The following is a 57,671-nucleotide window of genomic DNA, read 5'->3' as shown; positions in this document are numbered from 1 at the left end:
TACCAAAAAGAACCTCCAATGCCTCTCGGCTGTTTGGATACAGGATGGCGATGCTTTCCCCTTTTGCCACTCCCATTTCGGTCAGCATGGTCGCTATACGGCGAGCGGTGTCACGCAGCTCTGACCAACTCAGGTCTGGCGCCCCGTCAGGAAACACAAAGCCTATTCCGCCCTGCCCGGCCCGCAGGTCCAGCCAGTCACGGACGGTTCCCTTTGGTGGCTCGTTCATCGACCGGCCTCCGCCCAGTACTGGCCGAATATCTCATCCAGATCCGGTTCACGTGGCGCAATCTCGCGGACGATTTTGGTGGTTTGTACGAAATGTCTCCAATGCAGATTAGTATCGATGGAGTTTCCGCCCCAGCTGCCACATCCCATGGATAGGGAAAACGGCATCCCATTGGTGAAACTGCCACCTGTCGCAAAGGTGTGAGCTTGATTCACAATCACCCGGCAGGTGGGAAGATCGCGCCCCAATTCCACGGCGCGGTTGTCATCGGATGTGTGAATTCCAACCGAATGACCCGCCCCCTGATACTCCAATATCCGCGTGGCCAGTGCCTTGGCTGTTTCGAAATCCGGTGCCCTGTACAGTGCCAGAACCCGGCTGAGCTTCTCTCCGGACAGGGGGTGATCCGGTCCAATCCCATCGGTCTCTACCGCCAGAAATCTGGTGTCACCGGGAACTTTGTTAGCCATCCCCAGAGCTTCAAGCATCTTGTCTGCGTCCTGTGCGATGGCCGAACGGTTGAGATGTCCGTCCGGCCACAGCCGTGCCACGATACCATCGGCGCCCGATGCCGGAACTAACGCTCCACCCTCGTCGGCCATCGCGGCAACAAAGTCGTCATAGACCGCATCTACCACGACAACCGCATTCTCGGACGAACACGAGGTTGCGTTGTCAAAACACTTGGATGCCGTGATTTTGGCCGCCGCGCCCGCCAGATCGGCGGTTTCATCCACAATCACGGTCACATTGCCCGCGCCAACAGCGACGGCGGGTGTGCCGCAAGATTGCGCGCGGTGTACGTTGTTCTGGCTTCCGGTGCAGATCACCCGGTCGCATGCTTCCATCAATCTTTGGGTTTTTGCCTTTGAACCCGGCGCAGGGATCATCTGGACCAAATTCCGATCCAAACCCAACTTGTCGAATTCGGCATGGATGTAGCTCAGCAGCAGTTCACATGAGGCGACCCCCTTAGGTGACGGGGCAACGATGATTGCGTTGCCGCCCTTTAGCGCGTTGATGATGTTATTCGCCGGCGTCGCGGCAGGGTTGGTTGAGGGTACGACCGCTCCGATGACCCCGATGGGCCGGGCAATCTCGGTAATTCCCGTTTCAGGATCGTCACTGATGACGCCGTGTGTCTTTGCCTCAGCAATGTCGCGCAGCAAGCCCAGCGTCTTGCGGTGGTTCTTGGTGATCTTGTCTGGCACGTTGCCCAGACCGGTCGTCTCCACCGCCAGTTCAGCAAGCATCTGGTTTCGAGCGGGCTCCATGATCGCCCAGCCTGCTGCAAGTGCCGCCTTGTCATAGAGAGCCTGACTGCCCGATGCCTCAAAAGCGATCTGGGCTTGGCGGGCCTCCGCCACGATCCGGTCAATTTCCGCAATCTCAGGGGCTATGTCGTTCGGAGCGTTCATCTTGATCCTCGATTGGTTGTCCGGGGCGGATTGATCCCGCCCCGATTTCGGTCTTTCAGAGACCTGCCAGCAATTCATTCAGGGTTTGCTGGCGCTGCGCCCACATCTCGATCACTTCGTCACGTGTCATGATGTGCATGGGTGAACCGCCCGCCTCCATCTTCTTGGCGACTCGGGAATTGGCGAACATCTCGGGAACAGTCACTGAGAGTTTCTCGATCACCTCGGGAGGTGTTCCTTTGGGCACCATCACACCCCGGAAGTTGACCGACGAGTTGTCCACGTCCAAACCCTGTTCCATCATGGTCGGCACATCCGGCAGGAACGCGTTGCGCTCCAGATCAGCAACGCCAAGGATTTTGACGTTACCGGCTTCTTGTGCGCGGAAGGCATCGGACAAGTTGTTGATGCCGCCCATGACTTCACCGGCGATGACGGCCTTCATGGCTGCTGCTCCACCGCCTTTGGTCGGAATATAGGCCATCTTGGTTCCCGCGGCCTTGTCGATCTGCAACGCAGCGATGTGGTGGCCCACGAAAAGACCTGCACCAGATACGGTTAGCTTGCCGGGATTTTCTTTGGCATAGGCAACAACATCTTCCATCGAATTAAACGGGCTGTCCGCGCCCACGACAAACACGGCCGGGTCTGCGCCCCAATTGGCAATGGGTTCAAAGCTGTCAGTCGAGTATTCGACACCGCCTTTGATCGACTGCGCGATGAAATGCGGTACATTGTAAGCGGCCAGAGTGTACCCGTCCGGGTCAGCCTGCGTGGCGAACCAGTTCCATCCCACACGCCCACCTGCTCCGGGCTTGTTGATGATGGCGATGGGCATTCCCAAAGCATCCTCGTTTCCGGCGGTCATGGTGACGATCCTTGCCTGAAAGTCAGTCGCCCCACCGGCACCATAGCTGACCATCATCATCAGTGGTCGTTCAGGATATTCCTCGGCCAAAGCGGCACCTGTCAGGCTCATAAGGGCTATTGCTGCCCCTGCAATCAGTCGTTTCATTTTACGTTTCCTCCCTGATTTGGTTCACCCGCGCTGGCGCGGTCAGAACAGAATTTCCCTTGGTGTGTAGACGTTCAGAAGCATGGCAAAGAGCCCGTACATCACCGCCACGAAGACCGCCGTGATGATCCCGCGTTTGATCCAGCTTTTGACCTCGGAATGCGGTGCGGGGTCGTAGATCGACAGCAGGATGAAGAAGGCGATGGTTGTTGCGGTGTAGAAACCCAGCGTCTTTGCGGCCCAAAACACGTAGATCAGGGTGATGACCAACCCCGGCAGCATGTTGATGAACATTGTGCGTGTCACACCGCTGCCGACTTTGGACAAACCCATGATCGCCTTGCCAAACGTCCACCCGGCCAGAACCACAAAGACAGTTGCGATCAGACGGGGGAACAGAAAAGCCTCAGCCGGTTGCTGGGTATAGCTGACCCATGTGACCCATAGCCCAACGGCAAAGACCAGGCCCGAACCAAAGATATGTTGTGTTCGGTTCATGCCTGCGCCTCCTCTTTGGTGGTGTAACGTCGGCTGCGCAGTTCCATCCAAACCGAGTACATAATCGAGGCCAGAACCACCGCGATCAGGAACAGATTCAAGCCCCCTGTCAGGAAGTATGAGGCCTTGCCGACAGTCGCGTCAGCTATCATCCCGCCCTGAATGAAGTTGGCTTCAGCAATCGGCCCAAGGATCAAACCCAGCACCAGCGGTGCAGCAGAAAATCCGAACCGCTCCAAAAAGAACATTCCGATGCCGAGGCAGGCCATGACATAGACGTCCCCCATCGAGCCCTGAACCGAGTAGGCTCCGAAAACTGACAGAGCCAGAACGATGGCTGCCATCACTGATTGCGGGACCTGCGCAACCCGCGCAGCCAGCCCGGCAACATAAAGGCCGAAGATACACATCAGCACCTGCCCGATCAGCATCGAGTTGATGAAGGTCCAAGCCACATCCGGGTGATTGTCGAACAGGTCTGAACCCGGGAAGATCCCGTGGATCAGCAACCCGCCAAGCAAAACGGCGGCGGTCGGGCTGCCAGGAATCGACAGCGTCAGCAGCGGGACCAGCGACGGGCCGACCATGGCGTTATTGGCGGATTCCGCAGCAATCACGCCCTCGGAATGGCCGGTGCCGAACTTGTCCTTCTCGGATGAAAACTTCTTGGTCTGGTCATAGGCAACAAGGCCCGCAATCTGCCCGCCAACGCCCGGAATAAGGCCAATGATAGATCCGGTCAGCGTACCGATGCTCAGCGCGCGGGTGCGGCTGAATAATTCTCTGAACGCAGCCGTTATCGAGTGGCGCTGTACCTCGATGACCTCGGCCCCGGTGTTGTGGCGGCCCTTTGCGAACATGGTCAGAACCTGAGGGATCGCAAACAGACCGATCAGCGCAGCGATGATGTTAATACCGCCACCCAAAGCTGGGTGAAAAATGAACCGCTGCGCGCCCATGATGTCGTCGAAACCGATGGTGGCCAGCCACAACCCGATACAGCCCGACAGCAAGCCCTTGACCACTGACGCAGAATCCAGCGTGCCGATCACCGTGACGCCGAGTATGGCCAGCCAGAACAGATGCGACGGACCAAAGGCCAGCGCCCATTGGGCCAGAACCGGTGTGAGGAAGATCAGCAACAGCACACCAAAGATGCCACCGACCGCCGAGGCCAGAAACGAAAGTTGCAGTGCCCGGGCACCCTGACCTTGTTTGGCCATGGTGTGGCCGTCCAGCGTGGTGGCGATATTGGCCGGGGCGCCGGGGATCTTCAGTAGAATGGCACTAACGGCCCCACCAGCAACGGTTGAGGTATAGGCAGCACCCAACAAGATCAGGCCCTGAGCGGCCTCGAGCTGAAAGGTGAACGGGATCAGCAAGGCGACTGCCATTGTCGGTGACAGGCCTGGGGTCGCACCTAGGATCAGCCCTCCGATCGTGCCGCCCAGAAGCAGCAGGAACGACAGCGGCGTGAACACATCTCCGAAGTAGTAAATGAATTCCATTCAGGGCCTCCCAACCCGTCAGATCGTGCACTTTTCTGTTTGTTGACAAATCAGGTTAGGGAATGAAAATAGTATTGCAAATGTTTTCATAAATTCGACCGTGAAGGAGGAATTTATGCCTGATTATCAAAAAGGTAAGGTAGATATTGTTGCTGTAGCAAAGGCCGCAAAGGTATCCCCGTCCACAGTATCTCGCACCTTCAATCACCCTGATCTAGTGAGTCCGGCGACTCGGAAAAAGATCAGCAGGGCAGTGCAAAGACTGGGCTATATCCGCAACCGCGCGGCCCAAACGATGCATGGTAAGCGGTCCGGTACAATTGGCCTTGTCGTGCCTACGATCAATCATGCCATTTTTGCCGAAGTCATTCAGGCATTTTCGGACTCAATCGACCGGGCCGGATTCAGCCTTTTGCTGGCATCACATGGCTATGACCTCGATCGGGAATACGCGATGGTCCGCAAGTTTCTGGAACATCGTGTGGATGGCGTGGCGTTGGTCGGGCTGGAGCATTCCGAAGCAACCCGACGCCTGATCGACCAGCAGAAAATCCCTGCGCTGGCGATCTGGAATTATGCTGAAGATTCAGAACTACCTTGCGTCGGGGCTGACAATCATCTTGCGGGGCGTCAGGCAGCAGAGCACCTGATTTCGCTTGGTCATCGGGATGTTGGTTTGATTTTCCCAGACACGCAGGGAAATGACCGCGCGCGTCACCGCCTTACTGCCGTTGTTGACTATCTCGGCAGTCACGGGATCACGATCCCAGACAACCGTAAATCCGAAGCGCCTTACAGCGTGTCGCAGGCAAAGCAGGCAGCACTGGAGTTGCTGGCTGACCCCCCGCTTCCAACTGCGCTGCTCTGTGGCAATGACGTCATCGCTCAGGGCGCGCTTTATGCTGCGCAGAAGCTTAGCCTAAACATCCCTCAGGACATTTCGATCATCGGTATCGGAGATTTCAAAGGATCGGCGGATATTGAACCTGGTCTGACGACAATCCGTATACCTGCGGAGACGATTGGGACGTTGGCAGGTAAAAAATTCACCAGCTACATCACATCAGATACACCGGAGCCGTTCAGAATTTGTTGCGATCTGGAATGCATCGTCAGAGACACAACCAGTTCGGCTTCACTTGAACGCTTCGAGAGTTGATGATGCCCTTGGTCTAATTCTAGAGAATTGCCTGATTGAGTTTGGGTCAGGATAAGCGCCGCTGCCTTTCATATTGTTCTTTGTCACCATGTTAATCCGCAGTGGGCTCCCATGATAACCTTGAACTAGTGCTGCCTGTCGTGTGTCTGGTGATCTCCCGCGAAACCAAAATTCACGTCAGTCTATTGGGCGTCGGCAAAGTTGGCAGGACAGTTGCGACCAGACCGCTAACCGGTATGCATTGCAGCACAGACACTGAAACAGCAGGATTATCAGCGCAGTTTTTGCAACCGATTGCAAGTTTCTTGCAATAGTGCATAGTGGAGCCGCTATGAATATCCCGGTGAATACCCCAGAAATCCGTGGCCGGAGCCGCCAGCGATGAGTGTAACCCTGAAAGAGGTCGCAGCGCTTGCAGGCGTGTCCCGATCAGCCGTCTCACGCACCTTTACCGAAGGCGCATCCGTTTCCGCTAAAACCCGCAGCAAGGTTGAAAAAGCAGCGCAGGCACTGGGCTACAGTCCGAATGCGCTGGCTTCGTCCCTGACAACCGGTCGAACCAAGTTGATTGGGCTGATTTCGAACAACTTTCACAACCCGATTTTCCTTGAGGTCTTTGATCAATTTACCCGTGCACTGCAGGAACGCGGCCTGCGCCCATTGATCGTGAACCTGACTGATGAGACTGAGCCAGCAAATTCCGTCAGAATGCTGAGGCAGTATTCAGTTGATGCGGCGATCGTCGCGTCCTCAACCCTGCCCCCCAGCTTTGCCAAAGCCTTTCATGATGCAGGCGTGCCCGTGGTTCATACTTTCGGCCGTTCCGCCACCTCGCCTGAGGTCCATGTCGTCGGGATCGATAACGTCGAATGCGGTCGCATGGCCGCACGAGAGCTTTTGGCAAGGGGATACCAGCGCGTTGGATATTTAGGTGGTCCCAAAGATGCGACCTCGGCGCTGGACCGGCATCGTGGGTTCATGGAAGAACTCAGCAACCACCCGGATATTGACGTAACGTATTGTTTTGCAGGGGCGTATTCGTTTGAAGCGGGACGAGCCGAGATGCTGCGATTGCTGGAGGGCTCACCTGCCGAGGCGTATTTCTGCGGCGACGATATCCTGTCGATCGGAGCGCTGTCGGCATTGTCAGATCACGGGTTGAATCCCGGCAAGGACATCGGGATCATCGGCCTGAATGACATGGAAATGTCGCGCTGGGAAAGCGTCGATCTGACCACAATCCACCAACCGATCAAACAGATCATCACGTCGTCTGTGGATCTGGTTGAGGAAATGCTAAAAGAGCCCCAGCGCTATCCAGAGGCCCGAATTTTCCCGTGCCGGGTGATTGAGCGGGGCACACTACGGCCCCGCCCCTGATCATCGAAACATCGGTGGGCGCGCGTCTTTCCACGCGCCGTCCTCCCGGCCAGAGGCCACCGCTGCGTGGACCGCTGCAATAGACCGAACGCCGTCTGATGCATTTGGCAAGCCGTCGCGGTGCTCACCCTGAATCGCATCGGCCAGATCGCAATAGATGTTCGCAACGGCCAGCGGAAACCCTTCGGGATGCGCGATCGCTACGCGTGAGAGTCGCTGAACCTCGTCATGCAATCCGCCTTCGCCCTTTTCAATGATCTGAGTCCGGCCTCCAACAGGTGTGTAAATCAGCTGGTTGGGTTGTTCCGATGCCCAACGCAACCCACCTGTTTCGCCAAACACCTGAATGTCGAACCCATGCTGTCGCCCGATGGCAACGGATGAGGTCCAAAGGCGTCCGACAGTTCCGCCCTCCATCCGGAAATTGATCATCGCATCATCTTCAAGCTCGCGACTCGAGATGGTGGAGGCCAGATCGGCAGACAGGTTTTTCACCTCGTCATCGCAAATGAAACTGGCCATGTGCAGTGCATGAATACCGCAATCGGCGAACTGACCCGATACGCCCGCCATCGCAGGATCATAGCGCCAGCGAACACGCGGGTTATCCGCGTCAGTAGCATCCCCATGATGCCCGTGGCTGAAGTTGGTCACGACCAGACGCACCTTACCGATGTCGCCCGCCCGGACCATTGCACGGGCCTGCCGCACCATGGGATAGGCGGAATAGCAATAGTTCACCGCGCAGATCTTGCCGGACGCTTCGGCCACGCGGACGATCTCTTCCCCCTCTTCCACTGTCATGGTCATCGGCTTTTCGCACAACACATTGAACCCGGCTTCGAGGAAGGCTTTCGCGATCTCAAAGTGGGTCGAGTTCGGTGTCGCGATAGTCACCAGATCAATCCGGTCTGCGCGATCCTTTTCCCCTGCCAACATCTCGCGCCAGTCACTATAGGCGCGATCGGCGGCGACACCCAATCGTTGGGCATATTCGCGACCAACGTCAGGGCGGTGATCCAATGCGCCAGCGGTAAATTCGAACATCCCGTCAGCCAATGCGCCCAGACGGTGTGCGGGCCCGATTTGGCTGCCTTCGCCACCACCGATCATGCCCCATTTCAGCTTTGCCATGGTTCGTGTCTCTCTTCAGAAGTCTCGTTGTGTTTCAGCGTCTAAAAATCGCCAATTTCCTGCCATTGGCGCTGCTCGGACGAGGCCAGAGCTGCCGCCAGAACCCGATTGACTTCGTGCCCATCCCGGAATGTTGGCCAGATTGCCTTTCCGGTGTGAATGGCCTCAAGGAAGTCCTTCGCCTCAATGATGATCTGGTCCTGGTATCCCGTTCCGTGCCCGGGTCCCTGACAGAAGGGTTCGTAATCCGGGTGTGCCGGTCCGGTCAGGATCTTGGTGAAACCTCGCGTCGCCTCTGGCCCGTCGTGGCGATAGTACCAGAGGGCATTCTGGTCTTCCTGATCAAACCGAATGGCGCCTTTTGTGCCCGAAATCTCATAGGCATAACCCATCTTTCGGCCAGTCGAGATACGACTTACATAGATGTTGCCCATCGCGCCGTTTTCGAAGCGGCACATGATCTGAGCGTGGTCGTCATTGGTCACATCCCCGCCGGGGCGCGTATGATGAACGGTTTCAACTTCGGCCATGACCGCAGCAATGGGCCCGATCAGTGCCAGCGCACCATTGACCATATGTGGGGCAAGGTCGCCCATCGTTCCGTTCGCCATTCCTGTGGTTCGCCACGTGGCCGGGGCCTGCGGATCAGCATAGAAATCTTCGGTGTGCTCGCCTCGAAACCAGGTGATGTCCCCCAGTTCACCATCCGTAATGAGCTGACGTGCATATTGGGTCGCGGGCGTCCGAACGTAGTTGAAACCAACCATATTGGTTACGCCAGCCGCTTCGGCGGCCAAAACCATGGCCCGGCCATCATCAAGGGACGCGCCAAGGGGTTTTTCGCACAAAACCGGCTTACCAAGCGCAACGGCTGCTTCGGCAATCTGGCGGTGGGTCGATTGAGGTGAGGCAATTACGATGGCCTCAACCGCGGGATCGTTGACCAGCACCCGCCAATCCTCGGTCGCACGATGAAATCCGTATGCCTGACGGTATCGTTCCGCGCTTTCCGCGCTTGAGGCACATATCACCTCTAGCCGCGGTCGCAGCACGGTGTTGAACACGGCCCCTACAGCCGACATGGCAACCGAATGGGCCTTGCCCATATAGCCGCCACCTACGATTCCAATTCCGATTTCAGGCATCTGTCACGGCTCCGAACATATTATTTGCAACCGGTTGCAAAATCAGTATCGTGTGAATCGATTCAACGCAAGGTCCAAACTTTGCTGACCCCTTTTTGCCGGAGGATATGACTTGAGCGCTTTGATAGATGGTATCAAAGGAAACCGGTTCGCTGTTTTGGGACGCGCAGGCATGGACCTGTTTGCTGACCCCATTGGCGTCAAAAGCGAAGACGCTGATACCTTTCGGGCCGATCTCGGGGGTTCGTCCGCGAATATCTGTGCAGGGCTGGTCAAGCTTGGCAGTCAGTCATCGCTGATCACGTCGATTGCAGATGACGCCATCGGTCGGTTCTGCATGAAGCGACTGAACCACTACGGTGTGGATACGTCATATATCCGCGTTGTTGGCGGCGAATACCGTATGTCGCTTGCGGTCTATGAAAGCACGCTGGAGGACTTTCAGAATGTCATCTACCGCAATGGCGCGGTTGATTTTCAGGTCACCGAAGATGACATGGACCAGGTCGACTACGGCAAGTTTACCGCGCTGATCTCGGCCGGAACAGTCTTTGCGGCCGAACCTTCGCGCAGCGCTACGTTTCGGGCGATCGACAATGCACGCAACGCCGGACTGCCAGTTATCTTTGACATTGATTACCGACCCTACAGCTGGCCCTCGCCCGAGGTTGCCGCAGACGTCCTGTCGCGCGCTGGTGAAGCAAGCGATCTGATCGTCGGAAATGATGAAGAGTTTGGGTTTATGGCCGGCGGCATTGAAAGAGGATTTGAAAAGGCCAAGGAACTGGCCCAGAAACCCGGGCGGATCGTCATCTACAAGATGGGTGAAAAAGGTGCCATCACACTGCTCGACGGTGAGGATATTCACACTGGGATCTACCCCGTAACCGCCGTGAAACCCAACGGGGCAGGCGACAGTTTCATGGCAGGCCTGTTGGCCTCGATCGCCGCTGGGTATTCATTGCGGGACGCGGTCATGCGTGGATCTGCCTGTGCCTCGATCGTTGTGTCACAACCCGGCTGCGCCCCGGCCATGCCGACAACCCCAGAGCTGAACGAATTTCTTGCGTCCCACCCGGGCCCCACAGCGGCCCCATAGGAGACAACCATGCATATCGCGCCATATGACAATCAGAACAAACCAATCGTCGATGCGGATGACCCAACGGTGCCGCTGAACTACTTCAACATCGTCAAACTAAAAAACGGCGAGGCGTTCGAGTATCAGGTACCGGGTTATGAGACCTGCATCGTTCCCGCCACCGGCAGTGTCGATGTTGACGTCGAAGGCGTTCAGTTTGCCAAACTGGGCAAGCGGGGCGAAGACGTCTGGGATGGCGACCCGGAGGGTGTTTACGTGCCAGTCGGCGCAAAGGTTCGGCTGGTCTGCGTGTCCGATGAAACCGAGGTTTTCATCGCGGGTGCAAAGTACGACAAGGTGCTCGTACCCTTTGATGTGCGCGAACATGACCTTGTTCAATACGGCAGCGACGACACCAAGACCCATCGCAAGATCAAGCACATCCTCGGTCAGAAACAGCACGACAAGGTCGGCCGGCTGCTGGTCAGTGAGTTGTTCACAGTTGGTCAGGGCGGCTGGTCCGGTTTTCCCAGCCATAAGCACGACACCAACCGCCTGCCGGATGAAACCCGGCACGACGAGACCTACAACTTTCGCTTCAAACCCAATTGGGGGTCTGGCCTGCAGATGTTGCAGCGTGAAGACAATGAGCCGGGGGATGCTTATCATATCGTCGACGGCTCAACGATCTGCATCGACAAAGGCTATCACCCTTGCTGCGTTCTGCCGGGGTACGAGATGTACTATTTCACCATTCTCGGCGGCCTGAGCCAGCGTTCACTGGTCCAGTATTTCCAGCCCACCCATGCCTATCAGATCGAAACGATCCCCGGCATCAAAGACATGATTGCAAAGTTCAAATGACCCTTGTCACACTCTCAGACGTTCTGAAACCGGCTTATGAACAGGGCTACGCCATTGGCGGTCTTGTGACTTTGGGTTGGGAAGACATGCGCGCCTATGTGGCCGCTGCCGAAGCCGAAAACGCACCCGTGATCCTGCAAGCGGGACCCAGCTGCCGCGAGCATACTCCGTTGCCGATTTTAGGCAAAATGTTCCGGCATCTGGCCGAAAACGCATCCGTCCCGGTCGTAGCGCATCTGGATCATGGCTACACGTTCGAAGACTGCAAAATCGCGCTCGACAGCGGGTTCACGTCGCTGATGTTCGACGGCTCCAGAAAACCGCTGCAACAGAACATCGATGAAACCGCAGCCATCGCGGAAATGGCGCATGCGGCGGGCATTTCCTGTGAGGGTGAGATAGGCTTTGTCGGCTATTCCGGCGGTGAAGGGTCCAACGGTACCGATCCTGACGAGGCAGCTAAATTCGCCCGCGAAAGCGGTGTGGATGCGATGGCCATCTCGGTCGGCAATGTTCACCTGCAGGAAAACAAGGAAGGTGGGCTGGACGAGGCACGCATCACACAGATCGATGCTGTGACCGACGTACCCCTGGTCATTCATGGCGGATCTGGCGTGCCGGTAGAACAACGCAGCCGACTGGCACGCGAGACCTCGATCTGCAAGTTCAATATCGGGACTGAGTTGCGCATGGCATTCGGTGCTGCCCTACGCGAAGCGGCAAACCGCGATCCCGATCGCTTTGATCGAGTGACGATCCTGAAAGAGACTATTGATCCGGTCGAGGCCGCCGCCCGCACCGTGATCCGTGCCTTCGGAGCGCCACCCCAGAGGTAGGCGCCCCTTCAGGTCAGACAGTGAATGCGGTCCGGAATGCCTCTAGGGCCGCTTCCGGATCGCCCGAAGCAAAGGCCTCCATACCCACCGGACCGCGATATTCGAGTTCATAAAGCGCCTTTGCGACCGTCTTATAATTGATCTCGCCCGATCCGGGTTCACAGCGGCCCGGATTATCCGCCACCTGTATTTCACCGATCCATGGCAGGCACTTATCGCACCACCGGATCAGATCCCCCTCACCGATCTGCGTGTGATAGAGATCGAGATTGATGCGTAGTTGTGGTCGATCGACCGAAGACACCAATGCAAGCACATCAGCCGTGGACCCAAACGGGCAACCGGGATGGTCCAGCAGATTGAGGTTTTCCAGCGTGAATATCACACCTTCCTCCTCGGCCAGATCGCTGATGCGGTTCAGAGTATCACGCGCCTTGAGCCACATGTCTCCGCTCACGACATCATGCTGCCAGATCGGAATGCCACCATCGCCAAGCCCGGTGCCATGCAGGTTCAATCTATCTACATTCAGCCGCTTGCCGATCTGCGCTGTTTCCCGTGCTGAACGAAGCAGCATCTCTGCACCCTCATCATCCGCCAGACGCCCCTCGAGATAGCCGTTCATGATGGTGAAGTTGGCGCCGACAGCTTCGAGTTTTGCAAGATCCAGATCAGGCCAGTTCCAGAGCCCGACACCAAACCCCATCTCGGTCAGGCGGGCGGCACGCCAATCCATGGGTTTGTCCAGCCAAAGCATTTCGGCGCAGGCCGCCAGTTGGAAAGGTTGGGACATTCCCACTCTCCTATTTGAGTTGTAGTGCGAATTCAGATGGAACCGGCTTCGACCATGAAGTTGCCGGCGCTGCACATCGCTGCATCATCCGAGGACAAAAACAGCACCATGCGGGCGACATAAATCGGGTCAATCGGATCCGGCATGCATTGGCGATCAATCTGTTTGGCCAAAGCTTCAGGTGTGATCCACAATTCCTTCTGGCGCTCGGTCATGATCCAGCCGGGCACGACTGTATTCACGCGAATACGGTGATCCCCCAACTCGCGCGCCATGGTTCGGGTCAGGCCGTGAACTGCCGACTTCGCGGTCGCATAAGCCGGAAACCCTGCCCCCGCCTCCCACCAAGAGTTCGAGCCTATGTTGACGATTGATCCACCGCCCTTTTCCATCATGCCCGGAGCGACGGACTGAATGGCGAAGAACATGTGGCGGATGTTGGTCGCCATACGCTCGTCCCAGTACTCGGGGCTGACCTCACGCCAGTCATGGCGGTCATCATGGGCGGCGTTGTTAACCAGAACATCGGCATTGCCCAGTTCCTCAATCAACTGGATAAAGGCATCCCGCAGGGCTTCGATATCGCGCAGGTCGCATTGGGCAAAGACATGTTCTCCCTCCAAATCAGCCAGCAACGCATGGCCGGCATCCGCGTTGATATCCAGGAAGCCGACCTTGGCGCCTTGCGCCGCAAAGCTGCGAACAGTGTCTGCTCCGATCCCAGCCGCACCTCCGGTTACAAAAACGGTCTTGCCGTTCAGGCTTGGGTAGTTCGCAAAGGCTTGGGTCAACTGTCACGCTCCATGATCCATTCCACCTCGGGGGCCGCAACGAAGCGCCATTTCCGAAGTGGTCCGGCCATGACGTTCAGGTAGTACATCTCAAACCCATAAGGTGCACCGCAAGGGTGATGGCCACGCGGGACGGTCACAACATCGCCATCAGACACCGCCATGGTTTCGTCTAGTTGGCCGTCATCCGTATAAACCCGCTGAATACCGAACCCATTGGCCGGATTCAGGCGATGATAATACGTCTCTTCAAGATAAGTGATGCGCGGATAGTCGTCTTCGTCATGACGGTGGCTGGGGTATGACGACCAGTGCCCGTTTGGCGTGAACACTTCGGTCACAAGCAGGCTGTCGGCGTAGTCCTCAGCCTCCATCGCGATGTTATTGATATAGCGGGTGTTCACACCCTTGCCGCGTTCAGTCAGCGTGATCCCGTCCGGGCCGATCCGCCGGGCCTCGTGACCTCCTTTGCCGGGCGCCGAACACACGGCAATCACGCAATCGGTTTCGGCCACGGCCTTCCATTCGGTTCCGTTCGGCAGATAGAGGCAATGAGGTGGGGTCTTTTCAAAAACGTTCATCCGGTCGCCCAACACGCCCCAATCCTGATCCGCTCCGGTAATGCGCGCCTTGCCTTCAACCATCACAAGGATGACTTCGCGGTCTCCGGTTACCTCGGCTGCCCGGTCCCCCGCCTTCAAATGGTAGAGCCCGAAACCCACATATCGCCACCCGGCACTGGCTGGGGTGATGTCGTGCACCTTGCCTCGGGTGCCAAAGGGTTTCTTGAGCAGGTCTGCCATATTTGTATCTCCTTAAAAGGCGGGCATTGGATACCCGCCAATAATGCTTCATGCAGCCTGCCGGGATTGCAGCGCAGCAAAAACCTCGGACAGTTGCGCCTCAGTCCAGCCTTCGGAAACCGCGCGTCGCAGGATATCCGCCTGGCTTTCCGGTGCGTTACCTCCCACAGGCGGGTCAGTATCCAGGTTGGTTGGGAAGGGGTATCCCTCTGCCGTGGCCGCTATGGCCGCGTCCAGTTCCGCTGCCGTCAGATCGCCCCGTTGTTTCAGAGCGATCAAAGACGGGAACACCGCCTCGGACATGGATCGTCTGTCGATGGCCTCCATCGCGCGGCCAAAAGCCGAGGAGATCTGCAGCAAGTTCGCCATTCGGTGAATATCTGCGCTGCTGTTTTCCCCTGCCGCATGGAACAGTGCCGGGTTGAAGAACACTGCATCGCCCTTCTCCAACGGCAACTGGATGTAGCTTTCCTCGAAATAGGCTCGATGGGCCTCATCATGGAAGGCAACGTATCCCGGTGCATAAAGCTGTGAAAACGGCAACAGCTTGGTGGGACCACTTTCAACCGGCATATCGCAATGAGCCACGGCCCCCTGCAATGTCAGCGTTGCTGTCACCAGATGGGCGTGAACCGGATAGCGCGCCGCGCTATCGGCGCTTTGGAATCCCAAATGGTAGTCACGATGCGCCTGCTGGGCCTTGCCTCCGGGGCGCACCTGATTGATTTGCGCCGTGACCTGATAGTTTGGTCCCAACCACGCTTCACACGCCGCCGCTATCGCCGTGTTCCCAAAATAGAGCGCAAAGCCTTCAGGGTCGCGCAGGCACAGTTTCTGCAGCGCATTCCAAATCCGGTCATTGGCCCCGGACGCAGCAAAGTGATCGCCCTCACCGCCACTGCCTTGACGCTCTTCCTCTATGATCTGCCGAAAGACAGCCGTGGCCCGGTCGATCACCGAGGTATCGGCAAACGCCCCTTTCAGGACAATCACCCCGACCGATTTATCCAGAACATGCCCCCACTCGGCCAACAGAGCCTTGCGCTTGATGGAATCCTCAAGCGTGGGTCGCAGCTTATGCATGTCATAGATTGGAACGTTTTTTTCGATCGAGGCGGCATGCGGCACCGCCTCGGCCAACAGGTTCTGCGAGGTCAACACCTTGAATTCATCCAGATCACAGGATTCCCGGTCGAAATAGCCGACGAAACCGAGTTCTTGATGCACCATGATTTTTCTCCTCTTTCATGGCTTCGGTGTTGCCCCGAAGGGCGGGTTGTTACGCGTTGATCTCCAATCCTGCCTGACCGCAGACTTCGACAATGTGGTCAAAGCCCTTCTTGGAGTACTCATATGGTGGTGCCTTGGCTGGGTCCTGTTCTGCCTCGACCACAATCCAGCCTTCGTAGTCCATGGTTTTGAGCGCATTCGCGACCGCTTGGAAATCGATGCAGCCATCGCTTGGCACCGTAAATGCACCGGCAATCACAGCATCCAGGAAGCTACGATTATTCTCACGTGTATCCTGCACCACCGCCGGGCGGATATCTTTGAAATGCACATGGTGCACACGATCGCCCCAGCGGTTCAGCGTGGCCATCACATCGCCGCCACCAAACAACAGGTGGCCGGTATCAAAGCACAACTTCACTTCGGGCCCTGATCCTTCCATCAGCCAGTTCACGTCATCTTCGCTTTCGATGATCGTGCCCATGTGATGGTGATAGGCCATTGTCATGCCCTGATCCGCCATCCATTTGGCCAGCTCGGTGATCTTTGCACCGTAGGCCATCACCTCGTCTTTGGTCAGCTTTGGCCGGTCATTGACCGGCGTCCCGATCTGCCCCTGCACTGTGTTCGAGCATTCGGCGTAGACGACACACGGGCTGTTCAACGCCACAAACTGCTCGACCTGTTCCCGCACCGCCTCGCGTTCGGTTGCAAAGTCGTTGACCAGAGACGCGCCCGAACACCAGCCGCCACAGAGTGCGATGTTGTTCCCCTCGAGATAAGCACGCAGACCTTCGGTATCGCCAGGCATCCGCTGCCCGCGTTCGACGCCGATATATCCGATCTCGCGCGCCTCTCTCAGCGCCTGCTCCATGGTATAGGCGGCTGTCAGGTCCGGCAGATCGTCATTTTGCCATGCGATCGGAGAAATCCCGATTTTCACGCTCATTTCGTGTTTCTTTCCTTGATGGCGGCTTCATAGGCCACGCGTTTTTCATTCACTTCGGGACGAATGCTGACTTCGGGCACTGCCACTTCCCACCACGTTCCGCCATATTCGGTCGATGGATAGGGATCTGTATCGATGACAACCACATAAGGTCCCTTGATTTCGGCCCGTTTTGCCAGTGCCTCTTCGAGTTCGGCGATTGAGCTGACCTTGACCGATGTCGCACCCATCGAGGCCGAGTGGGCGGCAAAATCAATCGCTGAAGGCGACTCATGAACCGCGTGATCCAGCAGGTTGTTAAACTCTGCTCCGCCTGTGCCCATCTGCAAGCGGTTGATGCAGCCAAAGCCACGGTTGTCAGTGATGACTACGGTAAAGGACACGCCCATCATGGCGGCCGTCGCCATTTCCGAATTGGCCATCATGTAGGTGCCATCACCCGTAAAGCAGATCACATCGCGATCCGGCTGGGCCATCTTGATGCCCATGGCGCCTGCAATCTCATAACCCATGCAGCTAAAGCCGTATTCCATGTGATAAGCACCAGGGCGCGGTGCCTTCCAAAGCTTATGAAGCTCTCCGGGCATCGTGCCGGCTGCGCACATCACAACTGTGTCGTCGTTCGAGGTTCGTTGAACCGCGCCCACAACCTGCATATCTGTCGGCAACGCATTGCTATCGGCGGGTGCATCAGTAAGCGCATCCACCTTTTCGAACCAATCGGATTTCAGCGTATTTGACACCGACGGTGCCTGATAATCGCCCAAACCGGTTCCCAATTCGCCCAAGCCAACACGCGCGTCCGATTGCAGCGGCATGGCACCATGCTTTTCGGCATCATACGCAGCGGTGTTCAGACAGACCATTTTGCGTTCAGGGTTTGAGAACAGACCCCAGGACCCTGTGGTGAAATCCTGAAGTCGCGTGCCTACACCCAACACCAGATCGGCCTCGGCACACACGGCATTCGCAGGCTCTCCGCCAGTTACGCCAACAGGGCCAAGATTAAGGGGATGATCCCACGCAAGAGATGACTTGCCAGCCTGCGTTTCTGCGACAGGCACATTGTGGGTTTCGGCAAAGCTTTGCAATGCGGCAGTAGCATCCGAATAGTGCACCCCGCCTCCGGCTACGATTACCGGACGTTTGGCGGCCTTAATCGCTTCGACGGCACGCGCAAGCTCACCTTCGTCCGGACGAATACGGCGCTGGTGCCACACGCGGGGCTCAAAGAAGCTTTCGGGATAGTCATATGCCTCGGCCTGCACATCCTGACAGAAGGCCAGCGTCACGGGCCCGCAATCGGCAGGGTCAGTCATGGTACGGAATGCGCGCGGCAATGCCGTCAACAGATGTTCGGGGCGGCTGATCCGGTCAAAATACCGGCTGACGGGACGGAAGCAGTCATTTGCACTTACGGTTCCGTCGCCGAAATCTTCGATCTGTTGTAACACCGGGTCCGGACCGCGTGTTGCGAACACATCACCCGGCAGCAGCAGAACCGGCAGGCGGTTAACATGCGCCAGAGCAGCTGCAGTAACCATGTTGGTCGCGCCAGGCCCGATTGAAGATGTCACGGCCATTGCGCGGCTGCGACCCATCTGCTTGGCATAAGCGATCGCAGAATGCGCCATGGTCTGCTCGTTATGTCCCCGATAGGTTGGCAAACTGTCTTTCACGGCGTGCAGCGCCTCACCCAGACCGGCCACGTTACCGTGTCCAAAGATGGCCCAGACGCCTGCGATAAACGGCTCTCCGGCCTCGTTCATCTGCGCCCCCAAATAACGCACCAGAGCCTGCGCCGCGGTCAGTCGGACTGTCTTGCTCATCACGATCCCTTTCAACACGAAGCCGCCATCGGCCTTCCGTTGGTTGTCACATTTGCGAAAGTGTCAGGCTTTTTTGCCGAGCCTGCAATCAGTGTGGCGTCCGGTGCCACCTTCCCTTTCGGATGCCCCTATTGGGGCACCCGGAATATCCTAAGTTAAACCGTGCCGCCCAGCGAACCTTCAAGCTCGGCCATTTCCTGACCACCCGCCATCAGGTCCTGCAGCTCTTCGGGCGTGATCTCACCGCGTCGGGCCGTACCAAGCGTTTTTCCCCGGTTCAGCACGGTAAAGCGGTCACCCACAGCCAGTGCATGGCGAACGTTGTGGCTAATGAACACCACACCCACGCCCTGACTGCGCACGCGATCAATGGTTGCCAGTACGTTCGAAGTCTGACGCACGCCAAGAGCCGAGGTCGGTTCGTCGAGGATCAGAATCTTGGCACCGAAATATACCGCCCGTGCGATCGCAACGGTTTGGCGCTCGCCGCCTGACAGCGTACCGACAGCCTGATCGGGGCCGCGCAGGTTGATGCCCATCTTGCGCATCTCTTCCATGCAGACATCGTTTGCCTGTTCGACATCAAACCTTTTTAGCAACCCCCTGCCTTTGGTAGGTTCGCGCCCCATGAAGAAGTTGCGCGTAACGCTCATCAGCGGGATCATCGCCAGATCCTGAAACACGGTCGCAATGCCTGCTTCCATGGCATCTCTGGGCGTGTCGAAGTGCAAAGGTTTGCCTTCGAACAAGATCTCGCCTTTGGTGGGTTTATGAACCCCGGACATGGTCTTGATGAAGGTGGATTTGCCCGCACCGTTGTCGCCCAGCAGACAGTGACATTCACCCGGCTTCACATCAAAACTGACACCAGCCAGAGCGATGATGTTGCCGAAGTGCTTTTCGATGTCTTTCATCTCGACGATCGGAGCGGCGTCAGTGGCGGAGTCCCCGTGATGGAATTTGGTATCCTCGGTCATATCAGCGCTCTCCCGTTACGCGTTTACGGATCGCGTTGTTGAACAGAACGGCAATCAGCAGCATCGCGCCCAGGAAAACCTGGAACCAGTCCTGATCGAAATCAGTATAGGTCAGGCCGATAACAACCATGCCAAAGATGATTGAGCCGAAGAATGCACCGATGGCTGAGCCATAGCCGCCGGTCAGCAGACACCCTCCGATAACAGCGGCGATGATCGCTTCGAATTCTTTCTGGAAGCCACGGCGGGCATCGGTTGATCCAGCATCCATCACTGTGATGATGGCAACCAAAGCAGCACAGCAGGCAGTCAGCATGAACAGCGAGATCTTGACGCGGTTCACCGGGACGCCCGAGTTTGATGCGGCGGTCTTGTCACCGCCCGAGGCGAAAATCCAGTTCCCTGCAGGGGTACGCAGCAACACATATGTTGCCGCCAGCGCCAGCACGACAAACCACAAAATTTCCACCGGGATACCCGGCACTTTGGGTGCGCCGCTTTTGAATGTATCGATCATTCCGTTTGCGGCGAGCCATGCGAACAGGCTGCCAAATGCTTCACCTGAGAACATCGGCGACAGCCAATCGTTTTCGACCGCGTCACGGACGCCACGCAACTGTGTCGACCCGCCGGTAGCTGCCTTCAGGCCCACCAGCGACAGACCGCGCAGGATGAACAGGAACGCCAGCGTGACGATAAAGGATGGCAGGCCCGAGCGGATCACGATCGTGCCGTTGATCGCGCCGACGAAAGCCGCAAAAACAAATGTCATGGGGATCGCGACGATCAGTGGCAATTGCCATGTCACCACGCAGACGCCGAAGAACAGGCCAGAGAACGCCACCATCGAACCGATGGACAGGTCGAACTCACCCCCTATCATCAGCAGCGCCGCGCCGATTGCCAGAATGCCCAGCTGCGCCGCAGGCGTCATGAAATTCATGATCCCGGCAAGGGTAAACATCGAGTCATCCGCCGTAAGGGCGAAGAAGATGACGACCAGAACCACTCCGGCCATGGCGCCAAGCTCGGGCCGTTTCATGAGCTTGGTCAGGAAAGGCTCTTTCTTGACCCTTTCATCCCCTGCGAGTTGAGCTGAATCACTCATCGTTACCTCCCATTCGGTGGGAACGGCGCTGGTGCGCCGCCCCGTTTGTTCAGGTGTTGGTGTTGATCAACGGATGCCCTGCGAGGACAGCTCGATCACCTGAGCTGCTTTGTCCTGCGTGATCAGGTTCGGACCCGAAGGTACATTGCCGCCCGGCATCAGGCCGTATTTGGCGTGCAGACCCATGAAGTTCACCGACAGGTAACCCTGCAGATACTGCTGCTGGTCGATTGCAAAGGCTGCGTCGCCATCCGCGATCGACTGCAGGAAGTTGGCCGACAGGTCGAAGGAGGCAACATTCACGTCGCGGCCCGAACCTTTGACTGCTGCTACAGCAGGCTCACCGGCCGAGCTGGCGCCCAGTGCCATGACGGTGTCGATGGCTTCGTTCGCAGCCAGAGCAGCAGCAACTTTGGACTCAATTTCCGACGGATCGTTCGAAGTTGGCAGCACTTCGACGTTTCCACCGAAACCTTCGGCAAAGCCCGCGCAACGCAGGTCAAGGGCTACGTTGCCTACTTCGTGGTTCACACAGATCGCGGTGCTGCCGCCCATCGAGGCAAGCTCTGCACCGGCTGCCTTGCCCGCGTCGAACTCATCCTGTCCCACGTGCAGCAAAGCACCCAGATCTTTTGACACGTCCGAACCCGAGTTGATCGAGATTACCGGAATACCCGCTGCGACGGCGCGTTCGATTGACGGGCCAAGCGCGTCCGCATCCGGGATCGAAACGATCAGACCATCGGGTTCCTGGTTCACGGCAGCATCAATCAGCTGCGACATGGCAACCATGTCGAAAGTCTCGGGCGCGCGGTATTCGACGTTTACACCGACGTCCTTACCGGCCTGCTCGACACCGTTCTTTACCACGTTCCAGAATGCGTCATTGGCCTGGCCGTGCGAAACGACAACAATTTCCTGCGCGAAGGCCGGCGTTGCGAGCGCCAGTGCGCCAGCGGCCAATGCACCTTTAACGAACTTGTTCATTTGGTTTCCTCCCATTGGAACAAATTTTTCTTCGTGTCGGGGTTTCAACCCCAAGCATTCGGCCAAGCCGAATCTCTGCGGCCCCGCACCAAAACGGGGTCTAATTCAGTTTCCGGATATCCAATCATTTTGCAACCGGTTTCAAAATTTCGGACATCGCGACCGGTTGACCGGTCTGTGCGGAACGCGTCGCGGCCTCGGCCATGGCCAATGCGGCAACACCGTCTTCCAGTGTCACAGGCAGGGAAGATCCAGACAGAGTGGCCTGAACAAACGCATCCCATTCCGCCTGATATGCGGGCATATAGCGCTCAAGGAAAAAGTAGGTCGGTTTCGCGCCGACAACGCCGTCCGCTGTCGATTTGACTACGGTGTTTTCCAGCATGTTCTGAGCCTGCAGGAGGCCCTCGGATCCCAACATCTCAACACGCTGGTCATATCCATAGACCGCACGCCGCGAGTTCTTTATGACCGCGATCCGCCCATCATCGTAAGTCATTGTAACAACAGCTGTATCAACGTCTCCGGCGGCCCCGATTTCAGGATCGACGATAGATGTTCCCACCGCTGAAATGACCTTGGGCAACTGCCCCATCAGATAGTTGGCCATATCAAAGTCGTGGATCATCATGTCCCGGAACAACCCACCGGACACCTTGATATAGCTGACCGGCGGAGGTGCCGGATCAAAGGACGTGATCGACAGCATTTCGGGTGTCCCGATCTCGCCGGCATCCGCTGCGGCTTTTAGCGCCGAAAAGTTCGGGTCGAACCGCCGGTTAAAGCCAATCATCACAGGCTGACCGTTGGCGGCTGCGGATTTCTGGCAGGCGACAGCACGGTCAAGGTCCAGATCGACTGGTTTTTCACACAAAACCGCTTTGCCAGCCTGAGTCGCCGCCTCGATCAGATCGGAATGGGTGTCTGTTGGCGTGGCAATTAGAACGGCATCAATCGAAGGGTCCGCGATGATTTCTTCGGAAGGCCGCGCCTCAGCTCCGCTTTTCGCAGCCAAACCCTGAGCCGCATCCTCAATGGCATCCGATACAGCGCATAGCTGGCTTTGGGGATGTGCAGTGATGGCCTTTGCATGAACACGACCAATGCGCCCAGCCCCAAGCAATCCAATCCTCAGCATGCAGTTCTCCCGAATCCTTAATTTTCGGGTGCCAGAATGATTCTCTTTGCAACCGGTTGCAAGATATTTTTTGCATGCATCTCAGACAGCCCCGAATTAAGCCTGATCGTCGGGTCTATGCCTCCGGTCCGAACGGATCAGACCCCAGTGCAAACAACAAAAAAAGGGCAGCCGATGCGGCTGCCCCAGAGCTGAATTCTCCGGCCTCTTACAGTTTGATGCGGAACGCAGCGAACCCATCGGCACCTTCGCCTGCATCCTCCAGTGACACGCCCTCGACATCACTCAGATAATCACGGGCCTTGGGTCCGGTTTCAAACAACACACTGGTGTTGTTGAGAGGGGCGAAAGACCAGTTTGCATCCGCTTTTGGATCGATAGTTCCCTGTTCAACGATGTAACGCACGATAACGTCGCGATTGGTGTCCGGTGCCTCGAAGATAATCGTGTCACCCATTGCACCGGGGAAAGACCCCCCACCCGACGCGCGATAATTGTTGGTCGCTACGATGAACTCCATGTCGTCGGTCACAGGCGCGCCATTGAATTCAAGGTTCACAATCCGCGCCGCATCGGGGTTGAGTTCTTCTCCCTTCGGACCAAAGCGCGATGGCTGGGACAGATCGATCTGATAGGTCACGCCATCCATGACGTCGAAATTGTACGATGGGAAAGACGGGTTCAGCAGAATTGCGTCTTCGGTTCCAACCTCGATCTGGTTGAACATTCCCGCGGACCGCTCGAGCCAACCGCGGACCTGAGCCCCGTTTACGCGCACGGCCCGCACCGTGTTCGGATACAGATAAAGGTCCGCCACGTTCTTGATCGCGACATCTCCCACTGGCACATCCGTGTAGTATTCGGGGCCACCGCGGCCACCGGCCTTGAACGGAGCCGCTGCAGACAGGATCGGCAGACCCTCATGCTCGGTGCCTTTCAGCATCTGTTCGACATACCATTTCTGCGCGATCGAGACGATCTGTACCGAAGGATCATCTGCAACCAGCGCGAAATAGCTGTGTAGCGGCGCCGAGGTTTTGCCAACCGCGCGGCGAATATAAGCAAGGGTCTCGTCATGGTCGGTGGCAACCGAGTCCAGCACCTTTTGGTCATCCCCCACCAGCGCGGTGATCGAACGATCTTCGTTGCGTTTCGAAATGGGGCGCGCCTCGGATGTTGTGGTCACCACCCGCCAAGCATCTCCATCTCGTTCGAGCAACAGATCCAGCACGCCAAGATGCGACCCCCAGAAGCCCCCCATGACAGCAGGCTTGCCCATCAACGTACCCTTTTCGACATCCACTCCGGGACGGTCGGCAAAGGTGGGCGATGGGAACACAAGATGGTTGTGACCGGTAGCCAGAGCATCGATACCTTCAACTCCCGCTAGGGGCACCGATGCATTTTCCATCCCTTCCGAATGATCCGCCTCGCCAATGCCCGAGTGGGACAAGGCGATGATCAGATCGCAGCCCTGTTCCTTCATTTCAGGAACATAGGCCTGCGCAGACTCAACAATGTCACGAGCCTGGACATTGCCTTCAAGATGCTTGCGATCCCAGTTCATGATCTGGGGTGGGGTAAAGCCGATGACGCCGATCTTGATGGGATGCGTGCTGCCGTCGCCCAACTCGATTTCGCGGTCAAGGATTGCGTATGGGGTAACCAGCGTTTTGTCGTCACGCGCAGTCGCGCCTTTTTCCGTGACAATATTCGCCAGAACAACCGGGAATTCGGCCCCGGCAAGCGACTTCTCGAGAAAGCTCAGACCGTAGTTGAATTCATGGTTGCCCAATGTGGCTGCATCATAGCCAATGGTGTTGAACGCGGTGATGATCGGATGCGCGTCCCCGTCTTTCATCCCGCGCTCGTAGGCGATGTAATCCCCCATTGGGTTGCCTTGCAGAAAATCACCATTATCGACCAGCAGCGAATTGGTGGCCTCGGCCCGTATCTGGTTGATGATTGAGGCAGTCCGCGACAAGCCAACCGTATCTCGCGGCTTGTCGGCATAATAGTCATATGGGAACACGTGCACGTGGATATCCGTGGTCTCCATGATCCGAAGATGCGCCTGATTACCAGCCGCAGAAGCCGAGAATGGATGAAGCGTGGCCAATGCCACCCCGGCGGTTGTCGTTGCAAGAAACTGTCGGCGCGAGATTGAGAAATTACCGGAAACAGACATCTTCAAACCTTTCTGAAATTGAGTTTGACGTGTGTTTAGAGTGCCTTTGACAACAAAAGCATGACACGGGCGGCAATACTGGCCCTTGTCACATGTTCAACATGTCTGAGTCGTAGTCTGCGCTGATATCCCGGGGTTAGTAAAGCACGTCCTGAGCTGATGCGATTGTCAGGCTCCTCAACCTGATGTCGCGCCGAAACGTAACGGAACAGTGGCAAAAGCTGACATGCACCGACACAGTTCGACCGGATTGGGTCGGCGATAAGGGCCTGAACAATTGGTTGGGAGTATTCGTGTTGCGCAAAGCACTTAAAATCATCGTTGGAACCGTGGCTTTGCTTGCAGTCGCTGCAACGGGGTACTTGCTGATCGCACCGCCTGATTTGCTAAAGGTTGGCACGAACTACTCAGCCAAAATCGTGTGTTCCAATGTCTTCATTGCAGGCCGTGATCCTGACGAAGTGCTGGAGATCGACGTGCAGGCCCCGGGGCATCCACTCCTCAAACAGATCTCGATTGAGGTGGACCAAGATGCACAGACGGTAAAGGCCTGGATGTTCGGCTTTTTCGCACCGGCCACATCGCAATATCGCGACGGTCTTGGATGTACAAATGTTCACGAGGCCGCGCTAAGCGAACAAACGCTCGCAGCGCCCGCGCCTTTGTCAGCCGGTCCATGGCCACAAGGCAATGATGTGAGTCTGTCTCAAAATCCTGAATTCCTGAACATAATGTCTGACAAGGAACTGTTGGGCGAAGGCTATCGCGCGGTTGTTGTTGTTCGAAATGGGCGGATCGTGGCCGAGGCTTACGCAGACGGATTTGATGAAACCACACCGCTGTTGGGATGGTCGATGACCAAAACGGTGACAGCCGGACTGATTGGAACGCTGATCAAGTCGGGCCGCATGTCGCTGGATGACACGCTCAAAGATAGCTACCCGGATTGGTCGCAGGACAACCGCAAGGACATCACGGTCAAGGACATGCTCGCAATGTCGAGCGGGTTGCAGTGGAACGAAGAATATGGCGACGTATCAGACGTTACCAGAATGCTGTACCTCAACGATGACATGGCGGGATTTGCCTCGGGCCGAGACGCAGGGGCCGAAATCGGCACCGAATTCAACTACTCGTCCGGCACATCCACAATGCTGTCACGGGTCTGGCAGGACAAGCTGGACAAAGACAGCCTCAGCTATCCGCGAGACGCATTGTTCAAGCCGTTGGGTATGACTTCAGTTGTGTTTGAAACCGACACCGATGACACCTTTGTCGGGTCTAGTTACATGTACGCAACCGCGCGTGACTGGGCCCGTTTCGGTCAACTATTGCTGCAGAACGGGGAATGGGAAGGTCAACAGCTTCTGCCTGAAGGATACACGGACTGGATGTTCGAACCGGTCGAAGTCTCAGACAATTTGTATGGCAAAGGCCATCTCTGGCTGGAAGCGCCGGGCGGGTACCCCCCCTTTGAAGATTCAGTCTGGCTTCAGGGGCATGACGGGCAGTTCATCGGCGTATTCCCATCGCATGACATGGTAGTTGTACGGCTTGGTCTGACGCCCTCTCGGTTAGAGTACTCTTCTCTTCCGCTGGCCAAAGAGCTGATCGCCGCTTTCGGAGAGTGACGCCACCGACGTCAGCAACCAAGTTCGGCCTGCAGATTGCGGACACCGTTACCGTCCTGATCTGCGATACCACTGTCGATCAGGCGACCGGTTTGACCGCATCGGATGACGCTGTCGTTCTGATCAATCATCTCGGGCCGTTCGGTATAAGCGACCAGCCCGCTACCCAGCACCGTATAAAGACCATCAGGTTGCGGGGCTGAGTAGTATCCCTGTACCTGGATGATGCCGACAGTTTCATCGAACAGGCCGGTCTCAAGCCGCGTCGCCTCGATACCGTATGGTTCGGGTTCGCCATAGACACGGATCAAGTCGCCCGATTGCAGATGCTGCGGACTGATCCCGCTGATCAGGCTGCTGCCAACAACCAATGCGCCGTTCTGGTCTGAAGACAGATATGTCCCACTGATGCGGGCCTGATAGCCGCTGCCGGTGAGGTGTTCGATCCGCGACGCACGAACAGCCTGGTCCTGCCACAGACCACTGACCGCAACCCAATCCCCCACCAACATATCCGGAAGCGTCTCGCCGACAGTGACCCTGGTACCGAGAACGGCCAACTCACCGTCACCATAATCTGTGACCTGACCCACCAGCGGAAAAACCTGGCGGATGTGGCGGGCGTGCCAACCATCATCGACGCGCTCAGCGACAATCGCGACCGTGTGGCCGGGTTCCAGATCACCAGCGGTCATAGGCTCGACAGATCCGCTTATCGGCATCATGTCATCGACTTGTATGTGCAGACCGTTCACGTGAATGCTGCCCAGATGGGTGATCGTCCCAACAATACCGGTACCGATAATTCCGCCTTCTCGCTCTTCCTCACTGCGGCCCTGCGCCGGAGCATACACCCAGAGCGCGATCAGGAATGCGGCCAATATGCGGGGAAACAAAACCATGGCTACTCCCCGTCTTCCTGAGTCCCATCCGGAGAGGGCAGGATATATGCACCCAGTGCGAACCGGCCCGTATGGCCACCCTCGTAATCGTGGTCCTGAAGCTTGCGAGCCAACGCATTGATGTCCTGCAACAATGCCTGTGCCCGTTCATCGGATATCCGCCTCAGCTCTTCGATCGACTCAGCCGACAGGTGTGAGTATCGGACGGCACGATCGAAATTCCGCGCCGCGCCTGGTTCGGCCAGCAGGTTCTGGGTCGCCGCCATCATGTGCACCGACAGGGTCGCCTGATAGGCCGCCACCTGTTCTGCACCGCCACCCGAAGGCAGAAACGCATGGGTCAGAAGACGTAATCCCCCTGCCCCGTTCTGTTCGACGATATTCTGGTCCAGCAGCGTTTTCAGGACAGTTCCCGGCGCCATGTCGATCCGGGCAAGACGGACCAGATCGTCAAATCCCGGCCCATCCTCACCCCCCTTGCGTGTGAGTTCACGAGGATCACCGGATTCATCCTGAAATTCAGGAGACGTGGCCCAATGGCTGATTACCAGAGCCGCCGCGCTGCAGCTGCGTCTTTCCGGTGTATCCTCATCCAGATTGCGCAGCCGCTTTACATCTTTCCGGTGAAGACCCGTCAAAAGGCTGGCACGACTGTCGCTGAGCGTTGCGTCGGAGCTCTGTTCCGCTGCGGTCAGCAACGCTTTTTTAAGTGCTTCAGTGGCCGATCCTACGGTGACTCCATGCGCGACCATCGCTTGCGCCAACGGCTCAAGCAGAGCGGCCAGCGCGGATTCAAGAGGTGGCTTGGAGTTCGTTGGCATCACGTCACTCGTTACAGGTTGATCTCTGATAACATTTCTCAGTTGTTAACCAATTCAACGGTTTCGTGACCATAATGTGATTGATTGTGACGATAAATGGGAATTTTTCCCATTATCACTAAGGCGTGACCCTCTCAGAAAAGGAAAACGCCATGCAGAACTTTGCTGTCAATCCTCTGAAAGACTACCATCCCCTGACACTCCCCAAACCCGGCAACAACTGTCTTGCTGATCTCAACTCTGCAGATCGGGCCAAATTCCGGGCCTTTGGATGGGGTCCAACACTGGCACCGCGCCACGCAACAATTGCCGACGCACTGCGCCATCAACTTCATCAGAATTCCGATGCTATAGCCGTTGAATGCAGCAGGCATGCGCTCAGCTATGCGGCGCTGGATGAAGCGTCAAACCGACTGGCCAACGTGCTGCGGGCCCATGGTGTGAAACGCGGCGATGCCGTTTGCCTGTTCCTGCACCGCTCGATCGAGATGGTGGTCGGCATTGTCGCGGTGATGAAGCTGGGGGCTGCCTATGTTCCGCAACATGTGGGTGTTGCCCCCACAGAAACCCTACGCCATGTGGCAGAAGTTACCGGCGCTAAGGTTCTACTTAGCCTGAGTTCTCTGGCCGATCAGGTTCCCGTTGCGGTCAATCAAACCCTGATCACCATCGATACGATCATGTTCGATCCGATGCTGGATGCTCCCGCCCCGGATACCGCTGCTCACCGCGCCCGAGCGGACGATCTTGCAATGATCCTGTTTACCTCCGGAACGACGGGTGTACCGAATGGCGTACAGGTCACTCATGCCAATCTGGCCAATATCCTGCTGACGTCGCCGGGTGATCTGGGAATGCGGCCGGGGCTGCGGGTTGGGCAGATCCTCTCCATTGCCTTCGACATGGCCGCGTGGGAGACACTGGGTGCCCTGTCCAATGGGGCAACATTAGTCATTCGCGGTAAATCCATCCAGGATACGGCAGAACAGGTCGATGTCCTGATCGCCACCCCTTCGATCCTGAACGCGCTGGACCATAGCCGGTGCCAACAGGTAAAGGTCGCCGCCGTCGCCGGAGAGCCCTGCCCGCGTCCATTGGCAGATGCCTGGTCGTCCTTTTGCACCTTTTACAACTCATGCGGCCCGACCGAGACCACGATCATAAACACGGCTGAGCCACATCATCCTGACAAACCCATCCTGTCGATCGGCCGCCCAACACCGAACAACACGGTCTATGTTCTGGATGAAAATCTGCGCCCCCTGCCCATTGGTCAAAAGGGAGAGATGTGGGCTGGCGGTGATTGCGTGACAGCAGGTTATCTGGCCAACCCCAAACTGACCTCAGACCGCTATCGCCCTGATCCGTTCCGGCCCGGTCATATGATGTTCCGTACCCGTGATCTGGGTCGATGGACCCCGGATGGAGAGCTCGAGCATTTCGGGCGTGTCGATGATCTGGTCAAAATCCGCGGTTTCCGGGTTGAACTGGACAGCGTCACAAATGCGCTTGAAGCTTCACCCTGCTGTCAGCAGGCGGTGACTCTGCAATATGACAGCCGAAACCTTGTCAGCTTCATTTCCCCCGGTACGGCCTGCCCCAAACGGGCAACGCAATCGGTCGCTGATCGCCTGCCCTATTACTGCAGCCCGACCATGGTGATGCCCTTGGACGCCCTGCCCCGAACCCCGCGAGGCAAGCTGGATAAGAGACTGTTGCTGAAACTTGCGCAGGATCACATCACCAAGACCCGGACGGAGCTGAACTGATGACAACCGAAGCTACAAATCTGGAATCCCGTGCGCTGAACTGGCGGCGGGTCACCCGGCACCCGGCGTTAATGGAATATCGTCGACTAGCACTGCTGGTCGCGCTGGTGAATCTGGGTGTGTTCGCGATGGGGCTGCGTGAAGGTCGCTGGTTATCCGGGAATGAGTACACGCTGTCCCTTATCGCGGACATGGCGTTGATCAACCTGAGCATCGGAATCCTGATCCGACAGCAAAGGGTGGTCAACGCTCTGTTCTGGCTGGCCACACGAGTCCCGACATCGTGGCCGCTCTGGATACGCTGGGGCGCCGGAAAGGTGTTTCACTTTGGCGGATTACATTCGGGCTGCACCGTTGCGGGCACGATCTGGTTCGGTTTTCTGCTGTTTGGCATGGTGTCCAACCGTGTGGTCGGCGCATCCCTCCCCTCAGATCTGAGCCTTGGGCTAAGTGCAACAATGGTTGTGCTGATGACAATCATGGTCATCTCAGCGCTGGGGCCAATTCGCGCCCGTTTTCACAACGCGTTCGAAAAAATCCATCGCTTCGTCGGCTGGACTGTTCTGGCGCTGTTCTGGGCGCAAACGATCTCGATCACACACGATATGGGCGGTATACTGTTGCAAAGCCCGGCGTTCTGGATGCTATGCCTGATCACATTGTCGATCCTGTCCCCCTGGCTGACCCTGAAGCGTGTGAGTGTTGAGATCGAGAAGCCTTCGAACCACGCTGTAATCGCCCGGTTCAATTATGGTGATACACCATTCCCCGGCAGCTCCAACGCGATCAGTCACACGCCGTTTGGCGAGTACCATTCCTTCGCCAATATCCCTGCCCCGGACGAATCCGGCTATCGACTGGCGATCAGCCGGGCCGGAGACTGGACAGGCAGGTTCATTGACACTCCACCTGACAAGGTCTGGGTCAAAGGGATCACCACCTCGGGTGTTGCCCGGATCGAGGTTCTGTTCAAAAAAATAGTCTATGTCGGCACCGGGTCGGGTATCGGGCCGATCCTGCCACATCTATTGGCGGGCGAAGTGCCCAACCGCCTGATCTGGTCAACACGAAGCCCGCGCAAAACCTATGGCGATGCTCTGGTTGACGAAATCGAAGCGAACACCGAAGGGCCTCTGATCTGGGACACCGATGCGCAGGGCAAACCAAACCTCTCGGCATTGGCATTGCAAGCTGTACGCGACAGCGGTGCAGAGGCGGTCATCGTGATCTCGAATCAGAAACTGACCCGAAAAGTCGTACACGACATGGAAAGCCTGGGCATTCCGGCCTACGGCGCAATCTGGGATAGCTGACTATGTTTGAGACAATCGAATCATCCACACAGGGGCGGGTCGCAACGATCCGCTTCAATCGGCCGGGCCAACTCAACGCCCTGAACACACAAGTGATGGAAGAGGTGCTCGCTGCTGCATCCGGTTTTGAGGCTAACCCGGACATCGGTTGCCTGATCCTGACCGGCAATGACCGCGCCTTTGCGGCTGGCGCAGACATCGGTGAACTGGCAGTTCAAACCTATTCTACGATGCAATCCAGCGATTTCTTCGCAGGTTGGGACCGTTTTGCGGCGCTTCGTATTCCTAAGATTGCGTCCGTCAATGGCTATGCCCTGGGCGGTGGATGCGAGGTTGCGCTTATGTGCGATCTGGTCTTCGCCTCGGAGACAGCAAAATTCGGGCAACCCGAAATCAAGATCGGCTGCATTCCGGGTATTGGTGGCACACAGCGCCTAACCCGTTTGATTGGGCGCGTTCGCGCGATGGATATGATCCTGACCGGGCGCATGATCGATGCGCACGAAGCCCTGCAGATAGGTCTGGTCAGCCGGATGGTACCCTCTGATGACCTCGCAGATATCGCAATGGAAACAGCACAGATGATCGCGGGATATGCCCCCGACATCACCCAGATGGCACGTTCATGCGTGAATATGGCCGAGCAGAGCACGCTGGACACCGGAATACGGCACGAACGCCAAACCTATCACGCGCTCTATGGTCTGCCTGCTCAAAAGGAAGGCATGGCAGCATTTCTGGAGAAACGATCACCGAAGTTTCATCCTGACTGAGCCAAGTCATCACGTTCATTCCCGGTTTTGAGATGAGATAGACTTGGTTCAGTTGCGGTCTCTTGCGAACGATGGCCTGTTTAGTCGAATACAGATGATCCGAAAAGGATCAGCTCGGCGACGGAGACGGGCCATTCAAACAGCATGCTCAGTTAACCGACTAAGCAGCGCAAGTTTCGAGCCGCGCTCATTCTTCCAAAAATTCGCGACTGAGACTCTGTAATGCGCAGATAGCGGGCTTTGTAGCTTTATTGCCGGGCTATCGAATGGCGCGCACCTCCAAGCGACCAGGGTGTTGCAGGCAGTAAGATGAGATTTTTTTGTTGCCGAAACCGATTTCGGAGAACCAAATAATGGAATGATAACGAATCCCAGTCTACCGAAGCGCCAATCATTACTCCGTCGCGATCCCTCATCCGGAAGGGTGAAACTGGACGAGCTGGCCGATCACCTCGGTCTTTCAAAGAGCACCGTGTCGCGCGCTTTGAACGGGTATTCCGACATCTCAGAGTCCACCAGAAAACGGGTCGAAACTACTGCAAGGAAGATGGGCTATCGCCCTCTCAGCCACGCGCAGGCGATCCGCACAGGGAAAGTGCGTGCAATTGCGATGGTCATTAACAGTGGGGAACCGGACCGGCATAATCCGTTTCTGCAGGACTTTCTAGCGGGCGCTTGTGAAGGTGCCAGCGCATTCGATTGGACTATGACTATCTCAACGGCCAAGTCCGAAAAGGATATGCTCAACGTTTTGGAGCGCCTTGTGGAAGAGCGCAAAGCGGATGGATTTATTCTGCCCAGGACGGAAGTCGATGACCCTCGTATCAAGTATCTAAGAGCGTTGAATGTTCCATTCATACTCTATGGTCGAACAGGATACGGGCAGGCAGAAACTTACAGCGATACATCTTGGTTTGATATCTCGGGTGAGACGGCAATCTGTAGCGCCGTCAGCCGTTTGAGCGGCTTTGGCCATCGTCGCATCGGCTTTGTCGGCAGCGATCCGAAATTCAACTACAGCCACCTTCGACGCGATGGCTATCTCGAAGGTCTGAGGGCCGCTGGCCTGCCTATCGATCCTGAACTGATCCGCGAGGGCGCGCGCACCCGTGATGAAGGGGCAGTCCAGGCGCGAGCTTTGCTGGAGATGGAGAAACCACCAACCGGGATCGTCTTTGCGACTGATCTGGCGGCATTGGGATCATACACTGTTTGCGCCGAGTTTGGCCTGCAAATCGGTCAGGATGTATCGATCCTTGGGTATGACGGCATACCCGAAAGCCAATACGTCAGCCCGGGTCTTACGACATTCAGCGTCGATTCACAGCGTGCTGGCGAACGCCTTGCTGAAATGCTCATACGGCAAACCCGTGGAGAAGCACCGGAAAGCCTGCGTGAGCTGGGCGAAGCCGTTCTTTTGGAACGGGAATCTGATGGACCACCGCGCCTGACACCTGAAGAGCTGGCGCAAAAAATTACACAATTCAGAAATGGAAATCGGGGAGGAGACCGATCATGAAACTTACACCAAAGGCATCTCGACTGATGCTTGGCACATCGCTGGCGCTGGCCTTGGCAGCCGTGTCAGCACAGGCAGATACAATTCGTTTCTGGACAACTGAGGAGCAACCAGAGCGGCTCGCGAAGCAGCAGGAAATGGCGGACCAGTTTAAAGCGGAAACCGGCACCACCGTTGAGGTGATCCCGGTCACCGAGACCGATCTGGGCACGCGAGCGACCGCAGCCTTCGCTGCAGGCGACCTGCCAGATGTGGTCTATCATCCGTTGCAATATGCCCTGCCTTGGGCCGAAGCAGGCATCCTTGACACCGAAGCCGCGACCGAGGTGATCGAGGAATTGGGCGCGGACACATTTGCACCCGGTGCGCTGGGGATGGCGGCCTTTAATGGCGAAACGGCCTCGGTTCCGGTTGATGGCTGGACCCAGATGGTCGTTTACCGCAAAGACCTGTTTGACGAGGCAGGATTGGAAGCGCCGAGTTCTTTCGACAACGTATTGGCCGCGCTGGAAAAACTGCACAACCCGCCTGAAATGTATGGCTTCGTTGCGGCGACCAAAGTGGATGAGAACTTCATGAGCCAGGTGTTGGAGCATGTGTTCCTCGCCAATGGCGTCTCGCCCGTTGGCGCAGATGGTTTCCAGCCTCTGGATGAGGCCAAAACAACCGAAGTTCTCGATTTCTACAAAGCAATCTCAAAAGCGTCGCCTCCGGGTGAGCTGTACTGGAAGCAGTCGCGCGAGCTGTATTTCGACGGTAAAGCCGCAATGATCATCTGGTCGCCCTTCATTCTGGATGAACTGGCCGGATTGCGGGACAGCGCTCCGCCAACAATTAGCGACGATCCGACCTCAAGCGAATTGGCGAGCAAGACTGGAATCGTCACCAATTTCTCTGGCCCGTCCAACCCGGATGGCGCCGCCTGGGGTGATGTGCGGTATTTCGGCATTACCAACGATGCGGATACGGACGCCGCGATGGAATTCGTGAAATTTGCGATGGATGACGGGTACACACAAACTCTGGCGATTGCACCAGAGGGCAAGTTCCCTGTTCGTCGCGGCAACGCCGACAATCCGACAGCCTTTTCCGAAGCATGGGCCGAGCTGCCTGTAGGCGTTGACCGCAAGGCCCCCCTGGGTGAGCTTTATGACCAAGCGATGATCGACGAGATCGTGGGCGGTCTGGACGTTGCACAGCGCTGGGGCGTGGCCGAGGGTCAATTGGCGCTGGCGTCGAAGATGATCAACTCTCAGGCCATCAACCGCGTGGTCCGGCAGTATATCGACGATGAGATTGACGCGGCTGCCGCAGTTGCAGCCATGAACGAAGAGCTGGCCAAAGTTCAGTAATCAACCAGCACCTGCAGCGGCGTTCGCGCCGCTGCTCGCAACCCTTCGAGGTATCCCATGTCTTCGGCCACCCCACCGACCGGAACCGGGGCTCTTGCCAAACGCGAGGCGCGTCTGGCCTGGGCGCTGCTGGCTCCGACCGTGATCAGCGTGTCGCTTGTGGTGATCCTGCCCTTGCTGGCGATCATCTGGATCAGCTTCAAGCCGTTTACCCTGTCTGACCTGCGCCCGCCTGCTCCGGTTGTCCGTGAAAGCCTGCGCGGCTCTGGTGACGATCTGCGGATCGAATACCGTCTAAGGAACTCCAGCCAGGAAATCGCCATCGAAGGCGTGACCCTGACCGATGTGCTGCCCGATGGTGTTGCCGTGGGCGAAGTCACAGCGCCCTGCGTTCTGGACGGGAAGGATTTGTTCTGCGATTTTGGAACCTTGGACGGCGGTCAACGTGAGCGTGTTCGCATCCCGGTCATAATCGACGGCGATCCCGACGCATTCGAGGAAATTGTTGAAGACTCCGAACCGCGCCTCACCGGCAGTGGGCCGAACGTTCTGACCAACTTTGAATTCAGCCTCGAAAACTTTGCCCGTGTCTTTGATGGGTCGGAGTTCTGGGGCGTGCTCTGGGTCACGCTGTTCTACACAGTCTTCGGCACGATTGGCGCCTTGGTCATGGGCTTGTTCGCTGCTTTGCTATTGAACAAAAGCTTTAGGGGTCAGGGGTTCATTCGTGGCCTCTACCTGTTCCCCTATGTCGCCCCTGTCATCGCCGTCGCATTCACCTGGGTGACGCTTTTCGACCCTTTCTCGGGCTCGGCAAACGCCTTGTTGGTGCAGATGGGGCTGAGTAGCGAGCCGATCAACTTCTTCGGTGAACGACCACTGGCGTTGATCATGGTCACCGTGTTCGAAATCTGGCGCTATTTCCCGCTGTCTTTCCTGTTCATTCTGGCGCGAATGCAGTCTATCGATTCCAGCATGTACGAGGCCGCCGATATGGACGGGGCCTCTCCGTTCCAGAAGTTCTGGCTGTTGAGCATCCCACAATTGTTGGGCATTCTGTCGGTCTTGTTCCTGTTGCGCTTCATTTGGACGTTCAACAAGTTCGACGACATTTTCCTGCTGACCGGCGGCAATGCCGGCACCCGCACGCTGACCGTCAACGTCTATGAGCAGGCCTTTGCGATCTCGAACATCGGTGCCGGTGCGGCGGTAGCCGTCGTGATCCTCGTGTGCCTGATCGCCTTCAGCTTCGTCTTCTTCCGCTTCATCAGCCGTGAGGAGGGTCTGTGATGCGCAAAGGGTATCTTACTGCCCCAGTTCTGGGCGCGCTGTGGCTTGTTGTGGTCGCCACCACCGTAGCCATCACCATGTCGTTTTCAACCGGGGCCGCTTTTCGCCCGCAAGTTCTGCTCTGCCTGATCTGGGGCGCGATTGCCGGGTTGGTCTATGTCCGATTTCCTGCGCAGCGTGCTCCGGCCCGCCTTGGCATATCGGCGTTGCTGGGCCTGTCCGGGTTGACCGGGTTTGGCCCGGTTCTGATCGGCTCGGACACATCCCTGCAGGCTGTTGTGGTCACAGTTGTCGCCATGGCCGTCGTCATGCACCTTTCCTTGGCGGCGATCCTGAAAGAAACGCCATTCGGAGAGCTCACGCGCCATGAATACGAAGAGGCAGTGATCCGTTTCTGCACTGGGTTTGGCTATATCTTCTTCACGGCAATCGTCGTGATCCCGTTCTACGTGATGGTCATGACCAGCCTGAAATCTCAACAGGCATTGTTGCAGAACCCGTTGGACTTTTCGGTCGACCTGTCTCAGGGCACCGAACTGTTCCGCAGCTACACCGAACTGTTCCGTGACTTCAATTTCGGGACCTACCTATGGACCTCGCTTTATGTCTCGGTCCTGACCGTATTCATCACGCTACTGTTTAGCGTACCAGGCGCATACGCGGTGGCGCGGTTCCAGTTTCAGGGTCAAAAGGCGTTCTCGCGTTCGATCCTGTTGATCTACATGGTGCCGATGATCGTTCTGGCACTCCCGATCTATATCGCCTTTTCGCTGACCGGGCTGCGCAACTCGATCCTCGGCATCGTGATGATCTATCCGGTCACCACGATCCCGGTGGCACTGTATATGCTGCAAGGTTATTTCCGGGGTCTGCCGACCGAGGTGGAGGAGGCCGGATTGATGGACGGTCTGTCGCGTCTGGCGGTGATCTGGAAGATCACCCTGCCCCTCAGCCTGCCGGCACTGGCATCGGTCTCACTTTATGTCTTTATGATCGCTTGGAATGAATTCCTGCTGGCCTTCATGCTGCTGGATGACCCGTCGAAATTCACTCTGACCCGAGGGGTCACGATGCTGAACTCCTCAGAAATTCCCCGTCAGCACCTGATGGCCGGTGCCGTGATCGCCACCGTTCCGATCATGGCGCTGTTCCTGGGGCTTGAACGTTTCATGACCAAGGGCCTCACAGCGGGGTCTGTCAAAGGATGACACAGATGAACCAACATACGAACCCCGACCGCGAAGCGCGCAATATCCTGATTGCCAACGATCGCGGCGGCTACACCATCCCGACCGAAGGGCTGTATCCATACCAATGGAACTGGGACAGCGCGATTGCAGCACTTGGCTTTGCCCAATTCGACCTTGACCGCGCCTGGACTGAGATCGAGACGCTGTTCACCGGGCAATGGGCAGATGGCATGGTTCCGCATATCCTTTTCCACCAGCAGGATGAAGGGTATTTCCCCGGTCCCGATGTTTGGGGATGCAATGGCCCGATCCCGTCTTCGGGCATCATCCAACCCCCCATTGCTGCGACCATGGCACGTAAAATCTGGGAACAGGATACCGCGTTTGGGGATGCTCGCATGAAGGAGCTATTCCCTAAATTGTTGGCGTGGCATCGTTGGATCATGAAATGGCGCCTTGATGATTTCGGTGCCGTGTGCACGACCCATCCGTGGGAGGCGGGTCGCGACAACGCCCCTGATTGGGACAACTCCATGGCGCGCATGGATGCGTCGGATGTTGGGGAATACCAGCGCCGCGACACCAGCCACGTGAACAGCGACGACCGGCCTACAAAGTTCGATTACGACCGATACATCAAGCTGGTTCAGATCGGCAGAGATGCGGGATGGGACCAGCAAGCCCTGTTGTCCCTGAACCCGTTCCGCGTCGCCGATCCCACTATGACGTTCACCACTCTTCGTGCTGCACGGGACTTGCTGATGATCAGCGAGAAGCTCGGACTGAAGGCCGAGTGCCTGAGTGAGGATATTGAAAAGCTGGAATCCGGCGCGCGCTCGCTTTGGAACGAGGACCTAGGGAGCTTCGACTCCCGTGACGCGCATACCGGAGAGATGGCCGACAGTATTTCCAACGCGTCATACTTGTGTTGGTACGCTGGCATGGAGTCTGATCGGATGCTTAAGGGATTGAAATCAGTTCTGGAAACTGTGCCTTACCCCGTCCCAAGCTATGATCCGGATATGCCGAAATTCGACGCACGTCGGTACTGGCGAGGCCCGACCTGGGCGTTCATGAACATGATGATCGGGTTTGGCCTGGCGGATATGGGGCATGCACAACAGGCAGAACAGCTGCGCCAGAAAACTGCCGAACTGATATCCGGTTATGGGTTCGCAGAATACTTCGACCCAAAAACCGGCAGCCCTGCGGGTGGCCAGGCATTCACGTGGACAGCCGCTGTCTGGCTTCACTGGGCAGGGAGGGCCTGATGGGTAGCATCGAACTAAAGTCAGTCGAAAAATGGTTCGGCTCGGCGCAGGTCATCAAGGGCGTAGATCTCAAGATCGAGGAAGGTGAGTTCATTGTCTTCGTCGGCCCGTCCGGCTGCGGAAAGTCTACCTTGCTGCGTATGATTGGTGGGCTCGAGGACATCTCGCGCGGGTCTTTGTTGATCAATGACAGCGATGTCACGGATCATCCGCCCTCAAAACGCGGGCTGACGATGGTGTTCCAATCCTATGCGCTTTACCCGCACCTGACGGTTGCTGAGAACATGGGGTTCTCGCTGAAAGTTGCGGGTGTTCCCAAGGTCGAGATAGCCGAACAGGTCAACCGGGCCGCCGAAGTTCTCAAACTGGGACCGTTCCTTGAGCGCAGACCAAAGGACCTGTCTGGCGGTCAGCGGCAGCGGGTGGCAATCGGAAGATCCATCGTACGTGATCCGACGGCGTTCCTGTTCGATGAGCCGCTTTCAAACCTCGATGCAGCGCTTCGGGTTGAGATGCGGTATGAGATCGCCAAACTTCACCAAAGCCTCAAGCGTACGATGATCTATGTCACGCATGATCAGGTTGAGGCAATGACACTCGCCGACCGGATTGTGGTGCTGGAATACGGGAAGATTGCACAGGTCGGTACGCCACGAGAGCTTTACGAGCGCCCTGCCAATCTGTTCGTGGCCCAATTCATCGGCAGTCCAAAGATGAATATCCTGCCCTGCACGACTGAAGGCGGCACTTACAAGCTGGAGCACGGTCGTAGCGGTGGGTTTGATCTATCCGGAAACGCAACCAAACTCGGCGTGCGGCCTGAGCATATTGAGGTAGTCGCAGCTGGTGATGGTCAAAGCGATGGTATCATTGAGGTAATCGAATATTTGGGCGCAGATACTTTCCTAATCGTTGATAGTGGCGGCGAAGAAAAAGTTACGGTCCGCCTAAATGGAGATACGGATCTTGAGCCCGGGGCTAAGATCGGACTGCATTTCCCGCCTGAAAAACTGCACTACTTTGATGAAAACGGGCAGGCTTTGGGGGCGAGTTAATGCCGTTGCCAATCCATCTTGAGAGATCATGTCGAAAAAGATGCTCTGGCTCCTCTTCTTGAGGAACTCAGAGCATTCCTCGGATTTGATCATGAACATCAAATATAGGATTCGCACTACGAAGCAGGCGTGCATATCTTTCCCGTTCCGACCAATGTAGGCACTACTGAATGGCCGGTATGGCGAAACGCAGCATTTGCACCGCTCAATATCCGCTCAGGGTTCAAAGGGTCTGTTCAGGCTCGCCCCAGAGAGCGGCGGCAGGATCTCATTTTGACAAACGTCGCACGGTCAAGACACGTCCGCTTTTCGGTTCATATTTCATTTAGTTCGGCAAAGATCGAATGGGCAATGCCTTAGGGTCTGTGTACTGCGAATTCAGGTCGAGGCCGCAATTCGGCAGAGTCTCATTGAGAAGACCGATACCTTTCTAAACATTCGTGTGATGGTACATCTTTGTCTTTGACCAATCCCCGGCGGTCAGCGCTTCGATCGGAGTCCAGATCGAAAACCCATCTTGGTGTTCACTCTCGGTGCCGAGATAATAATCAGCTTTGATATCCAGCACACATTGGACACTGCGAAAGTCCAGGATCGAAGTCGTTTTTGGAAGTTTCTGGCCAAAAAGCCTATGTCCGCGCCAGGCGCTAATGTGCTTGCTCACAAAGTCGTGGAAACACTCAGGCAGGTCAGACAGCTTTTCCTCAAGTGTCACATCTCTTTCCAGAAGCAAGCTATGAACTATATTTGATTGATGATCGCGGTTGAGCGAAGCGATACCGTATTTGGCATTCGCAGGCAGATTTGCCACAAGGTCCATCCGTGCAGACATCAGGCGTTGTAAGGCTTCCTGATCTACGGCGTCGCTTGGATCGTGGTTTTTCGCAAGCTTTCGAAACGCTGCAATCTCTTTCTGCAAGGGCGACAACAGGTTCGAGACCTGCCGGTAGAATCTTGTTCTTTCCAGTATCTCTGGGTTGCCGCGCGCTGCAGGCCATTCACTCCGTTTCATTCGACGCAGGTCGCTCAGATGCCTGTTTCGGTCACCCCGATGGCTCCGGATTGAATAGGATGCAGCGTCCAGCTCTGCCAAAGCGAGGCCCCAGTTCGTGATCCATTCGTGAGGTTCCTCTTCACCCAATATTCCGGGCGGAGTCGCTTCGGCGCTGTCTAGATAAGGAATCAGCTCAAAATGCCACTTTGGAAACACAGCCTTTCTTCGATAATGGAAAGTGGCCTCCAGATCATCTGGCTCTGACCGTTCCCGCAACTGACTATGCTCTGGAAAGATCGTGATCAAATGGCCCAGATCGCCTCGGAAATTGGCAAAAACCACCATCGTGCCGGCCTCGGGAAGCCCGGGTATTCTTTGCGCAGTCTCCGGTTCCGGGGGGAATTCGCCGAGATCTATCTGGGCTACAAAATTCATCGCCTGACCCGCTGTGTTCCTCGGCCATTCAAAATCAGCGGGAAGTGCGGGCCGTCCTCCGAACCAAGAGTTCGGCGGAGGCGTATCTGCATAGGGCGACACCAACCGAATGGCCCAACCCGGTATTTCAGCTGGTCTCGTCGCATGACCTTCCAGCTCTTCCATGACTGCTCCGATTTCCTGGGAATCGACACCAGAAAGCATCTCATCAACAGTCATGTCAGTTCGTGGTTTCTCAGGTTCATCAGGGCGTTTCGATGAGGGGCTGCCCAGATCCCAGGGCTCTTTAGCCATCAGCGCAACGAAAGTTGCGAAAATGCCGCCCAGCAACAGCAGAAAATGGGTCATGCTCAGCGGCGTCTTTGCTACCTGGAGCATCCAGAAAAGAGTACCAAAGCAGTAGATTATTGCGCAAATAGCGGCGATCTTTATCAGGGGTCTCAATACAAATCCTAATTCTTTGTTTTCAATAAAGATTAATGCACAAACGCAGAACCGCAACACCCTTAAGGCACCGAGTAGCCTTAGCTTTTAAGGTCATCAACGGAGTGCTGCAGTTCATGAGGTTCGGTGCTGCAAACGCGACTGGCCCATAGATGACATTCTTTGGCCCGCCAAAGTCGATTCTAAGCGAACCTTCTTCCCCGGCAATTTTCAGTTTGAAGAGCCAAAGTTGCTTAACTCTGCTCGCTTCCCGTTTCATCTATCCCAACTGCATGAGGTTTGGCCTTCACCCCTTTCAACATCTTTAGCACTTCGGCTTTCCAACCTGCTTTGATCTTCAAAGCCAATTGAGACGGTGGACGGTGATCGGGCTCGAGAAGCGCGTATTCGTATCTTAGTGGTTTCTCAAAGGGTAAAAACGCGACCTTTCCGTTTGACAGATTTAGTTCTTGTTCAGTCGCTACGGTCAACGGGTCCACGATCGAATAACACTGACCAGAACTCACGAATGGTATCAAAGGCAGAAAGTACTGGCAGGTCACCGTTGGATTATAGTCAGCGGAAACATCCTCAAACTCTTGTCTAATTTTGCGCTGGAATGGATGCGTGGCATGCAACCCTCCCATGGGAGCCCCGTCGAGGTCGGAAATGCTTATGATCTTGCGGGAAGCAAGCGGGCTATCACTGTCAACGGCACAAAAACAGTCTGCCCGGATCAGTTCGGTGGAATACTGGGGCTCTTTCCCTGCTGAATGCTCGAAATCCGCAAAGCCGAAATCAATATTCTGGGTCCCCGCAAGCTCCATAATCTGAGGAGAACTGCGCGTGGACAATGTGATACGTATCTCGGGATTCTCACCAACTGACTGGCTAATAAAACGCGGGAACAAGAAGGCGGATGGGCCAGGCATTGTAGCGATATTGAGGCTGCCGGAATGCCCCTTGATCAATCCTTCCATTGTGCTGGAAATTGCCGAAAGGCGGTCCAGAATACCTGTGGTTTCAGCTAAAAGGTAATGCGCCTCAGGTACGGGCACCAATCGTCGTCCCTTGCGCTCGAACAGGGTCAGCCCCAGCGCCTTTTCAAGGTTCTTCAATGCAAGGCTGATCGCGGGCTGAGTGCGGTTCAGTTTCTTGGCGGTCTGCGAGATGGAGCCGGTTTCCATCACCTCGCGAAATACGGTGAGCTGTGTCAGGTTCATACTCAATACATAAGCGAAACCTTAGTTTTGTGAAATATAACAAATTTGTATTTATGATAATTCTCACTAGGCTTTCAGGATCGAAGTTCGGATCAACCGAATCCAACGAACCAACGACGGAGACTACAATGAAATTTGTGAAGTGTTTGACAGGCCTTGCATTGGCTGGCGCCTTAGCCGCACCCGCGCTGGCGCAGGACCCGACGTTTTTCCGCATCGGCACCGGTGGTGCTGGCGGAACCTATTTCCCCATTGGCGGCACCATCGCAAACGGTATCTCCGCCCCTCCGGGGTCGCGTCCGTGTGAAGAGGGCGGACAGTGCGGTGTTCCGGGTCTGATCGCGATTGCGCAATCAACCACCGCGTCAGTCTTTAACAATGCCGCCGTTCAAAACGGCGAGTTGGAGGCTGGCCTGGCCGCAGCCGACGTCACGCGCTCGATGTATCTGGGTGAAGGCAAGTTTGAGGGCAAACCTCACCCCAACCTGCGCATCGTGGCCAACCTGTTCCCCGAAGACCTGCATCTTGTTCTGCCAGCCGGAGCAACAATTAACGATCTGAGCGATCTGGAAGGCAAGCGTGTTGGTATCGCGCAGGCTGGTTCCGGCACACAGGTTGCCGTGCTGCAGATGCTGGACGCCTGGGGCGTCAACCGTGACAACATGGACGAAGCCGAGCTGAACAACAGCCAGAGCGCCGAGCGACTGGCCGACGGTCAGCTGGACGCCTATTTCTATGCTGCGGGCTGGCCGGTTGCCGCGATGGTGCAGCTGTCCTCGACCAAGGGCATGAACCTGCATTCCTTCTCGGACGAGGATCTTGCGAAGATCAATGAGATCATCCCGGCCTATATCCCCTCGGCCATTCCGGGCGGTGTCTATGAAGGGATCGACGCCGAGACCAAAACCCCCGCGGTCAGCGCGATGCTGGTTGTATCCTCAGATTTGTCTGACGAACTGGTCTATGAGCTGACCAAAGCCCTGTGGAATGACAACACCCGCAAGCTGCTGGATAACGGCCATGCTAAGGGCAAGCAGATCACTGCTGAGACAGCGCTGGACGGTGTCGAGGCGCTGGGTGTTCCACTGCATCCGGGCGCTGAGAAGTTCTATAAAGAAGCCGGACTTCTTCAGTAATTCAGCCTTACACAGCTTAAACGTCCGGTGTCCCTTTTGGGGCACCGGGTACTCTAAATACGCGTAATCAGGGGGGCCATCATGTCCGAGACACAGAAACTTGATGACCACGAGCTGACAGCCGAAGAACTGGCTGCCATCGAAGAACAATTCGACGAAGGTGCCGCCGTCCGGCAGGTTACACCGACGACCGGCAAGGTTCTGCGTGTCGTTGCCCTGATCTTTGCATTCTATGAATTCTTCACCGCCGGGTTCGGCCTTCCAGCTGATCACTGGCACATGGGCATCTACCTGGCCCTGCTGTTCATTCTGGTCTACGCGACAATCCCGATTATCGGGGCCAAAAGCCTCTATGCGCTTAAGGTCAGCCGGTTCCGCATCGGCAACATCCCTCTTTACGATCTGGTCTTTATGGCACTGGGGATCGTTGCAGCGCTGTATGTTGGCGTTGCATGGCGCGGCATTCCGTTTCTGGGGATCGAGGAACAGACGTTCCGCATGGGTAACCCCAACACCTATGACGTGGTTTTGGGCGTGGTCATCATCCTGCTGGTGCTGGACATCGCGCGCCGCACGTTGGGTTGGGTTCTGCCGCTGATCATCTGTGTCTTCATCTCATATGCCCTGTTGGGTCCGTATTTCCCCGGCTTGCTGCAACATCCCGGTGTGAACTTCAAAACCTTCGTGTCGTCGATGTATTTCCCGCAAGAGGGCATCTACGGCGTCACCCTTTGGGTTGTTTCGACCATCGTGTTCCACTTCGTGTTGTTCGGCGTGATCGCGCAGCGCACGGGGTTGGGACAGCTTTTCATCGACAACGCAACGATTTTGGCGGGCCGTTATACCGGCGGTCCGGCAAAAGTGTCGGTGGTATCCTCGGCCTTCTTCGGCACGATCTCGGGTTCTTCGGTGGCCAACACCGTTTCGACCGGCGCGCTGACAATTCCCAACATGAAGCGCCTCGGATACCCCGGCCATTTTGCGGGCGGGGTCGAGGCTGCGTCGTCGGCCGGTGGGCAGATCACTCCGCCGATCATGGGGGCGGCCGCCTTCATCATGGCCGAGTTCCTCGAGGTTCCCTACACCACCATCGTAATCGCGGCGATCTTCCCGGCTATACTGCACTATGTCGGCGTTTTTGCTGTGGTGCACTTGATGGCGCGCAAGCTGAACCTGAAAGGTCTGGCCAAAGACCAACTGCCGCAGCTCAAGGCTGTCTGGGCAGAGGGTTGGGCCAATATTGTGCCTCTGATCGGATTGCTGGTGGTTTTGTTCACTGGCTACACACCCTTCATGTCGGCCTTCTGCGGCATATCGCTGGCGGTGATCGCGGGCATGTCGCGCATCAAGCAACCGCCAACACTGATCTATGCGGCGGCGTTCCTTGCTTTCGTGCTTTGGAAGTTCTCTGATGGCGGATTCGATCTGACCATGACGGCCATTCTTTGCGGCCTGTCAGTGATCGCTACACTGAACCCCCAGAAACGGATCGAAGTGCCCGAGATGCTGCAGGCGGTCGAACTGGGCGTAAAGTACTCGCTGGCCGTGGGTGCTGCGGCTGCTGCGGTAGGTATCGTGGTGGGTGTGATCAACACAACCGGTATCGGGTTCCGCATCGGGTTCATGGTGACGCAGGGCGCAGGCAATCTGGCGTCGGATCTGTACAACATGATCTCGTTCGGCAGCTTCCAGCTATTTGCGATGGAAGACCTGCAATTGTTCATCTCACTGGTCTTCATTGCTGTTGTCTGCATCCTGATGGGCGCAGGCATCCCGACAACTGCGCTGTACATCATGCTGGTATCCGTTGCGCAGCCCGCACTTGCCCAGCTTGGTGTCCCGCCCATCGCCAGCCACCTGTTTGTGCTCTACTACGGCGTGGTGTCCGAGATCACACCGCCGGTCTGTACATCGGCCTATGCGGCCGCAGCGATTGCCAACTCGAACCCGTTCCGAACCGGGTTATCGGCCTTCACCCTTGGGCTGGGCAAAGTCATCGCCCCGATGGCCTTTGTCTATGCACCGGTCTTGCTGTTCGTCTCCTCAACCGGGTTCAATCTGTGGGAGTTCACCTATACCGCAACAAGCTGTATCGCCGGTGTTATCGCCCTGTCGGCCGCTGTCGTGGGCTATTGGCTGAAACCGATGAATATTGCAGGTCGGGTTCTGATGGCTATCGCGGGGATCATCTTCGTTGCGCCAAGTCTGACAGCGGACCTGATCGCTCTGGCCGTGGCCTCTCCGGTCATTATCACCCAGTTGATCGCGCGCAGCCGCAGTCAATCTCCGGCCTGATGCGATGACGGAACAAGTGACCATCATCGGCGCTGGGATCGTCGGAATTTGCTGTGCCCTGTCACTGCAGGAACGCGGCATCCCGGTTCGGCTGATCGACCGAGGTGAACCCGGGCAGGAAACTTCGTTCGGGAATGCTGGTGTAGTATCGCCGTGGTCGATCATTCCCCAGGCAGTTCCAGGCATTTGGAAAAAACTTCCTCAAATGCTGCTGGATCCCAAAAGCGCGCTATCGGTCCGGGCGTCATTCTGGCCCAAGATGATCCCATGGGGGATGCGTTTTCTTGGCAAGTCCGACGAGGCGTCTGTGCGCGAAGTCTCGGATGCGATGGAGATTTTATGCCGTCCGTCCATCGATCTTTATCGTCGTCATCTGCAAGGCACTGGGCATGAAGACCTGATCGCCGACAGCTACTACATCCACGCGTTCCGCAACCCGGAGGAGGCGGACCTGGATGGGCTTGGTTATCTAATCCGCCGAGAAAAGGGAGGTGAATTGGAGCGTGTCGACGGCACTGAGTTAAGACGCCTGGAGCCCGCTCTGTCTGAAGAATTCAAAGCCGCAATTGTGATCAAGGGACAGGCGCGCGCAATTTCTCCGGGTCGTTTGGGTGCGGTTCTGGCCGAAAAAGCACGTGCGCAAGGGGCCGAATTCGTGCGATCCGAAGTCACCAAGCTGACACGCAACGAAGAAGGCAACTGGCAGCTCGCCACGTTGCAAAACACGCTGCACGCGCGCCAGGTTGTTCTGGCGGCCGGCGTTTGGTCTGCTGACCTTCTGAGACCCCTCGGTTTATCTGTGCCGCTCGTTGCCGAGCGGGGCTACCATGTTGAATTCCCAAGCCCTTCAGCTGTGTTGAACAATTCAATCATGGATGTGGATGCAAAGGTCGTCGCGAGCTCAATGCAAGGCGGTCTAAGGGTCGCTGGCACGGCCGAATTTGGCAGTGTCGATGCCCCAGCCGATCCGCGCAAAGAAAAGATACTGATCGATCAGGCCAAATCTTTGGTGCCGGATCTCAATACCGAAGAAGCACAGTTCTGGATGGGACGGCGCCCCTCTTTTCCCGATAGCCTGCCAGCAATAGGACCGCTCGATGGCAAAGACGGGCTCTACGCTGCGTTCGGGCATTCTCATTACGGCCTGATGATGGCGCCAAAGACCGGAGAGCTTGTGGCGGATCTCATGTCCGATCGCAGCCCAAATATCAATCTGGACCCATTCTTGCTGGCCCGTTTCTAAATCTTCAATTCGAAAGGATCTTTGCATCATGCCAATCTACGAAGGCGGCCAGAATATCTGCGGGGCTTCGATCGGGGTTTTGTGCCTTGAGAGCTATTTCCCGAAACCGCCCGGGCATATCAAGAATCCGTCCAGTCTGCCATTTCCGGTGCTCTATGAAATGATCGACGGAATTACGGTCCCGACACTGCTGAACAACCCGACGCCTGAGTTGCTCGCCCCCTTTATTGAGGGCGCAAGACGGCTTGAGGCAGAGGGCGTTCGGGCCATCACTGGAAGCTGCGGTTTTCTGGCCTTGTTTCAAAAGGAACTGGCCGCAGCGGTTTCCATTCCCGTCTTCGCGTCCAGTTTGATCCAGGTGCCACTGGCCTTTCACATGACCGGAGCGAATGCCCCGGTAGGCGTGCTAACCGCAGATGCATCAGCACTGACACCGAGGCATTTCGAAGGTGTCGGGGCTGCTGGTATTCCTGTCGCGGTGCAAGGGTTGGAGGATACCAGCGAATTCGCTGAGGTTATCCTGAGGAACACGCGGACCCGCATGGACACTGATCTGATCGAGGCCGAAGTTCTAGAGGCCGCGCGGCGACTGAAACACCAAACACCTGAAATACGGTCTCTGGTGCTGGAGTGTACTGATTTGCCGCCATATGCCGCGCGCCTTCAGGAAGAGCTTCAGCTTCCAGTCTTCGATTTGACGACGCTGGCGCAGATGGCACATACCGTTGCGACGCGCCAAGCCTATACCGGCATCATGCCTTGGGCGTAACGAGACATCAGAATCGCGCGGGACGTGGGGGGGTTAGTGTCCGTTGACTTTGCCATCCTGATGGCTGCCATCGGACTTGGCGCAATGCTGCAAGTCGGCGTTGGAATCGGGTTTAGCATCATTGCGGGGCCGCCGATGATGATCCTGCTTGGGACTTCGACAGCAGTTCCCGTATTGCTACTGTTGAACACGCTTGTTTCAGCAGTAGCAACGGACAGGCACGTGCTCAGGTCCGACAGACAGACAATTCGCACGGCAATTTTAGGATGCCTCGCCGGAGTCATTGCTGGGCTCGCAATCTACCCCTTGTTGAGTGAGGCGTTTGTTCTGGCATTGACGGCCAGCCTGTTGCTGATCGGGCTTATTACGACCTTGCTGCCCTTGCGGCGTTCAATTGGAACAGCGGGATTTTCAACCGTCTCTGGATTGTCTGGGCTGGCAACCGTTTGGGCGGCGACGCCCGGTCCCCTGATGGTTTTCGGATTGATTGCGAAAGGCCGCTCAGCCAATGAGGTTGCAAAGCTGGTGCAACCCATTGCGCTTGTGGCGTACGGCATCGCGTTCCTGTTGCATAGCCTGTCTCAGGCACAGGCGTTCACTATTGGACCACAACTATGGGTCTTCGTCGCACTCACACTGATTGGTGGCCTTCTCGGTCGCGTCATAGGCCCTTATTTGGCACAATCGCTAGTCACTGCAGCTATCCGCGTGGTTTCTTTGATAGCCTGCGGTGTTCTCTTTCATCGCGCATTTACGATCGCGTAAAATCGAAGGGCAGACGATGACACAAAGAAATAACTTGGACAGATTTCCGCGAGCCCAGCTCATGTCTGGTGCAACACCTTTGGAACGGTTGGAAAGATTGTCTTTGGAGTTGGGGATAGACCTTTGGCTTAAACGCGATGATCTGACCGGTCTGGGGTTCGGTGGAAACAAAACGCGGCAGCTCGAGTTCTATTTTGGGGACGCCCTTCAGCAAGGTGCCGATACCATTTTGATTACCGGTGCAGTTCAGTCCAACTTCGTACGGTCCGCGGCAGCCGCTGCCGCCAAATTGGGAATGCAGTCCGTACTGCAACTGGAAGAGCGTGTGCCGGATATGGGCGAGGAATATTACAGTTCCGGGAATGTTTTGTTGGCTCAGATTCTAGGCGCTGAACATATGAGCTATCCTGAGGGTGAGGACGAAACAGGCGCGGATGCTGCGTTGCACGCGCGCGCCGACGAACTGAAAGCTCAGGGGCGCAAACCATATGTCATACACTTGGGATTGAACCACCCACCCTTAGGTGCCTTGGGCTATGTCGTTGCCGGACAGGAATTGTCCCGGCAGATGCAGGATATTGATGCCGTCGTCGTCCCGTCTGGTAGCGGAGCCACACATGGAGGCTTGTTGACAGGGATAGCCTTAGAAGAAAACGATGCCTCCGTTTTTGGGGTCTGCGTGCGCCGGGATCGCGAAAAACAACAGGCCCGAATGAATACCGTTCTGCAGAAACTGGCGGATTTGCTGGATATCAACGCAGCACCCCTGCAGGACCGGATAAACGTTCTGGATGAGGCGCTGCCCCCGGGGTATGGCAAACTAAGTGGAATGACCCACGCGGCTCTAAAAAAGATGGCGCGCACAGAAGGAATATTCCTCGACCCAGTCTATTCCGCAAAAACCTTTGCGGGGTTGTTGCATCTGGTGACCGTAGGTGAAATCCAACCCGGGCAAAAAGTCGTCATGTTACACACTGGCGGGTTGCCTGCGCTCTTTGGGTACCAAAACGAGCTGACAAACGACCAACCATAAAACCAGCCAACACTGTCCCGAAATCCCTGCAAGACGCAATAAATCTTATCTGCCAATCGCCATTTGGCATCACACAATATCACTCAAGCTTCCCAAAACTGGAAGGGTACAAAACATGACTATAACTCGGATCGAAACCGGCCAGCGCATGAGTCGGATCGTCAAACACAACGGCGTAGCTTATCTTTGCGGCCAGACCTCGGACGCAGCTACAGTATCCGAGCAAACGCGCGATATCCTGGCCAAAGTTGAAGACCTGCTGATCAAAGCCGGCAGTGACAAGACCCGTATTCTTAAATGTGAAATCTGGCTGGCCGACATGGCTGATTTTGCCGAGATGAATGCTGTTTGGGATGCTTGGGTGCCCGAAGGCCATGCTCCAGCCCGGGCATGCGGGGAGTCTAAGCTTGCACGCGACGTATTGAAGGTAGAAATGATTGTCACGGCGGCCTATGACTAAACCTCTATCAGGCAGAGCCAGTAAGATTGGTGAAGTGCTTTATGAGGTATGGCAGGCATAAGCCCTCGGGTTTGCTCTGTTGGTAGCAGAGTTTTATTGCCTGCCGACTAAATGCGGCCCCAACAGCGCTCAAGCCGAGTGAGAGGCTCTTTTCAAGGGTATCCTGAGCTTAGCACTGAGTCCTCACGCAATTCAGCCTTTAGTGGCTGTTTTCGGTCATGAACGTATGGTGTTGAGTGCTTGCTTTGAAGGCCATGTATGGATGTTGGCATTGATGCAGCGAAGGCCTGCTCTCACCGCCCATAGCGCATTTAGGGGGCAGTTCTGTCGCTGACACGAGGCAATTATGTACAAAGTACGCTGGTGCCGTTTCTCAGCCCCCTACCCTTCCCGGTCTAGTTTTAGCCAATAGCGTGTATACCGGAGTTCACCCGTTCGGGTCAGAGCACCCTTCTCCACCAGATCCTGCAGATCGCGCGTCGCGGTAGCGCGCGACGTTCCGGTGATCGATATATAGTTCTCAGCGCTCAGCCCCCCATTGAACCCGTCCGGCCCAGCTTTGAACAAACGGGCTATTACCTTGTTTTGACGGGCGTTGAACTGATTACGATACCGGTCATAAAAATGCGTCTTGGAGATAAAGAAACCAACCCGGTCGAGAGTCACTTGCTGTGCTTTTAGGACGGTTTCGGCAAACCAGATGAGCCATGATGTGACGTCCAGCGTCTTTTGGTGGCGTTCGAGTTGGTCGTAGTAAGCCTTCCGCTCTCGCTCAATCGTGAAAGCCAGCGCAATCAGGCTTGGCTGACCAATATTCTGTGCCAGAGACTTTTCAGCCAACGCCCTGCCCAACCGGCCATTGCCGTCTTCAAAAGGGTGAATGCTCTCAAAATATAGGTGGCTCAACCCGGCGCGGATCAGTGCACGCAGTGGTTTGGGACCATCTGGTGCAGTGCGGTTGAACCAGTCTACGAACTGATCCATTTCAGTTGGAATACGATGTGAAGGTGGTGCTTCGAAATGCACCGTTGGGCGGTCTAATCGGCCTGATACGATTTGCATCGCATCCTCGTGGCTCCGGTAGGCTCCAATCGTCTCCAAGTGCTTGTCATACGAAAGCAACATGTCATGCCACCGAAACAGGGTGCTGTGTGACAGTGGTTCCGAATAGTTGGAGTAAACATCCACCATCATCTCAGAAACCCCTTGCTCACGAGGTTTGGATGGATAGCTGTCAGGGGTCAGTCCAAGATGCCGACGCAAGGATGATTGTACGCTAAGCCGATCCAACATCTCACCTTCGATCGCGCTGGTTTTCATCGCTTCTTCGCTCAGAAGGTCGATACGCAATTGATCTCGATCCGACGCGTTCACATGATGTACTGCGCCTATAACTTCTCCTGACGACAACAGGAACTGTTGTTCGTAAGGTTCAAGTCTTGCGGCGTCGTAACAAAATGTCGGCCAGTTTGGGTTCTGCCAGTTCCACATCGTGAGGTATAATAATCCACGCTATAACTCACTATTTATGTAATTATGATCCATAGAGGTCAATCCTATAGCTCATCTTCCCTATTACTGTTCGATCCAACCGTCCGCTAGAATGGGCAATCTGCGAACGCACTGCTCCTCTATGTTGAATAGAATCTGATGAGCATAGGAAGTCCGAGACAGCATTGCCTTTAGAGATGCTCTCTCTTTTCGAACCTGACCAGAAGAGAAAGCTAATAGGTCCTAGGAGACTTAGTGTTCTCCGCAGGTTGAAAAGTCTAGCGCAGTACATCGACCCTATCGACAGAGTGGTGACTGCATCTTTGTTAACTTTCTGTAAGTCGGGATCCCTGACCCATAATGCGCATTATTCGGTCACTTTGAGGATCACATGGAAAGCACATTTAAGGTACCCATTTCCGGGATGACCTGCAGCTGACCGTTTGAAGGACCGACCGCAGGCCATTATTGGGTTTCGCAACGAAACTAGTTCAGCTTTCGGGCGATTTCACCCAATAGCTTTTGAGCTTCTTCGACGGAAATCGACCGCCCTCGAATACGAATACGCAACTCATCTGAGGTCACTTCGGCGCGCATGTCACCTCCGCCCGACAACGCTTGTGAGGGAATGCGCTGGACCTGTTGTGGGCGACCGCCCTTGGCTTTGTCCTTGGATACCTCAGGAGCCTCTTTCAGCGCCGCCTCCAACAGCATCCACTCGGACTTCGGGTCTGCAATCGTCGCACCGGCCAAAGCTTCACGCAGTTTGCTTTGGGCACCATCACGCAAGGCCGCTGCCAGTTTCAGACCGGCTTTCTCGGTCAATGAAATCGGATGCTGCAACAAATCTCCAAGCGCCTCATGTACCACTGCGAAACTGCGCACTTTGGATCGCTTTGCTTTTGAGGCCGCTGCAAAGAGAACATCAACAGCGGCCTCGGTTGTTGGGAAGACCCCCTGCCCAGCTGCCAGAACGGCGATGCGTCCCCGCTCATACGGGCTGAGGTTTGCACGCAGTTCGTTCTCTTCAACCATTGAGACATATGCGCCCTGCCCTGTCCCAGCTTCGCGAACAAAGGCTGGGATCTCAGCAAAGCGCGGATCAGTTTCAGCGAGACGTCGAAACGCATCAAGGCGCCGGAACCCCGAAATCAGACCATAACCATCGTCCACTTTCGTGACTTCGATCGGCGTACGTAACCCGTGAACGCGTAGCGACTCCAGCAGTTCCGCCATCGCCTCTTCATCTTCGACCATCCGGTCACGGCGAATAAAGTCGGCGTCGATTTGCTCCAACGGCAGCATTTCGGCAACCAGACCGGCGTACTGCGCATCGCGCCAGCGCGCGGCATCACCCTGATCCTGCGCCAATGCGACCCGGTCTGTCACAGCGGCCATACCATTCAGAGATGCGGCTTCACCTGCCACCTTGGCAATCGGGGGTGTTGTCGACTTGGTTTCAAACGGGCTGATCGAGGGTTTCGTCGCGAAACCTGCCTCCATCTGTTCCAGTTCAGTCGTATCCGGGGCGATCAGTCTTCTGCGTTTAGCCATCTGCCTCTCCTCCCATCTGTGCATCGCGCCACCAACAACCGATCAGAACCTCTTTGAATTCCGCATAGGTCCGATCAAAGGTTTCTCGCCCGCGCACATAGGTGTCGCGGTTGAAATCGCGATAGTCTGCTTCGTAGATGCCGTTCACCTGCTCGCCAGCCTGCCCGACCAATGCCGTATAATCCTGCCGATAGGCATTCATGAAATCTCCGAAATACGCCTGGATTACGTTGGCCATGTCCGTCTGCTGGCTGGCATCGAACCGCGTGATTATCGCACGCACTACATCCCATTCGAACTTTAGTTCCGGTAAACCAGCCGCGCGTTGCGCTGCATTCTCTCCATCTTCGATGCTGGCGAAGGTGGTATAGAGCATGTCAAAGAACCGCCCCGTCGAGTCGAACTCAAGAAACGATGCCCCTAGCGGCACCAGCAAAATGTCCGCTGCTGCCAAAGCATTGATCGTTAGGTACCCAAGAGCAGGAGGCGTATCGAGGAAAACGATGTCGTAATCATTCAGCACACCTTCATCTTGCAGGAAGTTCGTCAAGCCATCCCACAGCGGCCAGCTGCGCAGCCCCATGCGCCAGACCGGGATCTGAAATTCAGCCCAGTAAAGGTTTAGCTGAGCGCCAATCAAATCAATATTGGGCCAATGGGTTTTCTGGATGACGTCGCCGGGAAGGGTAGTCAGTGCCTCCTGCAATGTCTCATCCAACGGAATCTCGGGCTGACCAGCGGCGGTCCGAACGCGGTTTTCCTCTTGCACAGCACGCGCATAATCCTTGGCGATCAGAGGGAAGACCGTCTGCCATTCATCTGCGACCCGTCCCCCAAGTATGGATGTCATAGAACCCTGGCTGTCGAGATCGATCACCAGAACCTTGTAGCCATCCAGCGCAGCGGACATAGCCAGATGTGCAGCTGTCGAGGTTTTGCCTACGCCGCCCTTGAAATTGGCGACAGCTACAACCTTGGCTGGCAAACCTTCAGGCCGATAAGGAAGATACTCTTTGGTGCTGACACCTTCGGCTGCAAAGTGGCGTCTGAGCGTCAGGACCTCTTCCAGCGTAAACCATTTGGAACCCGCTTCCCCTTCGCCTTGCGGCAAATCGGGATTTGCTTTCAGAACGCGGCGCAGATGTGCTGGCGCGACGGGGATAAGATACTTGGTGATTTCCCAGATTGAGAATCGGCGAAGGCGCTTTTCGCCGTCAGGGGCATAGCCGCGCCGGGCAAGATCTTCGCGCCCTTTGGCGCAGAAAGCTGCGGCTTTAGCGAATCGAGAAGTCCCGATAGGATCGGGTAACTTCGTCGCTGAAATCTCGGGATCGAGATTCAAATAGGGCGGCAGGGGAGGTTGGGTGCTTTTGTTCACTGTCGATGCCTCAGATAATGTTCGCCTTACCGGCGTATATCGGGCAATGTAGCGAACATTTCGTTTCGAAGCTATCCTAGAATGTAGAGTTTTCCACAGAAGAAGCGCCCTTAGCCAGGTTTCGCCACGAAACCATTCAAATAGATAAGAACACAAGCGAACAAATCGTTTATTATCTTTAGATAGTTTAGAATATTTAGCATGCTATTAGTTAACTAAAACAATTAGTTACACCAAATACGGTACCAAGATACGGTCTTAAGGGTACCTGAATACAGGATCAATGGTACCCGGATACAGGTGCTAGAGCGCCAGAATCCAGTAGCAAGGGTGCCGATTCGCAGGACATTGGAAATATTACCGTTTCAGGGTCTATTGTTGCGGTATCTGATCCGTTAGTCGAACCTGATTTGCGTGCTCGGACTCTTATTCAGGTCCCAGCCTGGGGATAACTCTGCCTCACTGACTCTTAGGTACCTGTTTGCGGGATTTGCTTCATCCTGTATTTGGGCACCCAAACAAGATTGATCCATGGGTACCTTTTGTGCCACAAATACCAAAACGAGCAGTCAGGCAGAATCATGCCAGATACACAATTGGACATGGACCACCTTTCCGGCGCATTGCGACGGGAAACGGTGAAGAAGAACGTTGCCGCGATTCACATCAGCGGCAAGCTTTCGTTGTTGCAGCGAAAGCTATCGAATGTGTTGCTACTCAATGCCTATGATGCGCTGACCTCTGCGACTACGCATACGATCGATGCCCGTACTCTGGCAATGATGGTCGGCTACAACTCGAATGATTTCGATACACTCCGTGCGAGCTTGCGAGCCCTGGCAGAAACCGTGGCCGAATGGGATATGCTCGACGAACAGGGCAGACAGGAATGGGGGGTGTCTTCGCTCCTTAGCTTTGCCAAGCTTAAGAATGGCGTGTGTGAATATGCGTATTCTCCGGCCTTGGCGCAAAAGCTGTATGACCCAAAGATCTACGCGCTCATCAATGTGCACATTCAGCGTAACTTCAGCTCCGGGCACGGGCTGGCCCTTTATGAAAACTGCTACCGGTTTGTCCGCACAGGCTCGACCGGATGGTGGGCGCTTGATGTGTTCCGCAAGTTGATGGGGGTGGATGGCAGTGACTACTACTCCAGCTTCAAACACCTCAATGCCAAGATCATCAAGACGGCAGTAGCCGAGGTGAACAAAAGTTCGGACATTCTGATCGAGCCTGAGTTCCGCAAGAAGGGCCGCAGTGTCACGGACATTCGTTTTAGGATCAAAGGCAATCCGCAAAAAGCGATGTTCGAGATTGATGACAGCGATGGCGTACGCACTCTGGATGTCTACAAGACGCTGCGCAAACAGGGTGTCTCGGATCGTCTGGCACGTCAATGGATCGCTGAGCATGGGGAAGACTATGTACAGCAAAAGCTAGACTATGTGACGGGGCAGGGGGACGTGAAATCGACGGTCGGGTATCTGTCGGCTGCTTTGCGTGACGACTATCAGGCGCCCGGGAAAGAAACACCACCAGAACCCAGCGCCGAAGCAATTGCTGCCGCGCGCCAGCGCGCTGAAGAAAAGGCGAAAGAAGATCAGGCCTTCGATGCGCGGGCGGCTGAAAGATCAGAACGGGCGCGTAAACTTTCGATCGTCGAGGAACTGGTTTCGCGGCGAAACCCCACGCAAAGGGACGCCGACAAGCGGCTGTTCATGGCGGGACTAAGTGATGAGCTGGATCGTGAACATTTTCGGGCGCATGGTTGGCGGTCCGGTTTGAACGCATCGGCGATATTTGGTTTTTGGGAAGAACTGGAACCGGACGCATTCCAGTAAAAGAAACCCTCTGGCACAGGAAAGGCAGAGGGTTTCTTAGTCAGTAGTCTTTATTGCTTTTTGAATGCGTCGCGCAGCGCGTCGCCAAGCGCGCTGTGCTGCGCATTATGGCCAGATTTTGCGTGTTGTGATGATCGTGGTTTTGAGTGACCATGTTGCTTCTTAGACCCGCGAGAGGCCTGATCCTCGCGTGCAGATGCACCGCCGTCCTTGCGCATGGTCAGCCCAATGCGTTTGCGAGGCACGTCCACTTCGACAACGCGGACTTTGACAACCTGCCCGGTTTTGACCACCTCATGCGGATCTTTGACGAACCGGTCCGCCAATTGGCTGACGTGAACCAGACCGTCCTGATGAACGCCAATATCCACAAAAGCACCAAAGGCGGCGACATTCGTGACTGTTCCTTCCAGCACCATTCCGGGTTTTAAATCCGTGATCTCTTCGACGCCGTCCGTGAAAGAGGCGGTCACAAAACTGGGGCGAGGGTCACGACCTGGTTTCTCGAGCTCGGCAAAGATGTCCCGCACGGTTGGCAGCCCGAATGTGTCATTTACAAATTGCTCGGCGCGCAGCCCTTTCAATGCACCGTCGTTCCCCATGATCTGGCGGATATCGCGCCCACAGGCAGCGACAACTCGTCGTGCAACATCATAGGCCTCAGGGTGAACCGAAGAGGCGTCCA

General features: G+C 56.1%; 49 protein-coding genes (2 of these 49 only partly in view). 23 read left to right on the top strand and 26 right to left on the bottom strand.

Annotation, left to right across the window (positions count from 1 at the left end; all coding sequences use genetic code 11):
- The 5 genes from ACR0IO_RS12845 to ACR0IO_RS12825 all read right to left on the bottom strand — a co-directional run.
- Window positions 1–229: part of a class I adenylate-forming enzyme family protein coding region (locus ACR0IO_RS12845; protein WP_480742014.1), annotated on the bottom strand (this coding region is incomplete at its 3' end). The annotated region extends 624 nt beyond the left edge of the window; the window shows 229 of its 853 annotated nt.
- Window positions 226–1,647: an acylating sulfoacetaldehyde dehydrogenase gene (gene sauS / locus ACR0IO_RS12840; protein ID WP_480742013.1), complete on the bottom strand. Its 1,422-nt coding sequence runs from the start codon at window positions 1,645–1,647 to the stop codon at window positions 226–228. The genes sauS and ACR0IO_RS12845, both read right to left, overlap by 4 nt.
- 55 nt (window positions 1,648–1,702) lie before the next feature.
- A complete protein-coding gene (locus ACR0IO_RS12835) occupies window positions 1,703–2,662 on the bottom strand; it encodes a Bug family tripartite tricarboxylate transporter substrate binding protein (RefSeq protein WP_480742012.1) in 960 nt (319 codons plus the stop codon).
- A gap of 42 nt (window positions 2,663–2,704) precedes the next feature.
- Window positions 2,705–3,160, bottom strand: a complete 456-nt coding sequence (locus ACR0IO_RS12830; protein ID WP_155148593.1) for a tripartite tricarboxylate transporter TctB family protein — start codon at window positions 3,158–3,160, stop codon at window positions 2,705–2,707.
- Window positions 3,157–4,668 (bottom strand): tripartite tricarboxylate transporter permease, encoded by a 1,512-nt coding sequence (locus ACR0IO_RS12825; RefSeq protein ID WP_155148591.1) that lies wholly within the window; start codon window positions 4,666–4,668, stop codon window positions 3,157–3,159. The genes ACR0IO_RS12830 and ACR0IO_RS12825 overlap by 4 nt, the downstream gene beginning before the upstream one ends.
- A gap of 115 nt (window positions 4,669–4,783) precedes the next feature.
- On the opposite strand from ACR0IO_RS12825, the gene ACR0IO_RS12820 reads away from it, so the two are divergent.
- Window positions 4,784–5,827 (top strand): LacI family DNA-binding transcriptional regulator, encoded by a 1,044-nt coding sequence (locus ACR0IO_RS12820; protein WP_480742011.1) that lies wholly within the window; start codon window positions 4,784–4,786, stop codon window positions 5,825–5,827.
- 381 nt (window positions 5,828–6,208) lie between these two features.
- Window positions 6,209–7,207: a LacI family DNA-binding transcriptional regulator gene (locus ACR0IO_RS12815; RefSeq protein ID WP_155148587.1), complete on the top strand. Its 999-nt coding sequence runs from the start codon at window positions 6,209–6,211 to the stop codon at window positions 7,205–7,207.
- On the opposite strand, the gene ACR0IO_RS12810 is transcribed toward ACR0IO_RS12815, so the two are convergent.
- Complete coding sequence (locus ACR0IO_RS12810; RefSeq protein WP_155148585.1) at window positions 7,208–8,341, bottom strand: Gfo/Idh/MocA family protein; 1,134 nt, start codon at window positions 8,339–8,341, stop codon at window positions 7,208–7,210.
- Window positions 8,342–8,382: 41 nt separating this feature from the next.
- Window positions 8,383–9,486 carry a Gfo/Idh/MocA family protein gene (locus tag ACR0IO_RS12805; RefSeq protein WP_480742010.1) on the bottom strand — a complete coding sequence of 368 codons (1,104 nt, stop codon included), beginning with the start codon at window positions 9,484–9,486 and terminating at the stop codon, window positions 8,383–8,385.
- Window positions 9,487–9,598: 112 nt separating this feature from the next.
- Here ACR0IO_RS12805 and iolC point away from each other — a divergent pair, with 112 nt between their 5' ends.
- Genes iolC through ACR0IO_RS12790 form a run of 3 tightly spaced genes read left to right on the top strand, consistent with a single transcriptional unit; the run spans window position 9,599 to window position 12,267 of the window.
- Window positions 9,599–10,585 (top strand): 5-dehydro-2-deoxygluconokinase, encoded by a 987-nt coding sequence (iolC, locus tag ACR0IO_RS12800; protein ID WP_480742009.1) that lies wholly within the window; start codon window positions 9,599–9,601, stop codon window positions 10,583–10,585.
- A gap of 9 nt (window positions 10,586–10,594) precedes the next feature.
- Entirely contained in the window at window positions 10,595–11,431 is an 837-nt protein-coding gene (locus tag ACR0IO_RS12795; protein ID WP_480742008.1) for a 5-deoxy-glucuronate isomerase, read from the top strand.
- Complete coding sequence (locus tag ACR0IO_RS12790; protein ID WP_480742007.1) at window positions 11,428–12,267, top strand: class II fructose-bisphosphate aldolase; 840 nt, start codon at window positions 11,428–11,430, stop codon at window positions 12,265–12,267. The genes ACR0IO_RS12795 and ACR0IO_RS12790 overlap by 4 nt, the downstream gene beginning before the upstream one ends.
- A 13-nt stretch (window positions 12,268–12,280) precedes the next feature.
- Here ACR0IO_RS12790 and ACR0IO_RS12785 read toward each other — a convergent pair whose 3' ends face one another.
- The 11 genes from ACR0IO_RS12785 to ACR0IO_RS12735 all read right to left on the bottom strand — a co-directional run bounded on the left by ACR0IO_RS12785 (window position 12,281) and on the right by ACR0IO_RS12735 (window position 25,060).
- Window positions 12,281–13,060 (bottom strand): TIM barrel protein, encoded by a 780-nt coding sequence (locus ACR0IO_RS12785; RefSeq protein ID WP_480742006.1) that lies wholly within the window; start codon window positions 13,058–13,060, stop codon window positions 12,281–12,283.
- A 32-nt stretch (window positions 13,061–13,092) separates the two neighbouring features.
- Window positions 13,093–13,851, bottom strand: a complete 759-nt coding sequence (locus ACR0IO_RS12780) for an SDR family NAD(P)-dependent oxidoreductase (protein ID WP_480742005.1) — start codon at window positions 13,849–13,851, stop codon at window positions 13,093–13,095.
- The gene (iolB, locus tag ACR0IO_RS12775; protein ID WP_480742004.1) at window positions 13,848–14,654 is read right to left on the bottom strand and encodes a 5-deoxy-glucuronate isomerase; all 807 of its coding nucleotides are present in this window, start codon (window positions 14,652–14,654) and stop codon (window positions 13,848–13,850) included. The genes ACR0IO_RS12780 and iolB overlap by 4 nt, the downstream gene beginning before the upstream one ends.
- A 48-nt stretch (window positions 14,655–14,702) precedes the next feature.
- Window positions 14,703–15,884, bottom strand: a complete 1,182-nt coding sequence (locus tag ACR0IO_RS12770; protein ID WP_480742003.1) for a phytanoyl-CoA dioxygenase family protein — start codon at window positions 15,882–15,884, stop codon at window positions 14,703–14,705.
- A gap of 49 nt (window positions 15,885–15,933) precedes the next feature.
- Complete coding sequence (gene iolE, locus ACR0IO_RS12765) at window positions 15,934–16,833, bottom strand: myo-inosose-2 dehydratase (protein ID WP_480742002.1); 900 nt, start codon at window positions 16,831–16,833, stop codon at window positions 15,934–15,936.
- A complete protein-coding gene (gene iolD / locus ACR0IO_RS12760; RefSeq protein WP_480742001.1) occupies window positions 16,830–18,662 on the bottom strand; it encodes a 3D-(3,5/4)-trihydroxycyclohexane-1,2-dione acylhydrolase (decyclizing) in 1,833 nt (610 codons plus the stop codon). The genes iolE and iolD overlap by 4 nt, the downstream gene beginning before the upstream one ends.
- 155 nt (window positions 18,663–18,817) lie before the next feature.
- Entirely contained in the window at window positions 18,818–19,639 is an 822-nt protein-coding gene (locus tag ACR0IO_RS12755; RefSeq protein WP_155148563.1) for an ATP-binding cassette domain-containing protein, read from the bottom strand.
- Between the two features lies 1 nt (window position 19,640).
- Window positions 19,641–20,747 carry an ABC transporter permease gene (locus ACR0IO_RS12750; RefSeq protein ID WP_155148562.1) on the bottom strand — a complete coding sequence of 369 codons (1,107 nt, stop codon included), beginning with the start codon at window positions 20,745–20,747 and terminating at the stop codon, window positions 19,641–19,643.
- A 66-nt stretch (window positions 20,748–20,813) separates the two neighbouring features.
- On the bottom strand, window positions 20,814–21,734 hold the full coding sequence (locus ACR0IO_RS12745; protein ID WP_155148560.1) for a sugar ABC transporter substrate-binding protein: 921 nt from the start codon (window positions 21,732–21,734) through the stop codon (window positions 20,814–20,816).
- Between the two features lie 124 nt (window positions 21,735–21,858).
- Window positions 21,859–22,872, bottom strand: a complete 1,014-nt coding sequence (gene iolG / locus ACR0IO_RS12740; RefSeq protein ID WP_480742000.1) for an inositol 2-dehydrogenase — start codon at window positions 22,870–22,872, stop codon at window positions 21,859–21,861.
- Between the two features lie 208 nt (window positions 22,873–23,080).
- Window positions 23,081–25,060 carry a bifunctional 2',3'-cyclic-nucleotide 2'-phosphodiesterase/3'-nucleotidase gene (locus tag ACR0IO_RS12735; RefSeq protein WP_480741999.1) on the bottom strand — a complete coding sequence of 660 codons (1,980 nt, stop codon included), beginning with the start codon at window positions 25,058–25,060 and terminating at the stop codon, window positions 23,081–23,083.
- A 185-nt stretch (window positions 25,061–25,245) separates the two neighbouring features.
- Here ACR0IO_RS12735 and ACR0IO_RS12730 point away from each other — a divergent pair, with 185 nt between their 5' ends.
- Entirely contained in the window at window positions 25,246–26,691 is a 1,446-nt protein-coding gene (locus ACR0IO_RS12730; protein ID WP_480741998.1) for a serine hydrolase domain-containing protein, read from the top strand.
- 11 nt (window positions 26,692–26,702) lie between these two features.
- Here ACR0IO_RS12730 and ACR0IO_RS12725 read toward each other — a convergent pair whose 3' ends face one another.
- Both ACR0IO_RS12725 and ACR0IO_RS12720 read right to left on the bottom strand, forming a co-directional pair.
- Window positions 26,703–27,593 (bottom strand): DUF5666 domain-containing protein, encoded by an 891-nt coding sequence (locus tag ACR0IO_RS12725; protein ID WP_480741997.1) that lies wholly within the window; start codon window positions 27,591–27,593, stop codon window positions 26,703–26,705.
- 2 nt (window positions 27,594–27,595) lie between these two features.
- Complete coding sequence (locus tag ACR0IO_RS12720) at window positions 27,596–28,414, bottom strand: DUF6502 family protein (protein ID WP_480741996.1); 819 nt, start codon at window positions 28,412–28,414, stop codon at window positions 27,596–27,598.
- 152 nt (window positions 28,415–28,566) lie between these two features.
- Here ACR0IO_RS12720 and ACR0IO_RS12715 point away from each other — a divergent pair, with 152 nt between their 5' ends.
- The 9 genes from ACR0IO_RS12715 (at window position 28,567) to ACR0IO_RS12675 (ending at window position 39,946) form a co-directional block, all read left to right on the top strand.
- Entirely contained in the window at window positions 28,567–30,183 is a 1,617-nt protein-coding gene (locus ACR0IO_RS12715; protein ID WP_480741995.1) for an amino acid adenylation domain-containing protein, read from the top strand.
- Complete coding sequence (locus ACR0IO_RS12710; RefSeq protein ID WP_480741994.1) at window positions 30,183–31,496, top strand: ferric reductase-like transmembrane domain-containing protein; 1,314 nt, start codon at window positions 30,183–30,185, stop codon at window positions 31,494–31,496. Before ACR0IO_RS12715 ends, ACR0IO_RS12710 begins: the two co-directional genes overlap by 1 nt.
- 2 nt (window positions 31,497–31,498) lie before the next feature.
- Window positions 31,499–32,269: an enoyl-CoA hydratase-related protein gene (locus ACR0IO_RS12705; RefSeq protein WP_480741993.1), complete on the top strand. Its 771-nt coding sequence runs from the start codon at window positions 31,499–31,501 to the stop codon at window positions 32,267–32,269.
- 424 nt (window positions 32,270–32,693) lie between these two features.
- Window positions 32,694–33,788, top strand: coding sequence for a LacI family DNA-binding transcriptional regulator (locus ACR0IO_RS12700; protein WP_480741992.1), 1,095 nt, complete (start codon window positions 32,694–32,696; stop codon window positions 33,786–33,788).
- Entirely contained in the window at window positions 33,785–35,140 is a 1,356-nt protein-coding gene (locus ACR0IO_RS12695; protein ID WP_480741991.1) for an ABC transporter substrate-binding protein, read from the top strand. Before ACR0IO_RS12700 ends, ACR0IO_RS12695 begins: the two co-directional genes overlap by 4 nt.
- Window positions 35,141–35,197: 57 nt before the next feature.
- Entirely contained in the window at window positions 35,198–36,430 is a 1,233-nt protein-coding gene (locus tag ACR0IO_RS12690) for a carbohydrate ABC transporter permease (protein ID WP_480741990.1), read from the top strand.
- The gene (locus ACR0IO_RS12685; protein ID WP_480741989.1) at window positions 36,430–37,638 is read left to right on the top strand and encodes a carbohydrate ABC transporter permease; all 1,209 of its coding nucleotides are present in this window, start codon (window positions 36,430–36,432) and stop codon (window positions 37,636–37,638) included. The genes ACR0IO_RS12690 and ACR0IO_RS12685 overlap by 1 nt, the downstream gene beginning before the upstream one ends.
- A gap of 5 nt (window positions 37,639–37,643) precedes the next feature.
- Window positions 37,644–38,891, top strand: a complete 1,248-nt coding sequence (locus tag ACR0IO_RS12680; protein WP_480741988.1) for an MGH1-like glycoside hydrolase domain-containing protein — start codon at window positions 37,644–37,646, stop codon at window positions 38,889–38,891.
- Window positions 38,891–39,946 (top strand): ABC transporter ATP-binding protein, encoded by a 1,056-nt coding sequence (locus ACR0IO_RS12675; protein ID WP_480741987.1) that lies wholly within the window; start codon window positions 38,891–38,893, stop codon window positions 39,944–39,946. Before ACR0IO_RS12680 ends, ACR0IO_RS12675 begins: the two co-directional genes overlap by 1 nt.
- Before the next feature lie 430 nt (window positions 39,947–40,376).
- On the opposite strand, the gene ACR0IO_RS12670 is transcribed toward ACR0IO_RS12675, so the two are convergent.
- Window positions 40,377–41,753 (bottom strand): DUF1963 domain-containing protein, encoded by a 1,377-nt coding sequence (locus ACR0IO_RS12670; protein WP_480741986.1) that lies wholly within the window; start codon window positions 41,751–41,753, stop codon window positions 40,377–40,379.
- A gap of 299 nt (window positions 41,754–42,052) precedes the next feature.
- The gene (locus ACR0IO_RS12665; RefSeq protein WP_480741985.1) at window positions 42,053–43,021 is read right to left on the bottom strand and encodes a LysR family transcriptional regulator; all 969 of its coding nucleotides are present in this window, start codon (window positions 43,019–43,021) and stop codon (window positions 42,053–42,055) included.
- Between the two features lie 128 nt (window positions 43,022–43,149).
- Between ACR0IO_RS12665 and ACR0IO_RS12660 the strand changes: the two genes are divergently transcribed.
- From ACR0IO_RS12660 to ACR0IO_RS12630, 7 genes are all read left to right on the top strand, one after another.
- The gene (locus tag ACR0IO_RS12660; RefSeq protein WP_155148528.1) at window positions 43,150–44,157 is read left to right on the top strand and encodes a TAXI family TRAP transporter solute-binding subunit; all 1,008 of its coding nucleotides are present in this window, start codon (window positions 43,150–43,152) and stop codon (window positions 44,155–44,157) included.
- An 81-nt stretch (window positions 44,158–44,238) separates the two neighbouring features.
- Window positions 44,239–46,452, top strand: a complete 2,214-nt coding sequence (locus ACR0IO_RS12655) for a TRAP transporter permease (RefSeq protein ID WP_480741984.1) — start codon at window positions 44,239–44,241, stop codon at window positions 46,450–46,452.
- Window positions 46,453–46,456: 4 nt separating this feature from the next.
- Window positions 46,457–47,695 (top strand): NAD(P)/FAD-dependent oxidoreductase, encoded by a 1,239-nt coding sequence (locus ACR0IO_RS12650; RefSeq protein WP_480741983.1) that lies wholly within the window; start codon window positions 46,457–46,459, stop codon window positions 47,693–47,695.
- 28 nt (window positions 47,696–47,723) lie between these two features.
- The gene (locus tag ACR0IO_RS12645; protein ID WP_155148524.1) at window positions 47,724–48,464 is read left to right on the top strand and encodes an aspartate/glutamate racemase family protein; all 741 of its coding nucleotides are present in this window, start codon (window positions 47,724–47,726) and stop codon (window positions 48,462–48,464) included.
- Between the two features lie 36 nt (window positions 48,465–48,500).
- Window positions 48,501–49,229: a TSUP family transporter gene (locus tag ACR0IO_RS12640; protein WP_480741982.1), complete on the top strand. Its 729-nt coding sequence runs from the start codon at window positions 48,501–48,503 to the stop codon at window positions 49,227–49,229.
- A 61-nt stretch (window positions 49,230–49,290) separates the two neighbouring features.
- Window positions 49,291–50,262, top strand: a complete 972-nt coding sequence (locus ACR0IO_RS12635) for a D-cysteine desulfhydrase family protein (protein ID WP_480741981.1) — start codon at window positions 49,291–49,293, stop codon at window positions 50,260–50,262.
- A 115-nt stretch (window positions 50,263–50,377) separates the two neighbouring features.
- The gene (locus ACR0IO_RS12630) at window positions 50,378–50,722 is read left to right on the top strand and encodes a RidA family protein (protein WP_480741980.1); all 345 of its coding nucleotides are present in this window, start codon (window positions 50,378–50,380) and stop codon (window positions 50,720–50,722) included.
- A gap of 381 nt (window positions 50,723–51,103) precedes the next feature.
- Here the strand turns inward: ACR0IO_RS12630 and ACR0IO_RS12625 are convergent, their stop codons facing one another.
- The 3 genes from ACR0IO_RS12625 to ACR0IO_RS12615 all read right to left on the bottom strand — a co-directional run bounded on the left by ACR0IO_RS12625 (window position 51,104) and on the right by ACR0IO_RS12615 (window position 55,145).
- Window positions 51,104–52,213: a DUF4172 domain-containing protein gene (locus tag ACR0IO_RS12625; protein WP_480741979.1), complete on the bottom strand. Its 1,110-nt coding sequence runs from the start codon at window positions 52,211–52,213 to the stop codon at window positions 51,104–51,106.
- A gap of 486 nt (window positions 52,214–52,699) precedes the next feature.
- The gene (locus ACR0IO_RS12620) at window positions 52,700–53,767 is read right to left on the bottom strand and encodes a ParB/RepB/Spo0J family partition protein (protein WP_480741978.1); all 1,068 of its coding nucleotides are present in this window, start codon (window positions 53,765–53,767) and stop codon (window positions 52,700–52,702) included.
- A complete protein-coding gene (locus tag ACR0IO_RS12615; RefSeq protein ID WP_209016298.1) occupies window positions 53,760–55,145 on the bottom strand; it encodes an AAA family ATPase in 1,386 nt (461 codons plus the stop codon). Before ACR0IO_RS12615 ends, ACR0IO_RS12620 begins: the two co-directional genes overlap by 8 nt.
- A 581-nt stretch (window positions 55,146–55,726) precedes the next feature.
- Between ACR0IO_RS12615 and ACR0IO_RS12610 the strand changes: the two genes are divergently transcribed.
- Entirely contained in the window at window positions 55,727–56,986 is a 1,260-nt protein-coding gene (locus tag ACR0IO_RS12610; protein ID WP_480741977.1) for a replication initiation protein, read from the top strand.
- A 50-nt stretch (window positions 56,987–57,036) separates the two neighbouring features.
- On the opposite strand, the gene ACR0IO_RS12605 is transcribed toward ACR0IO_RS12610, so the two are convergent.
- A protein-coding gene (locus ACR0IO_RS12605; protein WP_480741976.1) for a Tex family protein crosses the window boundary here: on the bottom strand, window positions 57,037–57,671 show its end. 1,672 nt of this gene lie beyond the right edge of the window; 635 of the gene's 2,307 nt are visible here — the last part of the coding sequence; its start codon lies beyond the right edge, outside the window; it ends in the stop codon at window positions 57,037–57,039.

It is taken from the genome of Ruegeria sp. CE12 (assembly GCF_056537525.1).
Note: the sequence above shows the minus strand (reverse complement) of the source record. Positions and strands in the feature narration are given on the sequence as shown.

What these genes read in the sequence shown, in the direction of transcription:
- sauS (WP_480742013.1), bottom strand. Translation starts at nt 1,647, where the DNA reads ATGAACGCTCCGAACGACATAGCCCCTGAGATTGCGGAAATTGACCGG.
- ACR0IO_RS12835 (WP_480742012.1), bottom strand. Translation starts at nt 2,662, where the DNA reads ATGAAACGACTGATTGCAGGGGCAGCAATAGCCCTTATGAGCCTGACA.
- ACR0IO_RS12830 (WP_155148593.1), bottom strand. Translation starts at nt 3,160, where the DNA reads ATGAACCGAACACAACATATCTTTGGTTCGGGCCTGGTCTTTGCCGTT.
- ACR0IO_RS12825 (WP_155148591.1), bottom strand. Translation starts at nt 4,668, where the DNA reads ATGGAATTCATTTACTACTTCGGAGATGTGTTCACGCCGCTGTCGTTC.
- ACR0IO_RS12820 (WP_480742011.1), top strand. Translation starts at nt 4,784, where the DNA reads ATGCCTGATTATCAAAAAGGTAAGGTAGATATTGTTGCTGTAGCAAAG.
- ACR0IO_RS12815 (WP_155148587.1), top strand. Translation starts at nt 6,209, where the DNA reads ATGAGTGTAACCCTGAAAGAGGTCGCAGCGCTTGCAGGCGTGTCCCGA.
- ACR0IO_RS12810 (WP_155148585.1), bottom strand. Translation starts at nt 8,341, where the DNA reads ATGGCAAAGCTGAAATGGGGCATGATCGGTGGTGGCGAAGGCAGCCAA.
- ACR0IO_RS12805 (WP_480742010.1), bottom strand. Translation starts at nt 9,486, where the DNA reads ATGCCTGAAATCGGAATTGGAATCGTAGGTGGCGGCTATATGGGCAAG.
- ACR0IO_RS12795 (WP_480742008.1), top strand. Translation starts at nt 10,595, where the DNA reads ATGCATATCGCGCCATATGACAATCAGAACAAACCAATCGTCGATGCG.
- ACR0IO_RS12790 (WP_480742007.1), top strand. Translation starts at nt 11,428, where the DNA reads ATGACCCTTGTCACACTCTCAGACGTTCTGAAACCGGCTTATGAACAG.
- ACR0IO_RS12785 (WP_480742006.1), bottom strand. Translation starts at nt 13,060, where the DNA reads ATGTCCCAACCTTTCCAACTGGCGGCCTGCGCCGAAATGCTTTGGCTG.
- iolB (WP_480742004.1), bottom strand. Translation starts at nt 14,654, where the DNA reads ATGGCAGACCTGCTCAAGAAACCCTTTGGCACCCGAGGCAAGGTGCAC.
- ACR0IO_RS12770 (WP_480742003.1), bottom strand. Translation starts at nt 15,884, where the DNA reads ATGGTGCATCAAGAACTCGGTTTCGTCGGCTATTTCGACCGGGAATCC.
- iolE (WP_480742002.1), bottom strand. Translation starts at nt 16,833, where the DNA reads ATGAGCGTGAAAATCGGGATTTCTCCGATCGCATGGCAAAATGACGAT.
- iolD (WP_480742001.1), bottom strand. Translation starts at nt 18,662, where the DNA reads ATGAGCAAGACAGTCCGACTGACCGCGGCGCAGGCTCTGGTGCGTTAT.
- ACR0IO_RS12755 (WP_155148563.1), bottom strand. Translation starts at nt 19,639, where the DNA reads ATGACCGAGGATACCAAATTCCATCACGGGGACTCCGCCACTGACGCC.
- ACR0IO_RS12750 (WP_155148562.1), bottom strand. Translation starts at nt 20,747, where the DNA reads ATGAGTGATTCAGCTCAACTCGCAGGGGATGAAAGGGTCAAGAAAGAG.
- ACR0IO_RS12745 (WP_155148560.1), bottom strand. Translation starts at nt 21,734, where the DNA reads ATGAACAAGTTCGTTAAAGGTGCATTGGCCGCTGGCGCACTGGCGCTC.
- iolG (WP_480742000.1), bottom strand. Translation starts at nt 22,872, where the DNA reads ATGCTGAGGATTGGATTGCTTGGGGCTGGGCGCATTGGTCGTGTTCAT.
- ACR0IO_RS12735 (WP_480741999.1), bottom strand. Translation starts at nt 25,060, where the DNA reads ATGTCTGTTTCCGGTAATTTCTCAATCTCGCGCCGACAGTTTCTTGCA.
- ACR0IO_RS12730 (WP_480741998.1), top strand. Translation starts at nt 25,246, where the DNA reads ATGTCGCGCCGAAACGTAACGGAACAGTGGCAAAAGCTGACATGCACC.
- ACR0IO_RS12725 (WP_480741997.1), bottom strand. Translation starts at nt 27,593, where the DNA reads ATGGTTTTGTTTCCCCGCATATTGGCCGCATTCCTGATCGCGCTCTGG.
- ACR0IO_RS12720 (WP_480741996.1), bottom strand. Translation starts at nt 28,414, where the DNA reads ATGCCAACGAACTCCAAGCCACCTCTTGAATCCGCGCTGGCCGCTCTG.
- ACR0IO_RS12715 (WP_480741995.1), top strand. Translation starts at nt 28,567, where the DNA reads ATGCAGAACTTTGCTGTCAATCCTCTGAAAGACTACCATCCCCTGACA.
- ACR0IO_RS12710 (WP_480741994.1), top strand. Translation starts at nt 30,183, where the DNA reads ATGACAACCGAAGCTACAAATCTGGAATCCCGTGCGCTGAACTGGCGG.
- ACR0IO_RS12705 (WP_480741993.1), top strand. Translation starts at nt 31,499, where the DNA reads ATGTTTGAGACAATCGAATCATCCACACAGGGGCGGGTCGCAACGATC.
- ACR0IO_RS12695 (WP_480741991.1), top strand. Translation starts at nt 33,785, where the DNA reads ATGAAACTTACACCAAAGGCATCTCGACTGATGCTTGGCACATCGCTG.
- ACR0IO_RS12690 (WP_480741990.1), top strand. Translation starts at nt 35,198, where the DNA reads ATGTCTTCGGCCACCCCACCGACCGGAACCGGGGCTCTTGCCAAACGC.
- ACR0IO_RS12685 (WP_480741989.1), top strand. Translation starts at nt 36,430, where the DNA reads ATGCGCAAAGGGTATCTTACTGCCCCAGTTCTGGGCGCGCTGTGGCTT.
- ACR0IO_RS12680 (WP_480741988.1), top strand. Translation starts at nt 37,644, where the DNA reads ATGAACCAACATACGAACCCCGACCGCGAAGCGCGCAATATCCTGATT.
- ACR0IO_RS12675 (WP_480741987.1), top strand. Translation starts at nt 38,891, where the DNA reads ATGGGTAGCATCGAACTAAAGTCAGTCGAAAAATGGTTCGGCTCGGCG.
- ACR0IO_RS12670 (WP_480741986.1), bottom strand. Translation starts at nt 41,753, where the DNA reads ATGCTCCAGGTAGCAAAGACGCCGCTGAGCATGACCCATTTTCTGCTG.
- ACR0IO_RS12665 (WP_480741985.1), bottom strand. Translation starts at nt 43,021, where the DNA reads ATGAACCTGACACAGCTCACCGTATTTCGCGAGGTGATGGAAACCGGC.
- ACR0IO_RS12660 (WP_155148528.1), top strand. Translation starts at nt 43,150, where the DNA reads ATGAAATTTGTGAAGTGTTTGACAGGCCTTGCATTGGCTGGCGCCTTA.
- ACR0IO_RS12655 (WP_480741984.1), top strand. Translation starts at nt 44,239, where the DNA reads ATGTCCGAGACACAGAAACTTGATGACCACGAGCTGACAGCCGAAGAA.
- ACR0IO_RS12650 (WP_480741983.1), top strand. Translation starts at nt 46,457, where the DNA reads ATGACGGAACAAGTGACCATCATCGGCGCTGGGATCGTCGGAATTTGC.
- ACR0IO_RS12645 (WP_155148524.1), top strand. Translation starts at nt 47,724, where the DNA reads ATGCCAATCTACGAAGGCGGCCAGAATATCTGCGGGGCTTCGATCGGG.
- ACR0IO_RS12635 (WP_480741981.1), top strand. Translation starts at nt 49,291, where the DNA reads ATGTCTGGTGCAACACCTTTGGAACGGTTGGAAAGATTGTCTTTGGAG.
- ACR0IO_RS12630 (WP_480741980.1), top strand. Translation starts at nt 50,378, where the DNA reads ATGACTATAACTCGGATCGAAACCGGCCAGCGCATGAGTCGGATCGTC.
- ACR0IO_RS12625 (WP_480741979.1), bottom strand. Translation starts at nt 52,213, where the DNA reads ATGTGGAACTGGCAGAACCCAAACTGGCCGACATTTTGTTACGACGCC.
- ACR0IO_RS12620 (WP_480741978.1), bottom strand. Translation starts at nt 53,767, where the DNA reads ATGGCTAAACGCAGAAGACTGATCGCCCCGGATACGACTGAACTGGAA.
- ACR0IO_RS12610 (WP_480741977.1), top strand. Translation starts at nt 55,727, where the DNA reads ATGCCAGATACACAATTGGACATGGACCACCTTTCCGGCGCATTGCGA.